The sequence below is a fragment of the Niallia sp. FSL R7-0271 genome, assembly GCF_038005785.1.
Taxonomy (GTDB): Bacteria; Bacillota; Bacilli; order Bacillales; family Cytobacillaceae; genus Niallia.
On the sequence record NZ_JBBOTZ010000001.1, the window covers coordinates 418,701 to 476,371 of the forward strand.

Annotated in this window: 48 protein-coding genes (2 of these 48 cut by a window edge); 37 read left to right on the forward strand and 11 right to left on the reverse strand. The window is 38.9% G+C overall.

The features are described from left to right. From MKX82_RS02200 to MKX82_RS02245, 10 genes are all read left to right on the forward strand, one after another. Positions 1 to 1,039, forward strand: the 3' portion of a protein-coding gene (locus MKX82_RS02200) for a carbohydrate ABC transporter permease (protein WP_233316402.1). It extends 254 nt beyond the left edge of the window; only the last 1,039 of its 1,293 coding nucleotides appear in the window; its start codon lies off the left edge, out of view; the stop codon is at positions 1,037 to 1,039. Continuing rightward, positions 1,036 to 1,875, forward strand: coding sequence for a sugar ABC transporter permease (locus tag MKX82_RS02205; RefSeq protein WP_251647189.1), 840 nt, complete (start codon positions 1,036 to 1,038; stop codon positions 1,873 to 1,875). Before MKX82_RS02200 ends, MKX82_RS02205 begins: the two co-directional genes overlap by 4 nt. A gap of 169 nt (positions 1,876 to 2,044) precedes the next feature. Continuing rightward, on the forward strand, positions 2,045 to 3,094 hold the full coding sequence (locus tag MKX82_RS02210; protein ID WP_341074777.1) for a LacI family DNA-binding transcriptional regulator: 1,050 nt from the start codon (positions 2,045 to 2,047) through the stop codon (positions 3,092 to 3,094). 84 nt (positions 3,095 to 3,178) lie between these two features. Then, a complete protein-coding gene (locus MKX82_RS02215; protein ID WP_341074778.1) occupies positions 3,179 to 4,930 on the forward strand; it encodes an alpha-glycosidase in 1,752 nt (583 codons plus the stop codon). 347 nt (positions 4,931 to 5,277) lie between these two features. Then, the gene (locus MKX82_RS02220; RefSeq protein WP_341074780.1) at positions 5,278 to 6,069 is read left to right on the forward strand and encodes a MurR/RpiR family transcriptional regulator; all 792 of its coding nucleotides are present in this window, start codon (positions 5,278 to 5,280) and stop codon (positions 6,067 to 6,069) included. Positions 6,070 to 6,226: 157 nt separating this feature from the next. Continuing rightward, a complete protein-coding gene (locus MKX82_RS02225) occupies positions 6,227 to 7,705 on the forward strand; it encodes a PTS fructose transporter subunit IIC (protein ID WP_233316240.1) in 1,479 nt (492 codons plus the stop codon). Then, the gene (locus tag MKX82_RS02230; RefSeq protein ID WP_341074784.1) at positions 7,698 to 8,147 is read left to right on the forward strand and encodes a PTS sugar transporter subunit IIA; all 450 of its coding nucleotides are present in this window, start codon (positions 7,698 to 7,700) and stop codon (positions 8,145 to 8,147) included. Before MKX82_RS02225 ends, MKX82_RS02230 begins: the two co-directional genes overlap by 8 nt. A gap of 1 nt (position 8,148) precedes the next feature. Continuing rightward, complete coding sequence (locus MKX82_RS02235; RefSeq protein ID WP_341074786.1) at positions 8,149 to 10,758, forward strand: glycoside hydrolase family 38 N-terminal domain-containing protein; 2,610 nt, start codon at positions 8,149 to 8,151, stop codon at positions 10,756 to 10,758. A gap of 514 nt (positions 10,759 to 11,272) precedes the next feature. Further along, the gene (gene kdgT, locus MKX82_RS02240) at positions 11,273 to 12,262 is read left to right on the forward strand and encodes a 2-keto-3-deoxygluconate transporter (protein ID WP_233316243.1); all 990 of its coding nucleotides are present in this window, start codon (positions 11,273 to 11,275) and stop codon (positions 12,260 to 12,262) included. Positions 12,263 to 12,303: 41 nt separating this feature from the next. Next, positions 12,304 to 13,251, forward strand: a complete 948-nt coding sequence (locus tag MKX82_RS02245; RefSeq protein ID WP_411411481.1) for a sugar kinase — start codon at positions 12,304 to 12,306, stop codon at positions 13,249 to 13,251. 57 nt (positions 13,252 to 13,308) lie between these two features. Here the strand turns inward: MKX82_RS02245 and MKX82_RS02250 are convergent, their stop codons facing one another. Beyond that, positions 13,309 to 14,073 carry an IclR family transcriptional regulator gene (locus tag MKX82_RS02250; protein ID WP_237940642.1) on the reverse strand — a complete coding sequence of 255 codons (765 nt, stop codon included), beginning with the start codon at positions 14,071 to 14,073 and terminating at the stop codon, positions 13,309 to 13,311. A 286-nt stretch (positions 14,074 to 14,359) separates the two neighbouring features. Here MKX82_RS02250 and MKX82_RS02255 point away from each other — a divergent pair, with 286 nt between their 5' ends. From MKX82_RS02255 to MKX82_RS02295, 9 genes are all read left to right on the forward strand, one after another. Continuing rightward, a complete protein-coding gene (locus tag MKX82_RS02255; RefSeq protein WP_233316246.1) occupies positions 14,360 to 15,265 on the forward strand; it encodes a phosphate ABC transporter substrate-binding protein in 906 nt (301 codons plus the stop codon). Positions 15,266 to 15,339: 74 nt separating this feature from the next. Next, positions 15,340 to 16,263, forward strand: a complete 924-nt coding sequence (gene pstC / locus MKX82_RS02260) for a phosphate ABC transporter permease subunit PstC (RefSeq protein WP_233316247.1) — start codon at positions 15,340 to 15,342, stop codon at positions 16,261 to 16,263. Further along, on the forward strand, positions 16,263 to 17,150 hold the full coding sequence (gene pstA, locus MKX82_RS02265) for a phosphate ABC transporter permease PstA (RefSeq protein ID WP_233316248.1): 888 nt from the start codon (positions 16,263 to 16,265) through the stop codon (positions 17,148 to 17,150). The genes pstC and pstA overlap by 1 nt, the downstream gene beginning before the upstream one ends. Positions 17,151 to 17,168: 18 nt before the next feature. Continuing rightward, the gene (gene pstB / locus MKX82_RS02270; protein WP_233316249.1) at positions 17,169 to 17,996 is read left to right on the forward strand and encodes a phosphate ABC transporter ATP-binding protein PstB; all 828 of its coding nucleotides are present in this window, start codon (positions 17,169 to 17,171) and stop codon (positions 17,994 to 17,996) included. Between the two features lie 11 nt (positions 17,997 to 18,007). Continuing rightward, complete coding sequence (gene pstB / locus MKX82_RS02275) at positions 18,008 to 18,781, forward strand: phosphate ABC transporter ATP-binding protein PstB (protein WP_233316250.1); 774 nt, start codon at positions 18,008 to 18,010, stop codon at positions 18,779 to 18,781. A gap of 15 nt (positions 18,782 to 18,796) precedes the next feature. Then, a complete protein-coding gene (gene phoU, locus MKX82_RS02280) occupies positions 18,797 to 19,456 on the forward strand; it encodes a phosphate signaling complex protein PhoU (RefSeq protein WP_233316251.1) in 660 nt (219 codons plus the stop codon). 139 nt (positions 19,457 to 19,595) lie between these two features. Further along, entirely contained in the window at positions 19,596 to 21,395 is a 1,800-nt protein-coding gene (locus MKX82_RS02285) for a methyl-accepting chemotaxis protein (RefSeq protein WP_341074789.1), read from the forward strand. A gap of 172 nt (positions 21,396 to 21,567) precedes the next feature. After that, the gene (locus MKX82_RS02290; RefSeq protein WP_341074790.1) at positions 21,568 to 22,764 is read left to right on the forward strand and encodes a 3D domain-containing protein; all 1,197 of its coding nucleotides are present in this window, start codon (positions 21,568 to 21,570) and stop codon (positions 22,762 to 22,764) included. 157 nt (positions 22,765 to 22,921) lie between these two features. Then, the gene (locus MKX82_RS02295; RefSeq protein ID WP_233316254.1) at positions 22,922 to 23,740 is read left to right on the forward strand and encodes a MetQ/NlpA family ABC transporter substrate-binding protein; all 819 of its coding nucleotides are present in this window, start codon (positions 22,922 to 22,924) and stop codon (positions 23,738 to 23,740) included. A gap of 358 nt (positions 23,741 to 24,098) precedes the next feature. Here MKX82_RS02295 and MKX82_RS02300 read toward each other — a convergent pair whose 3' ends face one another. The 3 genes from MKX82_RS02300 to MKX82_RS02310 form a co-directional block, all read right to left on the reverse strand. After that, on the reverse strand, positions 24,099 to 25,391 hold the full coding sequence (locus MKX82_RS02300; protein WP_233316255.1) for an ABC transporter substrate-binding protein: 1,293 nt from the start codon (positions 25,389 to 25,391) through the stop codon (positions 24,099 to 24,101). Between the two features lie 88 nt (positions 25,392 to 25,479). Further along, positions 25,480 to 26,307 carry a carbohydrate ABC transporter permease gene (locus MKX82_RS02305; RefSeq protein WP_233316256.1) on the reverse strand — a complete coding sequence of 276 codons (828 nt, stop codon included), beginning with the start codon at positions 26,305 to 26,307 and terminating at the stop codon, positions 25,480 to 25,482. Then, positions 26,307 to 27,275, reverse strand: coding sequence for a carbohydrate ABC transporter permease (locus MKX82_RS02310; RefSeq protein WP_237940650.1), 969 nt, complete (start codon positions 27,273 to 27,275; stop codon positions 26,307 to 26,309). The genes MKX82_RS02305 and MKX82_RS02310 overlap by 1 nt, the downstream gene beginning before the upstream one ends. Before the next feature lie 245 nt (positions 27,276 to 27,520). Here MKX82_RS02310 and MKX82_RS02315 point away from each other — a divergent pair, with 245 nt between their 5' ends. From MKX82_RS02315 to MKX82_RS02340, 6 genes are all read left to right on the forward strand, one after another. Next, positions 27,521 to 29,338 (forward strand): cache domain-containing sensor histidine kinase, encoded by a 1,818-nt coding sequence (locus MKX82_RS02315; protein WP_237940653.1) that lies wholly within the window; start codon positions 27,521 to 27,523, stop codon positions 29,336 to 29,338. Further along, positions 29,335 to 30,933 (forward strand): response regulator, encoded by a 1,599-nt coding sequence (locus MKX82_RS02320; RefSeq protein WP_341074797.1) that lies wholly within the window; start codon positions 29,335 to 29,337, stop codon positions 30,931 to 30,933. The genes MKX82_RS02315 and MKX82_RS02320 overlap by 4 nt, the downstream gene beginning before the upstream one ends. A 205-nt stretch (positions 30,934 to 31,138) precedes the next feature. Continuing rightward, a complete protein-coding gene (locus tag MKX82_RS02325) occupies positions 31,139 to 32,809 on the forward strand; it encodes a glycoside hydrolase family 13 protein (protein ID WP_237940655.1) in 1,671 nt (556 codons plus the stop codon). Positions 32,810 to 32,927: 118 nt separating this feature from the next. Beyond that, the gene (locus MKX82_RS02330) at positions 32,928 to 33,530 is read left to right on the forward strand and encodes an SAM-dependent methyltransferase (protein ID WP_233316261.1); all 603 of its coding nucleotides are present in this window, start codon (positions 32,928 to 32,930) and stop codon (positions 33,528 to 33,530) included. Between the two features lie 180 nt (positions 33,531 to 33,710). After that, positions 33,711 to 35,756 (forward strand): bifunctional diguanylate cyclase/phosphodiesterase, encoded by a 2,046-nt coding sequence (locus MKX82_RS02335; protein ID WP_233316262.1) that lies wholly within the window; start codon positions 33,711 to 33,713, stop codon positions 35,754 to 35,756. 394 nt (positions 35,757 to 36,150) lie between these two features. Then, the gene (locus MKX82_RS02340) at positions 36,151 to 36,384 is read left to right on the forward strand and encodes an excisionase family DNA-binding protein (protein WP_233316263.1); all 234 of its coding nucleotides are present in this window, start codon (positions 36,151 to 36,153) and stop codon (positions 36,382 to 36,384) included. Positions 36,385 to 36,488: 104 nt separating this feature from the next. Here the strand turns inward: MKX82_RS02340 and MKX82_RS02345 are convergent, their stop codons facing one another. After that, positions 36,489 to 36,800: a winged helix-turn-helix transcriptional regulator gene (locus MKX82_RS02345; protein ID WP_233316264.1), complete on the reverse strand. Its 312-nt coding sequence runs from the start codon at positions 36,798 to 36,800 to the stop codon at positions 36,489 to 36,491. A gap of 154 nt (positions 36,801 to 36,954) precedes the next feature. Between MKX82_RS02345 and MKX82_RS02350 the strand changes: the two genes are divergently transcribed. Together MKX82_RS02350 and MKX82_RS02355 are read left to right on the forward strand one after the other, a co-directional pair. After that, positions 36,955 to 37,806, forward strand: coding sequence for a VOC family protein (locus MKX82_RS02350; protein ID WP_341074806.1), 852 nt, complete (start codon positions 36,955 to 36,957; stop codon positions 37,804 to 37,806). Positions 37,807 to 37,961: 155 nt separating this feature from the next. Next, a complete protein-coding gene (locus tag MKX82_RS02355) occupies positions 37,962 to 38,804 on the forward strand; it encodes an STAS domain-containing protein (protein WP_237940658.1) in 843 nt (280 codons plus the stop codon). 74 nt (positions 38,805 to 38,878) lie between these two features. On the opposite strand, the gene MKX82_RS02360 is transcribed toward MKX82_RS02355, so the two are convergent. Further along, positions 38,879 to 39,571 carry an aspartate/glutamate racemase family protein gene (locus MKX82_RS02360; protein WP_233316267.1) on the reverse strand — a complete coding sequence of 231 codons (693 nt, stop codon included), beginning with the start codon at positions 39,569 to 39,571 and terminating at the stop codon, positions 38,879 to 38,881. A gap of 113 nt (positions 39,572 to 39,684) precedes the next feature. On the opposite strand from MKX82_RS02360, the gene pdxR reads away from it, so the two are divergent. The 4 genes from pdxR (at position 39,685) to MKX82_RS02380 (ending at position 45,964) form a co-directional block, all read left to right on the forward strand. Next, entirely contained in the window at positions 39,685 to 41,073 is a 1,389-nt protein-coding gene (gene pdxR / locus MKX82_RS02365) for a MocR-like pyridoxine biosynthesis transcription factor PdxR (protein WP_233316268.1), read from the forward strand. An 87-nt stretch (positions 41,074 to 41,160) separates the two neighbouring features. Continuing rightward, entirely contained in the window at positions 41,161 to 42,201 is a 1,041-nt protein-coding gene (locus MKX82_RS02370) for a SepM family pheromone-processing serine protease (RefSeq protein ID WP_341074810.1), read from the forward strand. Positions 42,202 to 42,374: 173 nt separating this feature from the next. Next, positions 42,375 to 42,569 (forward strand): Loki-CTERM sorting domain-containing protein, encoded by a 195-nt coding sequence (locus MKX82_RS02375; RefSeq protein WP_233316270.1) that lies wholly within the window; start codon positions 42,375 to 42,377, stop codon positions 42,567 to 42,569. A gap of 656 nt (positions 42,570 to 43,225) precedes the next feature. Next, positions 43,226 to 45,964, forward strand: a complete 2,739-nt coding sequence (locus MKX82_RS02380; protein WP_341074812.1) for a tetratricopeptide repeat protein — start codon at positions 43,226 to 43,228, stop codon at positions 45,962 to 45,964. A gap of 42 nt (positions 45,965 to 46,006) precedes the next feature. Here the strand turns inward: MKX82_RS02380 and MKX82_RS02385 are convergent, their stop codons facing one another. From MKX82_RS02385 to MKX82_RS02395, 3 genes are all read right to left on the reverse strand, one after another. Then, positions 46,007 to 47,659 (reverse strand): glutamine--tRNA ligase/YqeY domain fusion protein, encoded by a 1,653-nt coding sequence (locus MKX82_RS02385; protein ID WP_237940660.1) that lies wholly within the window; start codon positions 47,657 to 47,659, stop codon positions 46,007 to 46,009. A 199-nt stretch (positions 47,660 to 47,858) separates the two neighbouring features. Further along, positions 47,859 to 48,176 carry an AzlD domain-containing protein gene (locus MKX82_RS02390; protein WP_237940661.1) on the reverse strand — a complete coding sequence of 106 codons (318 nt, stop codon included), beginning with the start codon at positions 48,174 to 48,176 and terminating at the stop codon, positions 47,859 to 47,861. After that, positions 48,166 to 48,897 (reverse strand): AzlC family ABC transporter permease, encoded by a 732-nt coding sequence (locus tag MKX82_RS02395; protein ID WP_341079357.1) that lies wholly within the window; start codon positions 48,895 to 48,897, stop codon positions 48,166 to 48,168. Before MKX82_RS02395 ends, MKX82_RS02390 begins: the two co-directional genes overlap by 11 nt. Positions 48,898 to 49,002: 105 nt before the next feature. Here MKX82_RS02395 and MKX82_RS02400 point away from each other — a divergent pair, with 105 nt between their 5' ends. Continuing rightward, a complete protein-coding gene (locus tag MKX82_RS02400; protein ID WP_233316274.1) occupies positions 49,003 to 49,551 on the forward strand; it encodes a helix-turn-helix domain-containing protein in 549 nt (182 codons plus the stop codon). Here MKX82_RS02400 and MKX82_RS02405 read toward each other — a convergent pair. Continuing rightward, positions 49,532 to 49,750, reverse strand: coding sequence for a hypothetical protein (locus tag MKX82_RS02405; RefSeq protein ID WP_341074817.1), 219 nt, complete (start codon positions 49,748 to 49,750; stop codon positions 49,532 to 49,534). The genes MKX82_RS02400 and MKX82_RS02405 overlap by 20 nt on opposite strands. 110 nt (positions 49,751 to 49,860) lie before the next feature. Beyond that, on the reverse strand, positions 49,861 to 51,039 hold the full coding sequence (locus MKX82_RS02410) for an MFS transporter (protein ID WP_233316404.1): 1,179 nt from the start codon (positions 51,037 to 51,039) through the stop codon (positions 49,861 to 49,863). Between the two features lie 382 nt (positions 51,040 to 51,421). Here MKX82_RS02410 and MKX82_RS02415 point away from each other — a divergent pair, with 382 nt between their 5' ends. The 5 genes from MKX82_RS02415 to MKX82_RS02435 all read left to right on the forward strand — a co-directional run. Beyond that, positions 51,422 to 52,771 carry an aspartate kinase gene (locus MKX82_RS02415; protein WP_341079359.1) on the forward strand — a complete coding sequence of 450 codons (1,350 nt, stop codon included), beginning with the start codon at positions 51,422 to 51,424 and terminating at the stop codon, positions 52,769 to 52,771. A gap of 468 nt (positions 52,772 to 53,239) precedes the next feature. After that, positions 53,240 to 54,445 carry an amidohydrolase gene (locus MKX82_RS02420; RefSeq protein WP_233316276.1) on the forward strand — a complete coding sequence of 402 codons (1,206 nt, stop codon included), beginning with the start codon at positions 53,240 to 53,242 and terminating at the stop codon, positions 54,443 to 54,445. A gap of 50 nt (positions 54,446 to 54,495) precedes the next feature. Then, positions 54,496 to 55,710, forward strand: coding sequence for a M20 family metallopeptidase (locus MKX82_RS02425; protein WP_341074818.1), 1,215 nt, complete (start codon positions 54,496 to 54,498; stop codon positions 55,708 to 55,710). Positions 55,711 to 55,735: 25 nt separating this feature from the next. Beyond that, on the forward strand, positions 55,736 to 56,761 hold the full coding sequence (locus MKX82_RS02430) for an ABC transporter ATP-binding protein (RefSeq protein WP_341074819.1): 1,026 nt from the start codon (positions 55,736 to 55,738) through the stop codon (positions 56,759 to 56,761). Next, positions 56,758 to 57,671, forward strand: partial view of an ABC transporter ATP-binding protein gene (locus MKX82_RS02435; protein WP_233316279.1) — the 5' portion only. The gene runs 100 nt beyond the window's last position; the window shows 914 of its 1,014 coding nt (coding positions 1-914); the start codon lies at positions 56,758 to 56,760; its stop codon lies off the right edge, out of view. The genes MKX82_RS02430 and MKX82_RS02435 overlap by 4 nt, the downstream gene beginning before the upstream one ends.

Consider the following 57,671-nt stretch of genomic DNA (forward strand, 5'->3'; position numbering starts at 1 on the left):
GCTGTTCCTGTGGTTTTATTATTTAAATATTCGCGATGCCTACAAGGTTGCTGCTAAAGCAGAAAAAGGCATCAAGCCTAATAATGCGAAACAAATGCTCAAAAACATTTGGGATAATGGGTTTCCTTATATTCTTTTGACTCCCTCTATCCTCTTTACCGCCTTCTTGACCATTTTGCCTTTGCTGTTCGGAGTATTGATTGCTTTTACAAACTACTCAGCACCAAACCATTTGCCGCCGAAGGCTTTAGTGGACTGGGTAGGTTTTGACACGTTTGTTCAACTTTTCAAAATGAAAACATGGAGCGCTACATTTTATGGTGTGTTTTCTTGGACAGTTATCTGGGCTGTTCTAGCGACGATTACAACTTATTTTCTGGGACTTGTTTTTGCTGTTTTGATATCCCAAAAAGGAATAAAACTGAAAAAGTTTTGGAGAAGTATATTTATCTTGCCATGGGCAATTCCACAGTTTGTATCCATTTTAATCTTCCGCAATATTTTTAATGGAGAGTTTGGACCAATTAATAAGTACTTAATGGACTGGGGAATTACAGACCAGGCAATTCATTGGCTTTCAGATCCAATTTTAGCAAAGCTTACACTGGTTATTGTAAACATGTGGTTTGGCTTTCCGTTTTGGATGGTGCTGATGAGCGGTGTTATGACAAGTGTGGATAAGGAAATTTATGAAGCTGCAGAGGTGGATGGTGCTTCTTCTGTACAAAAGTTTTGGAAAATTACAATGCCGCTTATCATGTTCTCAACAGCTCCACTGGCAATCATGTCGTTTGCGAACAATTTTAATAACTTCAACATTATTTACTTAATGACACAGGGTGGACCAGTTAATACTGATTACTCATATGCAGGTTCCACAGATATCTTAATCAGCTGGATTTATAAACTGACATTAGATAATAGCCAGTTTGCTGTTGCATCTGTTGTGTCTATCCTGATTTTCATTATTATCGCGATATTCTCCATCTATAATTTCAGGAAAACACGAGCATTTAAAGAGGAGGATATGATGTCATGATAGGGATATCTTTAAGAGAGAAAATAAGCAAATTTTTCACTTATACTATTTTAGTCATTACAGCCATTTTCGTCTTGTATCCTGTTATTTGGATTATAACTGGATCTTTAAATCCCGGGGATTCACTATTTTCTACAAGTCTCATTCCAGATTCCTTATCATTAAAACACTATGTTTATTTATTCAATGAAACAGATTATTTAAATTGGTATAAAAATACGCTGAAAATTGCTTTTTGGAATATGATTTTATCTACCTTCTTAGTAGTAACAGCAGCATACGCCTTTTCCAGATTCCGCTTTCCAGGCAGGAAGCAGGGGCTGATGACCATGCTTGTCTTGCAGATGTTTCCAGGATTTATGGGAATGATTGCAATCTATATCCTGTTATTGCAGCTTAATCTATTAGACAATCATTGGGGATTGATTTTAGTTTATGCAGGTGGTTCAATTCCATTTAATGCATGGCTCGTAAAGGGTTATTTTGATGGCATGCCGAGAAGCCTGGAGGAAGCAGCAAAGATAGATGGTGCCAGCAATGTGAAAATTTTCTACAAGATTATGATGCCGCTTTCCAAACCAATCTTAGTTTTTGTGGCGGTAACTAACTTCATCGGACCATGGATGGATTTTATTTTTGCCAGATTAGTATTGCGCTCAAGCGAGAAAAAAACATTGGCTATCGGACTTTTTGAAATGGTGACTGGGCGCGGGAACAGTGAATTTACTACATTTGCAGCTGGAGCAGTTCTAGTGGCAGTGCCAATTACTATTCTGTTCTTTATCTTCCAGGATCAGCTGACAGATGGCCTAAAGGCAGGAGCTAATAAAGGTTGATTCCTTTAAAACTGCGCTCATATGGATAAAAAAATAGCTTCTTCTTAGATTGGGAATCTTAGTTATTTATAGGTTTGGCGTGATAAAATACAATTACTCTATAAAGATGGAATGATACAAACCAATTTAAGAACAGCAATTGATTTATATATATGAGAGGAAAGCCATAATGGAGAAACCAACAATTAAAGATATAGCAAGAATGGCTAATGTTTCAATAGGCACTGTTTCCAATGTAATAAACGGAAAAGGAAGATACTCTGTTGAAACAAAGAAGAAAATTGACAAAATCATTAAAGAACTAAACTTTATGCCAAATGTGGCAGCAAGAAGCTTAAAGGATAAATTAAACCCATTAATTGCACTGGTTGTGCCATTTGCCGATAAAGGAGAAGTCTTTGTTAATCCATTTTTTACACAGCTCATTTCTGGTGTTGAAAGCGGAGCAAGAGACAGGAATTTTCATGTGATTGTTGCTGCGGTCAAAGATGAACCTCAATTATCTGTTTTGCTGGAGAAGCAAATAAATGGTTTGATTGTTTTTGGTGCAAATGAAAACCAAGTAATACTGGAAGAGATAAAAAAGCTGAGACTGCCGACGGTTTTTATGGACAGCTATCTTTCTGATCCTGAGCTTTATCAGTTAGTGATAGATGACGAATTGGGAGGATACTTAGCAACGAAATATTTAATCAGCTTAGGGCACAAGTCAATCAATGTTATTGCTGGCAATCTTGATCCTATCGGCAATCCGGCAGAAAAGACAAAAATGAATACAGTCGGCCATTTGCGGCTTTTTGGTCATATAAAGGCATTAGAAGAAGCAGGAATTGAGTTTGACCCAAGCTTAGTTTTTCCACATGAATTTTCAGTAGAGGGCGGTTATACAGCCGCACAGCAAATTATAAAACAAAAGGGGAATTCGACTGCTGTATTTGCTTTTTCAGATATGACAGCCATGGGAGTTATTAAAGGCTTTTATGATCTCGGTGCCTCTGTGCCAAATGATTTCTCTGTAGTAGGATTTGATGATTTGTACTTCTCGGAATATTTAACACCAGGATTGACAACTGTTAGACAGGATATTTATGGAAGAGGTCATTCTGCTGTAAAACTTCTCATCGATCAAATAGAGGAAAAGACTATGGAACACAATCGCAAAATAATTTCTCCAGTCAGTCTAAAGATTAGGCAAAGCACGGCTTCGTTCAATAGCTAATCTTATAGGAGCAAAAACGTAGAAAAGCTTCTGTAAGGCACACTGACGCATATCCCCTTATCCTAAAGGGAGGGATAACTTGTTATGTTAAAAGAAGCGATTTTCCATAGACCTATAAATAATTTTGCTTATGCTTATGATAAAGAAAAACTGCATATACGTCTCCGTGCTAAAAGAAATGATTTAACGAAAGCCTATTTAATTTATGGTGACCCATATGAGTGGAGCGAGGATGGCTGGCAAAATCGGACAAAACCGATGCATCTGGAAGGAACAGACGAATTATTTGATTATTGGTTTGTGGAGATAAAGCCGGAATACCGCCGTTTGCGGTATGGTTTTGAGTTATATTCAGGGAATGATTTACTCATTCATGGAGAAGGTGGCTTTAAAAACCATTATCCGAAGGAAATAAGCTTTTACTACTGTTTTCCATTTTTAAATGAGACAGATGTCTTTCATGCTCCAGATTGGGTGCAGGATACAGTCTGGTATCAAATTTTTCCTGAGAGATTTGCAAACGGAAATCCTGAATTAAATCCAAAAGAGGCACTAGCTTGGGGAAGTGAAGAGCCAAAGCCAGACAGCTTCTTTGGCGGAGATTTTGAAGGAATTATCGAACACATAGACCATTTAGTTGACCTAGGGATAACGGGAATTTACTTCACACCTATCTTCCAATCCTTCTCCAATCATAAATATGACACAATTGACTATATGGAGATTGATTCCCAATTTGGTGATAAAGAAACGTTTAAAAGATTAGTAGAAATCTGTCATCAAAAAGGCATTAAAGTGATGCTGGATGCTGTTTTTAATCATAGCGGCCTCTTTTTTGCTCCGTTCCAGGACGTTTTAACAAATCAAGAAGCATCTGTTTACAAAGACTGGTTTCACTTTAGAGAATTTCCTGTAAAACCATTGCCAGTTCCTAATTATGATACATTTGCCTTTACGCATATGATGCCTAAACTGAATACAGAAAACCACGAAGTAAAAGAATATTTGCTGGAAGTGGGCCGCTATTGGATAAGAGAATTTGATATTGACGGCTGGCGTCTTGATGTGGCAAATGAAGTGGACCACCAATTTTGGCGTGAGTTTAGAAAAGCAGTGAAAGAAGTAAAACCAGATGCATATATCCTCGGTGAAGTTTGGCATGATTCTATGCCTTGGCTTCAAGGAGACCAATTTGACGCAGTAATGAATTATCCTTTTACAGAAGCAGTGTTAGGCTACTTAGCAAAGGATGAGCTCCATGCAGAGGAATTTGCAGAAAAAATTACAACTGTTCTTACAGCCTACCCCAAAAATGTTAACCAAGCTGCATTTAATTTGCTAGGCAGTCATGACACACCAAGAATATTAACAGTCAGCAATAACAGCAAAGAAAAGTTAAGATTGTTGTTCTTATTTCAGCTGTCCTTTATGGGAAGTCCTTGTATTTATTATGGAGATGAAATTGGTCTGACTGGAGAAAATGACCCTGGCTGCCGCAAGTGCATGGTGTGGGAAGAAGCAGACCAGGATCGTAATCTGTTTGACTTTGTTCAAAAACTGATAGAGCTTCGAAAAAACATAGCTGCTTTTGGCAGCAATGGCGACTTTCAGATACTTGAAGCAAACCGGCAGACAAACCACATCGTCTACAAAAAACAAACCAAGACAGAAACGCTTCTTATAACTATCAACAACTCTAATGACTCGATTGCAGTGTCTATTCCATACGATTTTACGGACAAAAATCCTGTAGATCTATGGAGTGGCACGCAAATGGAAGAGAATTCGAGGATTAATTTAGATCCATATGGGTTTTCTATAATCATGCTGAAATAAAATAATGTTGAAAAGCTTGTGGATAAAGCTATCAACACTTAAATGAAATTAGTTGAAAGTCTCCTGTTGTGGATGGGGGGCTTTTTTTGTGGATATCTTCTTATTAATTAGAAGATATCCACAATGTAATCAATAGTTTCTATTTTCTCTAAAGGGATAAATTATAAAAGTGTCATTATTTTGTCAAAAAGCAATAGTTAGCAATTAGAAAAGGAATAGTATACTTTAAAATAATAGAATTTCTCCTCTATAAGAAGAATTAGCCGAATAGACTGATTTTCTTCATAGAGGTTTTTTAGTGTCTATAGGTTTCTCAGGGACACATATCAAGAAGAGGGAGGTAGAAAATGAATATAGTAATTAATAGAATTAATGAACATTTAAGAAGACTATCACCAGCACATAAATCACTTGCTAACTATATACTGAATAATCCAGATCAGGTTGAAAGCATGACAGCAAGAGATTTAGCTAAAAGGACACATAATGTTCCAAGTACAGTAATTTCTTTTTCTAAAAAAATTGGTTTTAAAGGATTTAACGAATTAAAATTTCAATATTTAAATGATGAGCAAAATAATCATTCTATCAATGAAGAAATCATTTATTCTTTTAAGAAAGCGGAGCAAGTGACAAAGAATCAAGCTTTTATAGATGCTGTTCAGCTGTTAATTTCTGCACGTAAGATATTTATTATGGCGTTTCAGATGTCCCAAATACCAGCAAAAGACTTTTATTTTAGAATGAGAAAGATAGAGCCAGCAAAAATGATTTTCTTTGATTCGTATGCAGATCAATTCCGAATGGCGTCTCTCATGGAGGAAAAGGATGTTATTCTAATTGTATCTAACAGTGGTGAATCTGATGAAATACTTGATATTGAAAGAGAGTTAAGTAAAAAAAACTGTAGGCAAATATTAGTGACGAATGGAGTTAATAGTTCTCTAGCTAAATATGCAACTATTGAATTAAGCATTGGTTATTTAGAGGAAAATCCAATTCTGTTTAAGGAAGCTCCTACAACAGCTAGATATGCTTTAATTTATCTGTTAGAGAAACTATATTTAAACATTCTACATGCTAATTATGATGAATCATTTCAGCGAATAAAAGAAACGAGTCAGTTCTTTAAATATTGATATGGTATTAGACAAATGATAAAATTTGTCTTTTTTTTAAAAGGAGTGCGAACAAATTTCCAAAAGTTATTAAGCCATTGAAAATCTGTTTCTATGTCTGTACTATCTATTTTAGAAAGCGCTTTCTAAAATCTCTTGATTCAATGGAGGAGTAAACATGGCAGTTAAGTTTTTTGTTGCAGTGACTGGTTGTGCAGCAGGGATAGCACATACGTATATGGCGCAAGGGGCGCTGGAAAAAGCAGCAGAAGAATTAGGAATAACAGCAAAGGTTGAAACTCAAGGAACAATTGGTACAGAGAACGAATTAACAGAGCGAGAAATTGAGCAGGCTGATGTAGTTATTATTGCAGCAGATATCCATGTTGATAAAAGCCGTTTTGTAGGGAAAAAAATACTTGAAGTAGATACAAATCAGGTATTAAAAGATGCAAAGAGTTTGATTGAAACTGCTTCAGAAAAAGCTGTGCTATTCAGTGGAAAAGGAATGAAAGTCGGAAAGAACATGGAAGTGGGTTCATCATCAAACAAAGTGGTCAAGTTCCTAATGTCAGGCTTAACGGACATGATTCCTATTGCAATAGCGGCAGGGTTACTGCTAGCTTTTGCGAATACATTTGCTTTTCAACCAGATCCAAATAATGCTGATCTAGTTGTCTGGGGATTCTCCGATGATGCGAAGGGAATGTTTTTCTCAAAGCTATTCGATTTAGGGAAAATAGGCTTTACTTTAATGATTCCAATATTTGCGGCAGGAGTTGCTAGAGCAATTGGAGACAAGCCGGCTGTTGCTCCTGCTTTTATTGCAGGATATATGATTAATGATGCAGGGTTCTTAGGAACAGAGACAGGGGCCGGCTTTTTGGGAGCGATTATTGTTGGCTTTGGCGTTGGCTACCTTGTCCGTTTGTTGAAGAGTATCCCTTGGCCAAATATGCTTAAACCTGTTGTGCCTATTTTGATTATCCCGCTCATCTCAACTTTTATTTCGTTTATTGTCATCTACTACTTAATCGGACAGCCAGTAGCTTTAGGTATGAATTCTCTCTATACCTTTATTAATGATATTACAAAAAATTACGCTGCTGCTCCTATCATATACGGAGCAATATTAGGCGGCATGATGGGAGTGGATTTAGGAGGTCCAATCAATAAAACAGCAATATTAGTTTCCCAAGCGATTTTTGTTGATACGATGGCGCAATTTGGGCCAGATGGGGTTAATGCCATTCCGCAAGCAGCGGCATGCTCTGCGATTGCAGTAGCGCCACTAGGAGCAGCGTTTGCTACATGGCTGTTTAAAAAATATTTTACGACAGATGAACGCGCACTGGGATCTTCAGCGTTTGTTATGGGGATTGTGGGCATTACTGAGGGAGCAATACCTTTTGCAGCAGCACATCCTAGTCTAATCATAGCTAATACAATATCATCAGCAATTTCAGGGGCATTTATTGCTGCTGTTGGAATACAATTTTACGGCGGAATTGGTTCACCGCTAGGAGCCTTTATAGGGTATACAACAGGTCCAACCCTTGCCTGGCTATGGTGGATTTTGATTATTTTATTTTCTGCATTAATTAATGCGGTACTGTACAGAATGACATTAAGAAAGCGGGTAATTGTAAATGGCTGAGATTTTTAATGAGAATAATATTTTTATAGTTGAAGACAATTTGGAAGATAAGGAACAGTTATTTAAACTTATTGCAAATGATGCATATAATTTGGGATATGTAAAATCAAATGAGGAATGCTTTAGGGGTCTTTTAACACGTGAAAGTCAACAGACTACAGGATTTCAAGATGGATTTGCTATACCTCATTGTAAAGATCAAACTGTACAAAATCCAAGATTATTAATATACAAAACCTCACCTATTCCGTGGAACAGTCTTGATGGACAGGCAATCGTGTTTTCTTTTGTTCTGTTGATACCTGAAGATTCTGCTAAAGAGCATTTGCGATATTTAGCTAAAATTTCAAAGTCATTAATAGATGAATCATTTCGGCAAAGATTGAAAACAGCTGATAAAACAACCATTCATCAATTAGTTTGCAGGAACTTGGAGGTGTAAAATGAGTAAAGTTCATATCGTTAACCATACTCATTGGGATCGGGAATGGTATTTTACAACAGCAGATGCTTTAGTGTTAAGTGAGAGTTGTTTTACACATGTTCTAGATGAGCTAAACAATAATCAGGATGCAATGTTCTGTTTGGATGGGCAAACGTCTATTTTAGATGATTATGTAAGATTAAAGCCTGAGCGTGCCAAACAAATTAAATCCTTTATAAAGCAGGGACGATTAGCTATTGGCCCATGGTATACGCAGACAGATGCTTTTTTTGTAAATGCAGAGTCTATTATCCGAAATCTAACTATTGGTATTAGAGACAGTCTGAAGTATGGGGGATACATGAACGTAGGCTATTTGCCAGATACATTTGGATTTAACGCACAAATGCCTACTATTTTAAAGAATTGTGGCATAGACAACATTGTTTTTTGGAGAGGTATTAATTTTAAAAAACATGCTATTGGACCCTATTTTAAATGGCAGGGTCTTGGAGGCCAAGAAATAATTGCTGTTAATTTAGTAGACGGGTATGGTGCAGCGGCACATCTTCAGGATACAGATGAGTATATTGCAAAGAGACTAGTTCCAGTTACAAATAAACTAAAGCAATTAACGGACAGTGATGAGATTATAATGGCGTCAGGCGGAGACCAACTGGATATTATTCAAGATTTGCCTCAGAAATTAACAACTATAAATAAACAAACGAAAGACTGCTATGAAGTAAGCACATATGCACATTTTCTTGAATACCTCAGGCAACAAAAAAATCTGAAACTATACATCGGTGAACTTAGAGAACCTTGCGAATCCCGTGTGCATAAGTCGATAGGTTCAGTAAGATATGATATTAAGCTTAATAGCTTTTTGCTGGAGCAAAAGCTTCTGTACCGTGTTGAACCCATGATGGCTATTGCTAGGGCAAAGGGAATTCATATTGGAGAAAAATTACTTTCAGTAGCTTGGAAAAAGTTACTTGAGGGCCATGCGCATGACAGTATGGGAGGATGCATATCAGATGATGTAGCAACTGATGTACTTCATCGCATGAAAGAAGCAAACGAAATTGCTGACGGCATCGAAAATATGATTAAGAAGCGATTATCTGAACAGATGCAGTTAACCGAACAAGAGTTATTGATTGTTAATACAACACCTTTTCCATTTAGTGGTTTAAGAATCATAGAATTTATGAGTCCTTCAAAAAATATTAAACTAGTGGACTGTGAGGATGCTGTTATACTAGAGGCAATCTATTATGAAGGTAGGAGTAACATCCTCTTAGAAACACCGAAAGGACCAAGGTATATACAGGAAGAACCTTACTACATGCTGAGGGTGCTAGCTCCTATTGAGCTACCAAGTATGGGCTATCGTGTCATTAAATACGAAAACTCTAATCATTCACTATTAGAGTTGGAATCATCTAGTGATACGTCTATTGCTAATAAATATTGCAAAATTTTCTTCGAAGAGGACCAACTCAAGCTAACTACTCATTTTGGTAAAACTATCGACAACTTTATAGAGTTTGAAGACTGTGCAAATGATGGAGATACTTATGACTTCTCTCCGTTGAAAGGCGATATACCAAAACTGCTTTCATTAGAACTTAAAAAAGTTAGGAAATCTTCACTTATGGAAATGATGACATTAGAAGGTACTTTTCATTTACCACTAAATTTAAAAGAGAGACTCAAAGAAAATGGTAGAACAGGTACGCTTTCTATTAAGTTGCAAATTAGCTTGCTGAAAGACGTAGATCGGGTTGAGTGCGTATGTATAGTAGACAATCAAGTATATACCCATCGGTTGCGTGCAAAAATTAACACAAATATAAAGGCAAAAGAAACAATCTCATCGGTGCCCTTCGGTTTCATTAATCGTCCAGTTTTAAACGGTGATCCAGTAGACTGGGAAAATGAATATGTGGAAATCCCAACAGATATAGAACCTTACGATGCTTCTGTAGCAGTGGAGAGCAACGAATACCATTTCACTGTGTTCAGCAAGGGGATGAAGGAATATCAATTTATTGAAGATAGTTTTTACCTGACATTATTTGCATCGACAAGTCAGCTAGGGAAACCGGACCTACTTTATAGACCTGGACGTGCTTCTGGAGATACAACAAAAAAAGGGCATGTAATGATTCCAACCCCAAAAGCAGAACTGATTGGAACACACCAATTTAACTTTGCTTTTCGAATTGCAGAAGATAAGTATGATGAGGAATCTACTGCAAAGTGTTGGGAGGACTACACTGTAGAGCATATAAGCTATCAATCTCAAACACTAAATAAGTTTATTCATCGTCTCGATAATAAGCTTCAGCCTCGTGAACAAGGACAACAGCTATCCTATGCTTTTTCATTATTGGAAGTACCTAAAGACAATCATTTCAGCAGTTTGTCCCCGTCTCTGTATGAAGATAATGCATTTTTATTAAGGTTGAAAAACCCAACAGATAAATTTAAACGTCTAACCGACTATAAATTTACAAGTTTTACAAAGATAGCTAAAGTAAATTGTATTGAAGAATTACTAGAAGAGGATGAGTATATTATTCCTCCATATGATATGTTGACTCTTAAACTTTGGCTGTAAACATTTAAAGTGAAAAGCATAGTTTATGCCATTGGAGAGAGTTTAACTTTAACCATTAGACCAATTCATTAACTCTGAAAAAAATCTCATATATGAAAAAACAATATCACCGAAAACAGATATTGTTTTTTTTGTCGAATTTCCACTTTATTTTGCCAGATTATTGAAATATAAATATGTAAGCGCTATAATTATATTATGGAACAACGTACCACATCGTGGAACGCTAAAAGAGGTGATGGATAGAGAAATTATTTTTTACCATTAAAAATGTAAGCGTATTCCAACTATTGAAAAGCAGCAGTATGACTTTAGCAGTAATGTTTTTCTGGCTTTATCTATCGTTAAATACTAAACAAGCAAGAAGAATTGGATGACGCGTTTAATGGTATTTGGAAAGGACTAAAATCCTTTTACAGAACTGTATAAGCTATTAGACTACATAATTACTTATATTATATGCAGCGTCTTTTTCGATTGCTTAATTACCTATATGGAAAGGTAAGGATGCCGAATGAAAATCATGAAGTCGATTGAGAAGATTCCAGGGGGCCTAATGCTGGTTCCGTTGTTTTTAGGAGCTATTATTCATACGTTTGCACCAAAATCAGGAGAGTATTTCGGTTCATTTACGAATGGGCTGATGACAGGTACAATTCCCATTCTTGCTGTTTGGTTTTTCTGCATGGGGGCAGGGATTAATTTAAAGTCGACAGGAGTAGTTTTGCGGAAATCAGGAACGCTGCTGGTGACAAAGATTGGGGTTGCATGGATTGTTGCCCTTGTGGCCGGAGCATTTTTGCCGGAAGGCGGAGTGCAGACAGGCTTTTTTGCCGGGTTTTCGATTCTGACACTTGTTGCGGCGATGGATATGACAAATGGTGGTTTATACGCGTCGATGATGCAGCAATATGGAACAAAGGAGGAGGCTGGGGCATTTGTTTTGATGTCGCTGGAATCCGGTCCTCTTGTGACGATGCTTATTCTTGGTTCAACAGGAATAGCGTTTGAGCCTCAGGCATTCGTCGGAGCGGTGCTTCCATTTTTGATTGGGTTTATTTTAGGTAATCTAGATTCTGATTTCAGAAATTTTTTCAGCAAAGCTACACATACGATGATTCCGTTCTTTGGATTTGCGTTAGGTAATACGATTGATCTTGGCGTTATTGTGAAAACTGGCTTTGCCGGTATTTTACTAGGCATTCTTGTCATTGTTGTTACAGGCATTCCGTTAATGCTGGCTGACAAATATATTGGCGGAGGAAACGGAACGGCCGGAATTGCTGCATCAAGTACTGCTGGAGCAGCGGTTGCTAACCCGATGATTATTGCTAGCATGAAGCCTGAATTTATGCCAATTGCCCAGTCTGCAACGGCACTGGTCGCTGCATCTGTAATTGTTACGTCTATCCTAGTGCCGATATTGACTGCTTCCTGGTATAAATATATGCAAAAGAAAAATAAAACAAGCAGCGGTAGCGGCTTGGACTCACGGGCAATTTAGGAGCAGTTTCTTCCTATATATATAGAAGGAGTTGGTGAATGATGAGCAGGATTGTCACTGTAGGTGAACCGATGGCCCTTTTTGCTGCAGAGTATGAGGGGCTGTTGGAGGAAGCAGAGAAATTTAGTCGGTTTGTAGCAGGCGCAGAAGTAAACTTTTCAATTGGAATGGCTCGGCTAGGTCATCAAGTAACTTATATAACTAAGCTTGGAAATGATCCGTTTGGTAAAAATATTCAAACATTTTTAGAAAAGAACAATATTGATACTAGTTTTGTTTCCTATGATGATAAGCATGTTACAGGTATGCAATGGAAGCAAAAGGTTGTTAAGGGAGATCCAGAGGTGTTCTCTTTAAGAAAAAACTCAGCAGCCTCAAATATGGATATTCAATCAATCAGCTCCTTGCAGTTTGAGGATTTCGATCATCTGCATTTAACAGGCATTCCTCCCGCTTTATCTCCAAGCTGCCGGGAGTTGGTTTATGAATTGGCACAAAATGCTAAGCGATCAGGAGTACCGATATCGTTTGATCCTAATATTAGACCAGCTCTCTGGCCGGATAAACAAGAGATGGTTAAAGTGATTAATAACGTTGCAGTACTAGCAGATATTGTCTTCCCGGGAATGGAAGAGGGAAGGATTTTGACAGGCAGAGAAACGCCAGAGGGAATAGCCCAATTCTATCATGATGCTGGAGTAAAGACAGTAGTCATTAAACTCGGACCTCAAGGTGCTTTTACAAGCTCATTAGATAAGAGTTTCTATACAAAAGGCTTTAAGGTCAGCAAGGTGATTGATACGGTAGGGGCAGGCGATGGATTTGCGGTTGGGGTTACAAGTGCATTGCTGGAAAATCTGCCTTTGGAAGAAGCCATTATAAGAGGTACAGCCATCGGCGCACTTGCCGTGATGTCCCCTGGAGATAATGATGGACTGCCGGACAGGGAAAATCTGAATGCCTTTATGGAACTTAAATTAAACAGATAAACATAAAAAAAGAGCAATGGAATGCCTTGATAGGCAATCCTTGCTCTTTTTTTATGTTTATGAGCTGATCCAGCCGAAGTGCCGGGAAATTTCTGTACTGTATTGCTTTACTTTATCAACCAAGATGTCATTAACAGCATCCATTGTAACCCTTGTACTAGGGCCTGAGATGCTAAAGCTTGCGATAATGTTGCCTTCATGATTGTAAATAGGAGCGGCAATACAGCGTAAGTCTTTTTCATTTTCGATATTATCCAGTGCAAAACCTTGCAATTTCACCTTTTCAATTTCTTCTCGAAGACTTTCCTTTGAAGTAATAGTGGCAGGTGTCTTGCTGATGAATTCGATTTTGGACAGCAGTTCTTCCTGGATATCAGAATCAAGCCCTGATAACAGTACCTTGCCGACCGCTGTACAGTACATTGGCGCCCTGCTGCCGATACGGGAAAACATACGGATTGTTTGAGTGCTTTCAATCTTGTCCACATAAAGGACTTCTTCGCGATCTTTAATACATAGATGGATTGTTTCGTTTACTTCATTTGACAATTTAGAAAGAAAAGGCCTTGCTGTTTGGACGAGGGTATTGCTGTTTAAGAAGTTCCTAGCGAGAAACAGTGTCTGCAAACCTAATTTATATTTGTCCGTATCTGCATTCTTTTCCACATAGTTCATGTTTGTCAATGTTGCTAAGAGCCGGTGCACAGTGCTTTTGGAGAGTCCAACCTGTTCAGACAGCCGGGCGATTTGAAGTCCGTCTGGATATTCAGCCAGTTTGTTTAAGATGGTTAATGCTCTTTCAAGTGATTGAACGTTTGACATAGTTTTTACCTCTTCATCTAAGTCGGAATAGGACCATTTAAATCTATATTACGCCACATCCAATCTTTTGTAAATTAACGGATTAGCAGTAAAAATGACGGAAACAGGGATATATTTTAGGTTTTTCCTACTATAAAAATAGGTCTATAACCACTTTTTCGACAAATATGCACAAAAAACCCGCCTTTACAAAACCTTTACAAATGATTCAAACAGCATTAATAGTTTTCCCTTATTCTAATTCTTGTAGGACAAATCCAACATATCCTTAGGGGGAATTAAAGAAATGAAAAGTTTGAAAAAGCTAAGCCTGCTTCTGCTAGTTGCAGCACTAATGGCGTTCATTGCTGCATGCGGAGGAAATAACGACACAAGTGGATCTAACAATGATGATAATGGTTCAGAAGAAGAAGCACTGTCAGGCACTTTGACAATTTCAGGTTCATCTGCAATGCAACCATTGGTAGCAGCTGCTGCTGAAGAGTTTATGGCTGAGAATCCAGAAGTTGATATCCAAGTTAATGCTGGTGGTTCTGGTACAGGCTTATCACAAGTTTCTGAAGGTTCCGTTGATATTGGAAACTCTGACGTTTTCGCTGAAGAAAAAGAAGGAATTCCTGCTGATGAGCTAGTTGACCACAAAGTTGCTGTAGTTGGTATGACAGCTGCTGTTAACCCATCTGCTGGAGTTAAAGATATAACTAAAGAAGATTTAATTAAAGTATTTACAGGTGAAATCACTAACTGGAAAGACCTTGGCGGAGCTGATCAAAAAATCACTCTAGTAAACCGTCCTGATTCTTCTGGTACACGTGCTACTTTCAATAAATATGCATTAGACGGCGCTACACCTGCTGAAGGAGTTACAGAAGACTCTTCAAACACAGTTAAGAAAATCATCTCTGAAACAGAAGGAGCTGTAGGTTACCTTGCACTTTCTTACTTCACTGATGACACTGTAACACCACTTGCAATTGACGGTGTAGAAGCTACAGATGAAAACGTAAAATCTGGTAAATTCCCAGTTTGGGCTTACCAACATGCTTATACAAAAGGTGAACCTACTGGACTTGCTAAAGCGTTCCTTGACTACATGGCTGCTGATGAGCAAAAGCAATTGATTGAAGATCAAGGTTACATTCCTGGTGGCGACATGGACGTAGAGCGTGACGCTGAAGGAAATCAAAAATAAACGAAATAAGTAGGGGGCAATGCCAAGTTGGCGTTAGCCCCATTATGACGTAAATTAGGGGTGCTTCAAAAATTATGGAAAAGTCATCACTTCCTGTTAGGGAAAGATTAATTAAATCTAATAAAACAAGGCTTAATGGTGAGGTACGGGGTAGAGTTTTAGTAACATTATGTGCAATTATTATGATTTCTGCAACAATTGCAATCACAATTTTCCTAAGTACAAAAGGTTTACAGTCTTTCATTAAAAACGGTGTAAGTCCGATTGAGTTCTTAACCAGTACAAATTGGAATCCTACCGATCCAGAAAGCCCGATGTATGGGGCGCTGCCTTTTATCTTTGGTTCTTTCGCTGTAACAATGCTTGCGGCACTAGTTGCAGCACCACTTGGAATTGGAGGAGCTATTTTCATGACAGAAATCGCTCCGTCATGGGGGAAGAAGATACTTCAACCTGTAATTGAATTGCTAGTTGGTATTCCTTCCGTTGTTTATGGGTTCATAGGGCTTACAGTATTGGTGCCTTTTATCAGAGAGCATGTAGGCGGACTAGGTTTCAGCTTATTGTCTGGAACAATAGTTTTAGCAATCATGATCCTGCCGACAGTTACGACTATTGCAACAGATGCGATGGCAACATTGCCTAAATCATTGCGAGAAGGATCTTATGCACTTGGTGCAACAAGATGGCAAACAATCAGGAAAGTGCTTGTGCCAGCTGCACTGCCATCTCTTTTAACAGCAGTTGTTCTAGGTATGGCAAGAGCGTTTGGAGAAGCTTTAGCAGTTCAAATGGTTATTGGAAACACAAGAATTATTCCTGAAAGCATCTTAGATCCAGCCGGAACATTGACAACAATCATTACATTGAATATGGGTCATACAACATATGGAAGTATTGAAAACAATACTTTATGGTCAATGGGTCTGATTCTACTAATTATGTCATTCGCATTTATCTTGCTAATCCGTTATCTGTCATCTAGGAGGAAAATTTAATGAACAGCAGAGTTGCAGATCGTATCGCAACCAGTGTTTTTGTTGCGATAGCTATTGTTATTGTATCCGTACTTGTCGGATTGTTTTCATATATTTTGTTTAATGGCGTCAGCCACATCTCTCTTGATTTCCTGACTAATCCTTCCAGTAATGTTCGTGCAGGGGGCGGAATCAGAGATCAATTATTCAATTCATTTTATATTTTGTTTATCACAATGTTAATCACTGTTCCGCTTGGGGTTGGCGGCGGAATCTATATGGCAGAGTATGCAAAACCAGGTCGAGTAACAAATACAATTCGTACTTGTATCGAGGTGCTTGCATCACTTCCTTCTATTGTTATTGGTATGTTCGGTCTATTAATGTTTGTTAACTTAACTGGATGGGGCTATTCAATCCTTGGTGGTGCGTTGGCACTAACAGTGTTCAACCTGCCTGTTATGGTACGTGTAAGTGAAGATGCACTACGTTCTGTACCGCGTGATCAAAAAGAGGCTAGTCTTGCATTAGGAATTACACATTGGCATACAATTAAAACGATTCTGTTACCAACGGCATTTCCATCTATTCTAACAGGCGCTATTCTTGCTTCAGGAAGAGTGTTCGGAGAAGCAGCTGCTCTATTATTTACATCTGGATTATCAACACCAAGACTGGATTATGCAAACTGGAATCCATTCGTTGAAAACTCACCACTAAATATTTTCAGACCTGCAGAAACCTTAGCTGTTCATATCTGGTCTGTTAATACACAAGGGCTGATTCCAGACGTTGAGGATATCGCAAACGGTGCGTCCGCTGTATTGATTCTGTCTGTGCTGATTTTTAACCTAGGTGCTCGTATAATCGGAAGTTTAATCCATCGGAAACTTACAGCATCTAAATAACGATTAAGGATGATGAAAATGAATACAAGTACATTGCCAAGAACTGCCGTCCTTAACAGAGAACAGATTTCTGAAACGTCAGTTACAAATAAAGAGTTAATCCTTCAAGTGAAGGATTTAGACATATATTATGGAGAAAAACGTGCAGTAAATACAATTTCAATGGATATTGAAAAAAATTCAATCACAGCACTAATTGGACCTTCTGGCTGTGGTAAGTCGACATTCCTTCGCAGTATTAACAGAATGAACGACCTTATCCCTGGTGCTAAAGCAAAGGGAGAAATCCTGTACGAAGGCTTAAATATCCTTGGCGATAATATTGATGTTGTTGCCTTAAGAAAAGAGATCGGAATGGTATTCCAAAAGCCGAATCCATTCCCGAAATCAATCTATGAAAATATCGCTCATGCCTTGAAATTCTCTGGTGTTAAGAAAAAAAGTGAACTGGATGTTATTGTTGAAGAAAGTTTGACGAAAGCAGCACTTTGGGATGAAGTAAAAGACAGACTTCATAAATCTGCTTTATCATTGTCAGGCGGACAGCAGCAACGGTTATGCATCGCCCGTACAATTGCTATGAAACCATCGCTTATGCTTCTTGATGAGCCTTCTTCTGCTCTTGACCCTATTTCAAATGCGAAGGTCGAGGAGCTGATTGTAGAATTGAAGAAGGAATACTCCATTCTTATCGTTACGCATAACATGGGGCAGGCTTCAAGGATTTCGGATAAGACAGCTTTCTTCTTGAGCGGAGATTTAATTGAATTTGACGCGACAGAAAAGATCTTTACTAACCCATCTGTTAAAAAGACAGAAGAATATATTTCCGGCCGATTTGGATAAGGAGGACTATCATGTCAACTGTTGTTGCGCAAGCACCTGTATTTGAAATAAATGACTTAAACCTTTGGTATGGTGACCACCATGCATTAAAAAATATCAATTTTCCAATAAACCGTAATGAGGTTACAGCTATTATCGGTCCTTCCGGCTGCGGAAAATCAACATTCATCAAAACGTTAAACTTGATGATTAACATGGTACCGAGTGTTAAGATGTCTGGGGAAATCAACTATAAGAACAAAAATATCATCAATAAAAAAATCGACCTCGTCGATCTTCGTAAAAATGTCGGAATGGTGTTCCAAAAGGGAAATCCATTTCCGCAGTCCATATTTGAAAATGTGGCTTATGGTCCGAAGATTCACGGTGAAAAACGAAAAAAAGCATTAGAAGAGATTGTGGAAAAATCACTTCGTGACGTTGCACTTTGGGATGAGGTAAAAGACCGTCTGCATAGTCCTGCTATGGGGCTATCTGGTGGACAGCAGCAGCGCCTTTGTATCGCAAGAGCTCTTGCGACAAAGCCGGATGTGCTGTTGATGGATGAGCCGACATCTGCACTTGACCCGATTTCAACATTGAAGATAGAAGAGCTGATGCTTGAACTGAAAGAAAAATATACAATTGTTGTTGTTACTCATAATATGCAGCAGGCAGCACGTGTATCTGACAAGACGGCGTTTTTCTTAATGGGAGAGCTTGTTGAGATTGATGAAACATCTAAAATTTTCTCAAGACCAGCTGACCAAAGAACTGAAGACTATATTTCCGGACGTTTCGGATAAATTGGGGTGCGATGAATGAACACTAGGACGAATTTTGACAGCAATCTTAAAGAATTGAAGCAAAGCCTTTTAGATATGGCAGAGGAATCGGAATATGCCTTAAAGAAAGCAATGGCATCCTTGATTAACCAAGATTTGCAAAAGGCGGAAGAAGTGATAGAAGGAGATAACAAGATTGATGAGATGGAAAATAAAATCAATGATCAGGCAATCTTGTTAATCGCAAAAGAATCACCTGTAGCAACAGATTTAAGAAAGATTATTGTTGCCCTCAAAATTTCGTCTGAAGTCGAGCGGATTGCCGACATGGCTGTTAACATCGCCAAATCAACGATTCATATTGGCAAGGAGCAGCATATTAAAGACATAGTAGAAATCCCGCAAATGATGGAGAAGGCTTTAAATATGCTGAGAGAATCCTTGACAGCATTCTATACAGAGGATACGGTTATTGCCAAAGCAAGCGCAGAAAAGGATGACGAAATTGATGCTATGTACGGCAGACTCATCCAAGAATTAATGGGCTATATCCGTGAAAACCCGTCTGAAACAAAGCAGGTAACACAGCTAGCATTTGTTTGCAGATATATTGAAAGAATCGGTGACCATGTCACAAATATTGCCGAGAATGTCATCTATTTAGTGACAGGAAAAAGATACGATTTGAATAATTAATCAGCAGAGTTTTCTGCTGGTTTTTTTTATGTAATTAATGTGTAAAATTTCTGTGAATTTGTAGATAATGAGCGCTAAATCCTGCATATTGGTAAGTGGGTATATTGTCTTATTTATCATTATTTGCAGGAGGAAAGTCATGTCTGGTAAATGGAAATGGAAGCTGAAAACTAAGAAAAAAAGTAATACTGCCAAGCGGGCATGGTTTAAGAAAAAAAGTCTTGAAAAGGTGAAAAACATCTTTAAATGGAAAGACATTCAAATCCGTTCCAAGCTTTATTTACTGTTCGGTTTTAATGCCATTCTTTTCTTTGCTACAACTGTTATTGTCATTTTCCTGCTCAACATGGTTTGGGCAAAAACAGTCGATATTAAGAATCAAGGCGAAAAGGCGGCAGCAATTGAGGAGATAGGCTCACTTATCAGAGCAAAGGATATTCGGATTGCAGACTATATCACCTTCTTAAAAGAAGATGATATTAAAAGCTATCGGGAACTTCGGAATGAACTAAATGTATCGCTAGAAAGCTTAAATGAGACATTGGACAATAAGGAACAGCAGCAGCTGACAAAGAAAATAGAGATAAATAATAAACGAATTGATGAGCTGTTCATCAGTGTTGTCGCACCTGCTGTTGTCAGGCTCGATGAACAGATATATACAGATGCGAGGATGGAAATAGCTCAGCTTCGCGAGGAAAATGCAGCAACACTTCAGGATTTAATCCAGGATGTGGAAGCAGACAGGAATAATACGATGCAGAATATGGAGCAAAGTATGACGCTGTTTGTTTGGCTGATAATCGGCGCCGCAGCTTTGTCTGCGATTTTCAGCGGCGTGTTTGTCTTCTTTGTATCCCGGTCACTTAAAAACAACTTGGCAAGGATTGTAGGAAGGGCCAAACGGGTCGCACAAGGTGACTTGGAGGAGGATGTGTCCACTTATGATGGCAAGGATGAAATAGGCCAGCTGGAGAAGGCAATCAGCGGTATGGTTGACAGCTTAAGGAAAATGGTGAATGGCATTGGAACTGCAGCTGTCTCTGTCCATAAGAACAGTGAGGAGCTTGCTCACAGCTCATCCAATGTGAAACATTCCAGTCAGCAAATTTCTGAAACGATGGCAGCACTGTCAGTCAGTGCAGAAAAACAGGGAGAAGGGACAGGCCAGCTGATTGCTGCATATAATTCTTTTAATACCCAGCTAGGAGTGGCAGCAGATAATGGAGCAATGGTGAACGAAGGCTCAGCAAAAGTACTCTCTGTGACACGGAGCGGCCATGAATCGATGAAGGAATCTATTAAACAGACGAATATTGTTTATGAAATGATCAGAAACACATATGAAGAAGTGCTGGGAATGGAAGAAAAGACAAGAAATATTCATACACTTGTTGAGTCCATTAAAGGGATTGCGGCTCAAACCAATCTATTAGCATTAAATGCGGCAATTGAGGCAGCTAGAGCTGGTGAGGCAGGCAGGGGTTTTGCGGTAGTCGCAAATGAGGTCAGAAAACTCGCCAATCAAGTGGAAGATTCGTTAGTAGAAATAAACAGTACTGTAATAGCTGTGCAAAATGTTTCTGAAGCAGTTTCTCGCTCTCTTAAGGACGGTTTCCAAGAATTAGAGGATGGAACGGCGAAAATAAGGAAAACTGGCGAAGGGCTTGAAACGATCAAATCAGAGGTAGAAGACATGGTTTGTAACATTGCTGTAATATCCAACACACTCGCAGACTTAATGGCTGGCTCAAAGGAGATAAAAGCGGGCGTGGAAGAAGCTGCAGAAGCCTCCCAAACCTTTGCTGCAGGAGCAGTTTCTTCGTCTGGATCGCTTCAGGAGCAGGATTCTGAGCTTGAACATATCTTTGCGAGGACGAATAAGATGCTGTCAGAAGCTAATAATCTATCTGCCCTTGTTAAGAATTTTAAGATGTAATCTAACTAGGCAGCTTGGTAAATAGTAGTATTTTTAATAGGAATTAAATCCATTTATAGCAGCATGTTCTAGCATGTAAGCGTTTTTTAAAGGAATTGACTTGCGAATTTAATAGAATTGTAATTTAACACCCCCTTTCATATGTTATAACTTAATGGAAAGGGGTTTTAAGATGAGTCTGATAAAAAAGATGATGGTTTTATCATTAATATGTGCTTCATTCTTTTCAACTACATTGATGGCACATGCAGAAACGAGTCAAGAAACACTTACAAATGGTAAAAGCAAACTAGAAGAGAAAGATAAATTGCTCGACGAAAAAGAGCAAGAACAGCAGCAGGCATCAAAAGAGCTTCAAGCTGTTCAAGACGAGCTGAAATCTACAGAAAGCCAATTAGAGGCAAGTAAAAATGAGATTTCAAGCATCGAAAGCAAGATAGAAGAAACGAAACAAAAGATAGAAGAGAAGAAAGAACAGATAGTTGTTTTAGAAGATAAAGTATTAGAACGTAAGGATGTTATGAAAGATAGACTCGTAACCTTACAAAACACAGATAAAACAAACATAATTATGGAAGTTATACTTAATGCTCAAGATTTATCTGATTTCTTAGATCGTGCAGCAGCTGTATCAGCTTTCTATAATGGAGATAAAGACCTTCTGGAACAGCAGCAGCAGGATCTTGAGACGATTGAAGCAGAGAAAAAGGACATTGATGCAAAAGAAGCAGAACTGCAGGAGAGTTATGAGTCTTTAGCTGAAAATCAAGCAGCTCTAGAAGAGAATCTCGAAAAAAGACAGGCAGCTGTAGAGAAGGCTAATAAGGAATACGAAAGCATCTCGAAAGAAATTGAGATTGCGGAGTCAGAAAAGGTAGCAATTGAAGCAGATTTGAAGAAAGCCGAAGAATCAATTAAGAAGCAGCAACAAGAGGCTGAGGCTCGCAAAAAAGCGATTGTACAGCAGCAAACAGCAGTTTCTGCTGAAACAACGGAGGCGCCGAAATCTTCCTCTTCATCTGCATCAAAATCAAAAGGTAAAAACAATTCAAGTTCTTCTTCAAAAGAAGAAAGCAGCAGTTCAAAGACAATCTATGTCTCTGCAACAGCGTACAGCCATGAGAGCACGAAGTCTGATTATACTGCGCTAGGGTATAACATTAAAAAGAATGCGAACATGAAGCTGATTGCGGTTGACCCGTCTGTTATTCCACTAGGCACTAAAGTATGGGTTGAAGGCTATGGAGAAGCAATTGCAGGTGACACTGGCGGTGCCATTAAAGGTCACAAAATTGATGTTCTCATGCCTAACAACAAAAAAGCGAAGGCCTGGGGCCGAAAAACAGTAAAAGTGAAAATCCTTGACTAATAAAGTTCAGGTGCAAAGCTCGCGCTTTGCACCTTTTTTGTCTTTGTATGAAAATTAGGAATATTTGAGAATTATTCTCAAAAATAACTGATTCATGCTATAATTACTTCTGGTCATGGAGCCAGAAAATAATGGAGAAAGACAGAGGGGTATATAAATGAAAAAAATCATGATGTTTATTTTGTTTAGTGTCCTATGCCTTGCAGGATGCGCAAGCAATGCAGATAAAGAAGAGCCAAAGGAAGAGAAAAAGGAACAGACACTAAAAGTGGCTTCCTTAATTCCTCCGATGACAGACATATTGGAAATAGCAAAGCCGCTGATGAAAGAGGAAGGCATTAATTTGGAGATTGTTGTTCTTAACGATAATGTTCAACCAAATAATGCCCTGCAAAACAAAGAGGTCGATGCTAACTTCTTTCAGCATGTTCCTTATATGGAGCAGTACAATCAAAACTCAAATGCAGATTTAGTAGCAGTACAGCCAATCTACCATGCAGTATATGGAGGATATTCTCCTAAGTATAAATCATTGGAAGACCTCCCGGATGGAGCTACTGTTGCAATTGCGAATGACCCGACAAATATCAGCAGATCTCTTGCGCTTATGGACAAGTACGGGCTGATTAAGTTAAAAGATGGTGCAACTAGTACGACTGCAACAGAAGCAGATATCGCTGAAAACAAACATAACTTTGAAATCAAAAAGGTAGACTTACTTATGCTTGCACGAGTCTATGAAGATACAGACCTTACAATCATGACGCCTGCTTATGCAGAACCGCTAGGCTTAAAGCCGAACAAAGACGCTCTATTAACAGAAGGAGTAGAGTCTGCATTTGCCATCACGCTCGTAGCACGAGAGGATAATGCCGATTCTGAAGCAATCAAGCTTCTAGCAGAAAAAATGACTGGACCTGAAGTGAAGAAATTCTTAGAGGAAGACTATAAAGATTCAGCGTTGCCAGCATTCTAATACAAAAAAAGATCCAGCTAATTACTTAGCTGGATTTCAAATATATCTATTTCAAGGGGGAACTTGAAAAAGAGTTAGTGTCTTAACATATTCTTATTGTACCCTCTAATTATGAAGAAACTATGACAAAACTATCAACTTTTCATAACAAGTTTGTGAAGCTTTGAAGACTATAGGTTAATTAAAAAAGCAGTGTGTCTCTGTGAGGGAGAACACTGCTTTAATACTATCGTTTAATTAATGGAGCAAACTAGGGAGGATTTTCCGCTGACTGCCCTTTTAAATATTCATACTTAGTCTACATACGAAAAAGCAGTGTTTCTCATAAAAGAAACACTGCTTTTTATTGCTGCTAAAGTTATTTCTTCAGCTTATTCCAAGTTTCATCAAGTGCTTTCATTGTTTCTTCTCTTGTACTTTCTTTGCCTACATAAGCTTGCAGGCTAGAACCAAATTCTTGGCCAGCACCGTCTGGATATTTCATGAACTGCCAAGTGTATGTTTTGCCTTCTTGAGAATACTTTTGAATCTCTGCGCCTAATGGACCGATATCATCAGCACTTGCTTCAATTGTTTTGAATGCAGGTACATATTTGAAGTCTTTTACTAACATTGTTTTAGCTGTATCAGAAGTAACAGTCCAGTTTAAGAAATCTAGAGCCGCTTCTTTATCAGCATCTGGAGCGCCATTGTGAACAACCCAGTTAGTTGGAACGTCTACCATCAATTTGTCTGATTGTGCTTCATCATCGCTAAGCGGCATTGGAATAAAGCCGACTTCCATATTAGGGCTCAATTTATCCAGCATCGGCTGAATCCAGTTTCCTTGTTGAATCATTGCTGCTTCACCTGTAGCGAATAAAGTGACCTGTGTATTATAGTCAGTTGTTAAAGGATTTTTGTTACCATTATCCAGTGTCAAGTCCAATAGATCAAAGTACTTGTTAAAATACTCATTGCCCTCAATCTTGCTCGTGCCATCATTCAAGCCTTTAATGAACGCATCTGCATCATCTTGATAAGCAAAAGGTACATTCAAGCCGTGGTTTGCAAGCACCCACCACTCGCCATAGCCGATTGAGAAAGGAGTAATGCCCGCAGATTTTAGTTTCTCTGCTGCTGCTTCTAACTCAGTGAAAGTAGTAGGAAGGTCTGTGATGCCTGCTTTTTTGAATAGCTCTTTATTATAAGCGAAGCCGTAACCTTCTAAGTTTACTGGCTGACCGTAAAGTTTCCCATCAATTGTCATTGGAACTAAGGCACTTTCATAAGCATCCTTCACCCATGGCTGATCAGATAAATCCTCGAGCTTATCCTTCCAAGTAATTGCTTCCTGGTAGCCGCCATTACCAAAAATATCTGGAGCTTTATTAGAAGCAAATTTAGCTTTCAGAGCAGCTGCTCCGTCTGCACCGCCTCCGACAGATTCGATATTAAAGGATACGTCAGGATGTTCTTTTGTATATGCATCTGTTAATGCTTTTAATTGATCAGCAATTTCAACTTTCCCGTTGAATATATCAACAACTACTTTTCCGTCCTTGCTGCCTGAGCTATCAGAAGCAGTTTCATTAGAACATGCTGTTGCAAGAAGAAGTGTTGCTGATAATACACCTGCTGCTAGTGAATATTTTTTGAATTTAAAACCCATTGGTTTCCCCTCCTGAATTTTAGGAAAAATTTTATATGGATCTCCATCCTTTAAAAAGGATGGAGGCTGATCCCGAATGTAGCTGTGCTTATTTGATAGAACCGCTTGTGATACCTTTGATAATATGTTTTTGCATCGCAAAGAAGAAAATCAATAATGGAATGATGCCGAGCATTAATGCGGCTAGTGCTAGATCCCATTGCTTTGTATATTGGCCAAAGAAGAAGAAGGTAGCCAAAGGAATTGTCCGCAATTCTGGATTCTGCAAGACAAGGGATGGAAGCAGATAATCATTCCAAATCCATAAGCTGTTAAGGATAACAATTGTTACAGTGATTGGCTTTAACAGCGGGAAGACGATGCGCCAGAATAAACCGAAACGTGAACATCCATCGATAATTGCAGCTTCTTCTAATTCCACTGGTATTCCTTTAATGAATCCGTGATATAAGAAGATAGTCATACCTGATCCAAATCCTAAGTACATGATGACAAGCCCCCAGATGCTGTTCAGCAAGTTCAGGTTGCCGGCTGTCTTAATTAATGGAATCATGATGGATTGGAACGGGATAATCATTGCAGCAACAAAGGACATAAAGATGATATTAGAAATTTTCTTTTTAGTCCTTACAAGCATATACGCAGCCATTGAACAGAACACAACTAATACAATATTGCTTGCGATGGTGATAATTAAAGAGTTGCTTAGTACCTTTAAGTAATCAAGCTTTTCAAATGCACTTACATAGTTTTGGAACTGAAGCACCTTAGGCAATGCTGATGTATTCGTCAAAATTTCAGCAAATGGCTTTAAGGAGTTGGCGATTACATAATAGAATGGTACGAGAAACACAAGTCCAATCAGTATCGCGAATATTTCCAGAATAAAGGTTTTTCCAGTATATTTGCTGCCCATTAGGATTCAACCTCCTTCTTCTTAGACAGTGTAACTTGAAGGACAGAGATTGTTGCCACAACAAGGAAGAATATTAATGCTTTTGCTTCGCCAATTCCGTAGCGGTTGTTAACAAATGCTTCTGTGTAAATGTTAAGCGCTAACATTTCTGTTGACTTAAATGGGCCACCATTTGTCAGGGACAGGTTTGCGTCAAAGATTTTGAAGGAAGACGCAGTTGTTAAGAACAGACAGATTGTTACCGCTGGCGCAACTAAAGGTAAAGTGATATGACGCAATATTTGCCATTTATTTGCTCCGTCAATCTTAGCTGCTTCAATAAGCTCTTGCGGAACATTTTGTAATGCAGCAATGTAAATAATCATAATATATCCAGCACCTTGCCAGACGCTGACAATAACAATTCCCCAGAATGCGGTATTTGCATCTCCGAGCCATGCCAGCTCAAAGAGCGGAATGCCAGTTAACTCTCCAATTGAAGCGAAGCCTCTTACAAAGATGAACTGCCAGATGAATCCTAGCAATAAGCCTCCAAGAAGATTCGGCATGAAGAAAACTGTCCGAAGAATATTTCTTGTTTTCAGCATTTGTGTAACTAAAAGTGCTAAGCCGAAGCCAATTAAATTCGTCAATACAATGGCGACAATTGTATACTTTGTCGTCAGCAGGAATGACGCTTGAAATTGCTTATCCTCTGTAAACAAGTATTTAAAATTATCCAGTCCAACCCATTTTACTTGTCCTGTAATGCCGTTCCAATCAGTAAAAGAATAATAGATTCCGGTAAAGAATGGGATTAAGACAATAATGGTAAAGGCGAGAAACACAGGACCCACAAATAGTGTGAACAGCCCTGCATTTTTCAGTCTCTTTTTCTTGGCTGTTGTAATAGGCTTTTTGGTATTTCTGTTAATAGGTGTAACAATAGTGGAATTATTATGTTCCTCTAATTTATTTTGGTTGTTCACTTTCCGCACCTCCTGTATGTATAATGTAAGTTATAAAATGATTTTATGAAACGGCTTACATTGACGACAAGGGTGGAAAATATTAAACCGCCCTTTTTAGGTGCGGTGATGATAATAGAGATATATTAAATAGGAAGAGTGTGCACAAAGCAGATAAAAGTTGCTCATACTTCCACACTTATGCTCGTACATATAGAAGGGAGGGCAGGTCAGGAGAGAACACCTTTGAACTGCTGACCAGATTAATGAGATGGGGAATCCGGAAAAAACTGATACTGCTGCTGATGATAGCGACCATTCTTCCTTTTGGAACGGGGATTATCATCACCTATTATTATACGATTGACTCTATTAAGGAAAGGTCTGTCACAACTAACTATGACTTTATTAAAAAGGGAGAAGAGGAGCTTTCTGTTTATTTAGAGGATATTGCGCAGATGTCTTCTGTATTGTACCGGTATACTCCTTTCATGAATGTGCTTGTAAATGGGATTGAGGATGACAGTTCTGTTAATGAGGAGGAGGTAAGACGACTGCTGGCGTACTTGTTTAACACAAGAACAGAAATTGAACAGATGCATCTGTACATTGATAATGGGAAAGATTCTTATACAAATTATCATAGTAAAATCAGCGGCAGGGTAAAGTATGAAAATGTTTTTGACCATCCGTACTATGCGCAATTTAAGACAAACAAGGCGGACTATTCTCTTATTGAAGCACCGCATGAAATTTACAGCTATAATAATATCTCTGAAATTCCCAATTCAGAGAAAAATAATGTCTTAAGCTTTCATAATATAATCCGCAATATACCTGCAGAGGATTTCCTCGGTTATTTGTCGATTGACATCAATCTTTCGAGGATTGAGAGCATCGCCGAGCGCCTGTACACAGCAGGAGAAGAGGATTTATATATTGTTGATGACAAGAAAAAGATTATCTATTCTTCAACCAAAGAGGAAATTGGCAATGGAATGACAGAGGCTTGGTATGAAAAGATGCTTGATACGCGTGCAGAACAAAGCTATGAGTGGGAAGATGACGAGTTTTCCGGTGTAATCGTATTCCAGAAGTTCTCAGTTCAAGAGAATGACTGGTATATAGCAAAACGTATTCCGTATGCAATTTTATACCAGACTGCAAGAGAAACGGTTGTTATGAATAGTTTAATAGGAGTTATTGCTTTGGCAATCGTGCTGTTGGTCACATCACTCGTATCGGTAAAGGTGACAGCGCCGATTAAAGTGCTGATTGCCAATATGAAAAAAGTTGAAAGCGGTCAGCTGGAAGCAGACTTCGATTCTTTAGGCAATGACGAAATCGGGATGCTTGGGAAGCACTTTAAATCAATGATCGGAAAAATTAACTTGCTGATTGATAAAGAGTATAAGTTAGAAATCGAAAATAAGGCGTCACAGCTGAGGGTATTGCGGTCTCAGATAAATCCTCACTTTTTGTATAACAGCCTACAGTCGATAGGTACACTTGCATTAAAGTCGAAGGCAGCAAATGTATACTCCTTGTTGACATCCTTATCGAATATAATGCGGTACAGCATGAATATGCAGGAGGATATTGTTCCATTTTCGATGGAAATAAAGCATGTACAAGCATATTTATCGCTGCAAAAGCAGCGCTTTGATGAACAGTTTGAATTCAATATCCATGTATCACCAGGCCTTGGAAATATCCTTGTCCCGAAAATGATTTTGCAGCCAATCGTTGAAAACTGCTTTAAACATGGGTTTGCAGATCAAGTTAAGCTGGCAACAATCACTATTCAAGCTTCGTTATTGAACGATTATATTGTTTTGTCGGTCAGTGATAATGGTAAAGGAGCTAGCATGGAGGAGCTTCAGGAAATCAGGCAGAAGCTCTATAAGAAGGGGAATATAGCAGAACCTGGACAAAGGGAATCAATCGGACTTAAGAATATTTATGAACGAATCCAGATTTATTATGGAAATCAAGCTGAGATGATTATCAGCGGTAAGGAAGATCAAGGATTCATGGTAGAAATATATATTCCAAAGATAATTAATGGGGTGCAGGAACAATGAAAGTTTTGATTGTGGATGATGAAAAGCATGTCAGGGAAGGCATTCGGCTTCTTGCAAATTGGGAAGAGAACAATATTAATGAGATCTATGAGGCAAGCAATGGGGAAGATGCAATCGAGCTTATTGAACGCTACAAGCCAGAGTTGATTTTTTCTGATATGAAGATGCCGAAAATGGATGGAACGAAATTGCTGGAATGGATTAAGCAAAATCAGCCGACTAGCAAGACTGTCGTCATTACAGGCTATGATGACTATGATTACATGCGAAAAGCCATTCATTTCAACAGCTTTGATTATTTACTAAAACCTGTAGATCCAGAGATATTAAATAATACCCTGAAGAATGCCGTGGAAAGATGGAACGAAGAAGAAGTGGACAGGAAAAGGAAGGTGAATTCAGATCAGCTTATTAATAAGATGAAGCCAGCATACCGGGACAGAAAGCTGACCCATTTTTTAACAAGCAGATCTGTCAATGAAGAGGTTTTACGCGAATTCCAATTCTATTTAGCAAGTGAATACAGGGTTGCTGTTTTGTGCATCACAGAAAAAACAATTGAACAGTTTAACAGAGACAGGGAGTTAGCTTACTTTTCCATCTTGAATATTATCACGGAGGCACTTAGTGAAAGAAGGAGCGGGATTGCGTTTCGCTATCTGGCTAATAAAGGTGAAATCGCGATTATCCTGTGGAATAAATCGGAGGATGTTGACCCTTTACTCACAGAAATTTATAAAAAAATTCAGCATACATTTGAAGTTTCCTGTCCGATTGCAGTTGGCGGTCCTGTCGGGGAGCTTGCGAAATTAATGGACTCTTATGAGGCGGGGAAAGAGCTGCTATATTCCATGAATGTTTTAGAAAAGCGTGCAGTTAGGGTGTACAGCGGGTCTTTGCTGCCAAAGCTAGAATGGAAAAGTTTAATGAAGCACAACTCAGCGATTAAAATGGCGATGCAGACAGGAGAAATTGGTGCTTTTCGAGAATTATTAGAGCAAGTTGCAGCAGAATATACCGAAAATGGATTTCTATCATGGAAGCAGCTTTTACATTTTGAGAAGGAATATAGAGTCGTCGGAGAACGGTGGTATAAGAACTATCAAATAGCTTTCCCGGAGGCATGGGAAAGTGCTGAAAACAGAACAGATAGCTTTTTTGAGTCAGATGGAAGCTTTCAGCTAGAAGCATATAAAACATATATAAAAAGAGAAATTGCTGTGTTTCTGAAAAAGGTGAAGCGGGCTTCTGCAACGAAAGAAAGCAGCATCATCTACGAGATTGAAAAGTATTTGCACGCGAATTTCAACAGAGATGTCAAATTACAGGAGCTTTCCGAACGCTTTTTTATCAGCAGGGAATATATCTCAAGAAAATTTAAAAAGGAATTCCAAGTAACCATTACGGATTACTTAACGAAAATCAGGATTGAAAAGGCTAAATCCCTGCTTGTAAACAGCTCGCTAAAGATATATGAGATTGCCAGTATGATAGGCTATCAGGATGACAAGTACTTCCGCAAGCTGTTTAAGAAAACAGTTGGTGTCACTCCAAATGAATATAGAGATGCACAAATCACCAATACGTTAAAGTAAATTAAAAGTAACGTCTATATTGTTTTAATCACTAATATAAGGGTAAAGGGAAGTTCAATATATTCCACCCTATTTGCTCAATGTAAGCAGTTTCAATCTGGGGGATATGCTTTAAAATATAAAGGAAACATATCAATTATTAAAAAGGCTTTTTTGTAAACCAGCAGCGTGTTTGGACTTTTTAAAATAGATGAGGTGCATATAGATGAACAAAAAATGGTGGAAAGAATGCGTAGCCTATCAAGTATATCCGCGAAGCTTCATGGACAGCAACGGCGATGGAGTGGGAGATTTAAAGGGAGTTACCTCCAAGCTTGATTACTTGAAAGAGTTAGGCATTGATGTTATTTGGCTATCCCCGATGTTTAAATCACCGAATGATGACAATGGTTATGATATCTCAGATTATCAGGATATTATGGAGGATTTCGGTACGATGGAAGACTTTGATGAGCTTCTTCACGAGGTACACGCTAGAGGGATGAAGCTTATACTTGATTTGGTTATTAATCATACGAGTGATGAGCATCCTTGGTTTATTGAATCTCGTTCATCTAAGGACAATCCAAAACGAGATTGGTATATATGGAGAGATGGCAAGGATGGGAAAGAGCCGAATAACTGGGAATCGATTTTCAGCGGCTCTGCCTGGAAATATGATGAGGAAACAGAGCAATACTTCATGCATATATTCTCGGGGAGACAGCCTGATTTAAACTGGGAAAACCCTGAGGTGCGGGAAGCTCTCTATAACATGGTTAACTGGTGGCTTGATAAGGGGATAGACGGTTACCGGGTTGATGCTATTTCTCATATTAAAAAAGCACCAGGCTTGCCGGATTTATACAATCCTGACCATTTGGAATATGTTCCGAGTTTTCCTTACATGATGAATGTACACGGAATTGATGAGTTCTTAACAGAATTTGCTGATAAAACAATCAAAAACTATGACATTATGACAGTCGGAGAAGCAAATGGTGTCGGCCTTGATGATGCGGACAAATGGGTAGGCGAAGAAAACGGTTATTTCAACATGATATTTCAGTTTGAGTTCTTAAGTTTATGGAATAAAGATGATGAAGACAAAGTCGATATTATTGCCTTAAAAAAGGTGCTGTCCAAATGGCAAAAGGGTTTAGAAGGCCGAGGCTGGAATGCTTTGTTTATCGAAAATCACGATCAGCCGCGCAGGGTGTCTTCCTGGGGAAATGATAAGCGCTATTGGAAAGAGAGCGCGAAAATGCTTGCATCTATGTATTTCTTAATGAAGGGAACACCATTTATTTATCAAGGTCAGGAAATTGGCATGACAAATGTTCAATTCCCTTCTATTGATGATTATGATGATGTTGGCATGGTTAACTTCTATAAAGTGGAATCGGAAAAGGGAGTTCCTCACGAGGATATTATGAAGGTTGTCTGGAAGCAGGGCCGTGATAATGCCCGGACGCCGATGCAATGGAATGCAGAAAATATGGCTGGCTTTACAACATCAAACCATACATGGATAGGAGTAAATCCTAATTATCTGGAAATCAATGTAGCTAATCAAGAGCAGGACCCTGATTCCATCCTTTCGTTTTATAAAGAGCTGATTAAACTGAGAAAAGGAAGCCCTCTGTTCACTTACGGAAGCTACCAGCTTTATTTGGCGAATCATCCAAGATTATTTGTATACACGAGAACTTTAGGTAAAAGAAAGGCTATCATTATTAATAACTTCAGTGATAAGCCGACCATTTTCAAGGTTCCATCAGAGCTTGTGTATCAATATTCTGAGCTGGCTTTAACTAATTATGAGGTTAAGGATAAAAAGCTCCGCAAGAAAACAGCTCTTAAACCATTTGAGACAAGAGTATACTTTATTTCATAACTTGCTTGCATAAGGAAGGCTTAGCCAAAGAGGGCTAAAGCCTTTTTTTGTTTGTATATAATATGTTTATGTGTATAGTTGGTTGTAGGATTAAACAGTTAAGAAAGGAGCGGGGAGAATGAAGGGAAAAGATTATGACAAAATACTGCGTATCAAGACAGAAGGAGAGCAGGCAGGCTTCAACAGCTCCTTCCATTACCACCGTTATGAACCGACACCATATGGGTATTTGACAGCATTTTTTGAGGAGTACAAGCTAAAAGAAGCAGATCGTATTGTTGACTTCGGATCGGGGAAAGGGAGACTGCTATTTTTGCTTCACCATTTATTCCAAACCACAGGCATTGGTATCGAGATGAATGAGCAGTTCCATACAGAGGCTATAACCAATAAATCAAGCTATTTTGCTAACAAGAAAAAGCAGGGAGAGCAAATACAGTTTCTCTTATGTAAAGCAGAGGATTACGCAATCCATCCTAATGATACTATCTTTTATTTCTTTAATCCTTTTTCTGTGCAGATCTTTCGGAAAGTCATCAATAATATTTTACTGTCTGCAGAGCAGCATGCCCGAGCTATCAGAATCATCTTATATTATCCATCAGATGAGTATATTTATTTATTAGATGAGCACCCGTCCTTTGTGAGGGAAGCTGAATTTTTCGTGCCTGCAGTGCATGAGGATTCGAGAGAGAAATTCCTTGTTTATAGCCATACGTAAAGAGAAGTACAAAGTTATCAAAATTGGAAGAAAATGCTGTAGCTACATCTCTTGTAGAACAAACCATTATCCTATATAGTCATAGATAAATAGTATAAAAGTCGTAGGATTAAAGTTTGTAATGGCAAAATAAACTACAATACTATTAATCTGTTGAATCCATCAAGAGGGAGAATTAATATGTTCACATTGCCAGATAGCAGTAAAGTAGTTTATTTAGAAGGCCATTATTCCATGCCTGTAGTAGCATTATCGATTATTATTGCGTGTATTTCAGCTTATACTGCTATATCAATTAATGAGCGTATAAGGTACAACAGCTTTTTCCATCGTTATGTATGGCTGACCCTTGCGTCCTTTACAATGGGATTCGGAATTTGGTCCATGCATTTTATCGGAATGAGTGCCTTGATGCTGCCAACCTCGATGCACTATCACCTCGGTTTGACTGTCCTATCTGTATTGCCTGCAATGCTTGCATCTTTTCTGGCATTCTATATGACAAGTTCTGGGAGTAAGTCTGTCACATCGATTGTCATCTCAGGAATTGTTATGGGTTTAGGGATTTCACTCATGCATTATATTGGCATGATGGCGATGATTATGGAGGATGTGCAATATACGTATCGGCTTAATTATTTTATTTTATCCGTTCTAATCGCGATTATTGTTTCATTTGTCTCATTATTTATTTTTGCGCGGATGAACAGATTTATGAACAACTTGGTGTTAAAGCTGATAACAGCCATCATAATGGGCCTTGCTGTTGCGAGTATGCATTATACAGGCATGTATGCAGTTAAATACTATGTTGATGCAGATGTACAGCTGAATAACAGCATGCATGAAATGAATGTTGGCTTCTTGATTCTATCCGTTGCTGCCGGGACGTTTGTTGTGCTGTTTATTTCTGGTTTATCGGCATTGCTTGATCGGTATGTTGATTATCGCCTCAATTATTTTGACTCCCTCACAAGGCTGCCAAACAGAAGACAGTTTGAGAAAATAATTCATACTCCAGGAAATATTAAAGGACTTGCTGTTCTTCATATTCATGATTTGGAGAAATGGAATAACACATACGGCTTTGAGTTCGGTGATGAAATCATCCGCTATATTGAACAGATTACTGTTAAGCTGAAGCCGAAGACAGTTGCCGTCTATCGTATTGAGGGTAACAGGCTTGGGTTTATCAGCACAAGCAAAGAGGATAATAAAAAAATGGAAGAAATGGCAAAACAAATTTGTGCTATTCTTTCATCTGCTCTTAATATCAATGACAGAATGATTATGATTAAGACTGTTTTTGCGATATCACTTGTTGAAAAAAAACGTGATGAAACGCAAGTTTATGAAAATGCCCTTGCTGTTTTGAATCATCATTCTGTTAAATATGAGCATGAAGTAATCACATATGATCCAGCCATTCATGTTCAGTCCTTCCAGACAACACTAATCGCAGATGTGGAAGAAGCGATGAGCAATGATCAGTTTTACCTCGTGTATCAGCCGAAGGTGGAAATGCATTCAAATAAGATAACAGGACATGAAGCTTTATTGCGCTGGAATCACCCGATTTACGGATTCCTGTCACCAGCTGTCTTTATTCCGATCTTAGAATCTGCTGATAAAATGTTCGATGTCACAGACTGGGTCATAGACAGAGTATGCCGCCAGATTGCGGAATGGGAGAAAAACGGAACAAGAAAGCCTGTTTCTGTTAATATCCCTGGCCCCTATGTAACATCGCCAAGGCTGATGTCCTACTTAGAGGACCGTGTTACAAAGTATGGGTTTAATCCAGAGCTTCTGGAGCTTGAAATGACGGAAACGAGCGCGGTTGAGAATATTGAGGGTGCTATTCAAGCAGTCCATGCATTCCGTAACTTCGGCTTTTCTGTGGCCCTTGATGATTTTGGGACAGGAGTTTCCTCCTTATCTTATCTCAAGAGATTGCCAGTCACTACATTGAAAATCGACAAATCATTTGTTGATGGAGTTCCAGGCTCACGAAAAGACTCTGAAATTATGAAAGCAATCATTGCTTTAGGTAATTCCCTGCATTTAAATATTGTCATTGAAGGGGTAGAAACAGAGCAGCAAGTAACGTACTTGTCCACTGTGGATGGGTGCAAGGTGCTGCAAGGGTATTATTATGCGAAGCCAATGGTGCAAAGTGAACTGGAGGATTGGTGTCACAATTTCACGACGAAAACGGCTATATAATAGGAAGTGTATATTTTTAAAGAGGAGTTTCTTTATTTGTTGCAAAACAAAAAAAGAAGCTCTTTTTTTGAGGAAAAAGAGGACTTGTTAGTTAAATCATATTCGCCTTACAGATTTCTTCTGTTTTTCGGCTTTGCAAAGAAGGAACAATAAAAAATCAGTGAGAAAATCCCGATTAATTCCGCTAGAAATAAACCATTAAGGATTGTGCTTAACATTTTGCATCCCTCCGATATGATTGCTTCTTACACCTTTACTATACCCAGAAAGCATGTAGCTACCGTTAATGTATTATTAAATTAAAGTAATGAATGTATATTATTTATGAAGCATAAGTATTTGTTTGTTTAGCGAGAAGCAGGCATGCTATAGTAACAGATGAGGAGTGTTAACAATGTACTTAACAATTGAAGAAACGGCTGAATATTTATCTGTGTCTGTGTCTTATGTGGAAAATCTAGTGCTGCAAGGAAAAGTTCGGGTGCTGCATGATGAGGACGGGAATGTATTAATCTATAAAGATCAGTTTAAAACCCATTTTAAACAGCTGGAAAAGTATCAGCTGCTTATGCAGGAACTAGCGAACGAACCGATACCGGAAGATAAAGATATTAAGGATGAAGACTAGGTATTCATAAATAGAAAGAAGGCGAATGGATAATAAGACCATTCGCCTTTTCTTCATGTACTTAATCCTCTATTGGGAATACTATACTCATTGCTTGCTTCGTTTTAAGCTTCCAGCCATTCTTGAGACCATTTTTCAATTTCTTTCATTAATGGCTGCAGGGAACGGCCTTTTTCAGTCAGAGAGTATTCTATGCGCACAGGAATTTCCGGGTAAACGTCCCTGATGACAATTCCTTGTTTTTCTAATTCTTTAAGCCTTTCTGAAAGAAGCCGCCCGCTGATTCCAATAGATGATTCAATGGTGCAGAAGCGCTGAGATCCATTCAGCAGCTGATAAATAATTAAACCAGTCCAACGCTGACTTAACAGTCCCATGGCTTTTTCAAACCTTGGGCAAATGACGGATGGATTCATGATATTTCACTCCTTTTTTTTATTATACAATAGTTATTACCTTAAGTAAAAATATTATCATTTATAAATTACTTACTTTACAATCATTGTTTATTAAAATATAATTACTTACATAAAGTAAGTGAGGTTAACAAAAATGACAGGAGGAGTTCCCTTGAGTTTTCACGAGTATCCTAATTTATATGTAGAGAATGTTACGTTAAAGGTTAAAAATTTGCAGAAGATGATTACCTTTTATAAGGAGATTATCGGGTTTCAAGTACTAGAGCAAACAGACAGTAAAGCAGCTTTAACAGCAGATGGAAAGACAGCGCTTCTTTATTTAGAAGAATTGAAAGAGGCAGAAGATAAGCGACGTCGCACAACTGGCCTGTATCATTTTGCTTTGCTTCTGCCGACAAGAGAGGATCTTGGCGCACAGCTGCAGCATCTGTTAGAGAGCGGTTATCCATTGCAAGGAGCTTCTGACCATAATGTAAGTGAAGCACTTTATTTAGGTGATCCAGAGGGGAATGGGATTGAAATTTACCGTGACCGTGCTGCAAACCAATGGGCATGGGAAGATGAGTTTGTAAAAATGGATACACTGCAGCTGGATGCGCAAGGTGTGCTAGATGCTGGTAGAAATAAACAGTGGCTTGGTTTGCCAAGAGACACAAAAATGGGGCATATTCATTTACATGTGGCTGAATTGGCAGAGACAGCGGATTTTTATGTGAAGGGATTAGGCTTTAATATTGTGCAAAAATATGGAACACAAGCCTTTTTCATTTCTACAGGCAAGTACCATCATCATATTGGCTTAAATACATGGAATGGTGTCGGTGCACCTGCACCGCAGGACAATAATCCGGGCTTAAAATACTTCGACTTGAAGGTTCCGAGCAAAGAAGCAAGAGATGAGATTGCAGCAAGACTTGAGGGCATGGATGCTGAAATTACAAAGACGAACGATGCTTACTATGTAAAGGACCCTTCTGGGAACACAATTCGCTTAGTTCTATGATTAATATTTAAAAATTTGTGATTAAAAAATTGCCTAATTCCCACTTTATTATTAAAATTTTAAATAGTGATTACTACAATAGGAAAATATTAAAATTGGACGGTTTTTCCTTTGAAAATTTCCAATCATAATTTTTTAGAATAGGTGGGAATATTTTGCAAAAGAATGAAAAGCTTTATAAGTATTTTCTTGAAAATGCTGACAGATTGACAGATGATTGGTATGCAAACTTGGACAGGACTGATCCTAACGGAGTTTATGCATCTGAAGATCCAGAAATCATTAAAACATTAAAAAAGCAAAATAACGACTTTCATTACTATTTAGCAAAAGTATTTATTGAGGAAGAAGAAAAATTTCTGGAGGAGTTCCGTGAATGGGTTGTAGCCATTGCCTCTGATAAGGAGCATTTAGAGACACCTATCCATTTTATTATTAGGGAGTTTATTCGGACTAGAGAGCAATACTTTCAGCTCGTCGAGGAATTTAAGCAAAAAAACGATATACCAGAAGAACGGATTACTATTTGGAATCGCAGCATTGTGCGGATTTTTGATATTGTTATCCTGCAGTTCACGGAACAATTCCATGAAAACTCTATTAAACAGCTTCGAGCACAGCAGGAAATGATAAATGAACTCAGTTCACCTGTTATATTGCTCAGTGAAAACCGTGCCTTGCTTCCGCTTGTAGGTGATATCGATACAGCACGGGCTGCTGCTATTTTGGAAAATACAATTAAACAGTGTGCTGAGAAGAGGGTAACACAGCTGTTTATAGACTTGTCTGGGGTTATTATTATCGACACAATGGTTGCTCATCAAATTTTCCAGCTGATTAACGGCTTGAGCTTGATTGGAGTTCACTCCACACTGTCTGGAATCAGACCAGAAATTGCGACAACTGCCATTCAGCTAGGATTATCCTTTAATGATATTTCGATTGCTTCCACATTAAGCAAAGCAATCGCCGAGGACAAAGAATTCTTTAACGAGTAATAGCAATTATTTTTTTCTTTATATGGTAAAAACCACACCGTATTGCCTTCTAATAAATACGGTGTGGTTTTTTATTATTTGCCAAATGAAAAGTCAACAGCCTCTTTAGAATGAAGATAGGTTGTATTAAATAAAGGAATGTTTATATCTTCGTCTTTAATTAATAGAGGTATTTCTGTACAGCCTAAGATGATTCCTTCTGCACCTTCTGCGATAAGCTTACGAATGATATCCAAATACCTCTCTTTTGACTCAGGCAAAAATTGTCCTTGGCATAGCTCGTCAAAAATGATGGAGTGAACATCCTCTCTGTCACAAGCTTCCGGGATGATTGTTTCAATTCCGAAGACCTCAAGGATATTGCTGTAGAAACCTTGCTCCATTGTGAATTTTGTTCCAAGTAAACCGACTTTTTTAAGCCCTTTGGCAGTAATGCTTCTTGCTGTTGATTCAGCGATATGAATGAGAGGAACTGAAACGGCTTCTTTCACCTCATTTGCCACTTTATGCATTGTGTTCGTACAGATAAGAATTACATCTGCACCGCCTGCTTCTAATGTTTTGGCAGCATCAGCAAGCTTCTGGGCTGCTAAGTCCCATTTTCCTTCCCGTTGCAGAATGGCTATTTCCTCCATATTAAAGGAATAAAGCAAGCATTTTGCTGAGTTTAATCCCCCTAATTCTTCCTTAACTAATGTATTGATAATATGATAATAGTCTGCTGTTGATTCCCAACTAAGCCCGCCGATCAGTCCGATAGTTTTCATTGTTTTCTCCTTCGTTGTATAGTTTTCCACAGCATAACATGCTATTCTGGTATATAGTAGGACCACAATTTATAAACTTTTATAGTGCCAGAGCATTTCGAGGTGGCTAATTTATGATATTCATTACAGTAGACAGGTCAAGCCCTATCTCTTTAACGCAGCAAATTTACGAACAAATCAGAAGTAGCATTCTTGGCAATACCTTAAAAGAAGGACAAAAGCTATTGTCAACAAGAGAGCTTTCAGCAACAATCGGCGTATCACGGAACATCGCTATGGAGGCGTATGACCGATTAATAGCGGAGGGTTTTTTAGAAGTTAAGCCAAAGGCAGGCACCTTTGTATCAAAGGGTACAGCGCTGACTACCATCAAGCATATGGAGCATGAGGGTCCTAAGGACCAAGCCTTTCCTTATGAAAAACCATATATTGATTTTCGCGGCGGGAATCCGGCGACCGATTATTTTCCACGGAAAAAGTGGGGCCAGCTCACAAAAGAAGTATGCATCGACTCTCCCCAGCATATATTCGGTTACAGTGATCCTCGCGGAGTGCCAGAGCTTCGGAATGTACTTGCTCAGTATTTGCGAAAAGCTCGGGGAGTAAAGTGTGATCCAGATCAAATTATCATTACATCAGGTGCGACCCAGGCATTGCGCCTTATTACTGAAATGATGCTGACTTCTGATGGATTTATCGCCTCAGAGGACCCGGTAGCAGATGAAATGAGGAATATTTTCTCAGTGGCAAAAGCAAAAGTATATCCAGTGCCAGTTGATGAAAATGGAATTATTCCTGAGCAATTGCCTGAAGCTGCGCCGGATTTCCTGTTTGTCATTCCTTCCCATCAATTTCCTTTAGGAGGAATATTGTCTATTCAAAGACGGTTGATGCTGATTGAGTATGCTCGAAGAACAGGCTGTTATATCGTGGAAGATGATTATGACAGTGAATTTACCTATGAAGGTGCCCCTGTTCCATCGATGCAGGGTATTGATCAGGAGCGTGTCCTGTATGTTGGTACGTTCAGCAAAATATTATCCCCAGCTTTGCGAATAGGATACGTCGTTTTGCCACATCCATTATTGAGAGAGTTTCAACAGCTGAAGTGGTTTAATGACAGGCATACATCGTCAATCGAACAATATGTGCTTGCCCGCTTTATGAAAGAGGGACATTTTGAGAGGCATATTCGCAAAATGAAAAAAATTTATCAAGAGCGCAGACAGGTGCTGGTTGATGCAATCAATAGCTGCTTTGAGGATGCCAAAATTATCGGGAAAGCAGCAGGGATGCATTTAGTGGTAGAATTTCCAGGCGTTTATTTCACTGAGGACAAAATGAACAGAATGAAGGAAGAGGGTGTTTGCATCTATCCAGTCGAGCAATACAGCATGCGTAAAGGAAGTCATGAGCATCTTGCTGTGCTAGGATACGGAGGTGTAGCACCAGAAGAAATACGAAAAGGAATCCTTATCTTGAAAAGGGTGCTTTCGTTTTAACATCATTTTTTAATGAACCTTTATCCTTTTTATGTTATAAAAAGGATAGCAGTCATTAGAAAAGAAAGTAAGGAGTTATATTTTGCGATGAAACAAAAAGGGACAAACAAAAAATTAAAAATAAGCCTATTTATACTCATGGGGATATTGCTAGTATTATTCTTTATTCCTACTCCTTATTACTTGAACCAGCCTGGTTCCATTGAATCGCTCGCGGAGAAGGTTACTGTCGAAGATGGAGATAAGACAGAGGCTGGCAGTTTGAACTTGACGACTGTCTATTCTATTAAGGCAAGTAACCCTTACATACTCCTGTATGGCTTGTTGGCTCCACATACAGAAATTAAAGAAGAAGAAGAAGTGAAGGGCGATCTTTCGGATCAGGAATATAACTCACTTCTGCTCCACATGATGGACACCTCTAAACAAAATGCGATTATTGCCAGTCTGCATGCTGCAGGGGAAAAGGTAGAATATCAATATAATGGTGTGTTTGTTGCAGGGGTGCTGGAAACATCAAAAGCAAAATCTGTTATCCATGTTGGCGATATTATCCATAAAGTAGATGGAAATGAATTCACACAAGCCACCGACTTAATTGCTTATTTAAAAGGCAAAAAAGCTGGAGATAAAGTAGAAATTGAATACACACATAACAATAAAGACAAAAAAGCAACAGTGGAAATGATTGTGCTGAATAAACAGACAGGCCAAGTGGGAATAGGGATAAGTACGGAAAATAATATGTCTATTGATCCCTCTGTTAATGTAAAGATAAACAGCGATAATATAGGCGGTCCGTCAGCAGGTCTGATGTTCTCATTAGAAATTTACAATCAATTAGAAGATGATGATTTAACAAAGGGCTATAAAGTAGCTGGTACCGGAACAATGGATGCAGAGGGTAATGTCGGTCAGATTGGCGGCATCAAGCATAAAATTGTCGCTGCACATAAAGCTGATGTAGACATATTCTTCTATCCAGAGGATAACTATAAAGATGATACGAATGAAAAGGAAATTAAAGAAGAAGTAGCAAAAGAAGGCTATGACGACATTGAAATCGTGCCAGTCAGCACATTGCAGGATGCAATAGATTATCTGGAGAAGCTCCCAGAAAAAGAATAATTCAAGAGTTAAGCGGGTGTAACAATGCCCGCTTTTTTTATATGCTTTTTTAAAGGGATAAGTTGAGGGAAGCTAGTTTAAAAAGCCAAGATTAGGGAATGTTATGTACATGGATACATAGAACGGAATGTATTGCTTCAAGAGATTTTGGAGAATACAAAGGAGGTTTTATCATGAATGATTTTTTAGATGGAATATTTAGTGTGTTTTATGGAGTATTTGGTTTTCCGTTGGCAATAATCTTCATTATTATTGTCGTTGCTGCAGTAATTCAAATCAGAAAGCGCCGCCGCCGAAAAAGAGAAGACTGGTACGGCCAATCACCAGTAGAGAAATTTGATGAAAATGATAAAGGGAAAAATAAGTAAGGTTGGGACATAAGTGTGTAAAACCGTGTGAAAACCGAACTATTTAATTGTTTTTTTGATTAAATAGTTCGGTTTTTGTTTTTTTAGTTTAAATACAATAATTAAAAAATCATAGTGGAATGGAGCGGCGGACACTCGGGACACCTGCGGGAAATAGAGGATAGGATGAGACCCCGCAGGTGAAGACGAGGAGGCTCATCTTCCTCCCCGCGGAAAGCGGGTGGCTGGAGCGCAATGAAACGAACTGATTTTAAAGCCATAATCTATTTAGTCACAAGCTTCATTTTTTTAATTTAGATGTATTTTATTATTCGTTTTTAAATAGGTTCTCTTTTCTTTTATCTCAACTTCTATATGCTGTTAACCGTAAAAGGAGAAGGGGTATATAGGCACTAGAGGAAGGCTCGCTTATTTTAGTAAGCTATTGTTATAGAAACAGACCTTTTAGTAAATGTTTTGTAACATAAATGAACAATTGCCGAAATGTACGGATGGAACGTCTTTGCTACAATAAAGAGAAGTATGGACTTATAGTTATGAATGCTGTCTTATTTGCATAATATTACAGTTGAATAGATACAAAGATATCGGGACTAAATGATTTTGAGGATGAGGAAAAAGGTCATCATCATTCCAAAGATTAACAGGGGGAAGTTATGACATTAGAAAAGAAGTTAATTAATAAAACCTATTATGAAAGTTTTACCGTCGATCGGGAAGAGCCGCCAATCGAAGTGCTCGGCCAATTATATATCGCAGAGCAAAGAAAAAACGTTCCGGATTTAACGTCAATCCGATATGCACAGGGAGAGCTGTACTTCCACGTACATGATTATGAATCAGCAATATTCAAGTGGGAAAATATCTCAAATGAGCTCGAACCATGGGCGAAGAAAAACTTGGCTGACGCTTATATGGAATTAGGAGAGTTATCGACAGCAGAAAGTATTTATAAAGCTGTGTTAACTGATTCTGAACTATTAAGCACAGAGATTTCGATGCAGCTTTTTGCGTTATATATCGAAAAAGGCAATCATGATATGGCGCATCACACTATTAAAAGCTTGCTTGCAACAAACCCTGACTATGCCAACATGACACTTTTGGCGAAAACTTATTTTGAAGAACATGAAGCATGGGGAGATGCAATTGAACTAGCTGTTAATGAAGGAGAAAGAACGAATTCATTAAAATGGTATGAAGCATTGATTCAATATGCAAAAATCGGCGTTATTGCAGAGTACGAGCCAAACTATTTTAGGCAAAGCATCAGAAGTGTTGCCGAGCTGGATCAAAAACTGTTTGAGCAATTAAGTGTGGCATTCTGGGAAAATTATCGAAATAGTCCTTTTTACTTGGCATGGCTGTGGGACTACAACCAGTTGTTTCAACAGCTTCAATGGGAGAAAGAAGAAGAGTGGACAGAGCTTCCTAGTATGCTTGAAGACTCTTATTTGCATTTGATTAGCTCTGTTTATCCAATTAAGGAAGTCAGAGGACTTATTCCAGATATATTGAGCAATTTATTGGTAACAGCTAATAATCAGGATAGCATAATTGCGGCATCTGCTGTGCTTGCATGGAATGATATGTTCCCTGGTACAATTGAGGCGGAGTTTATCAACAGCGCAGAGCATTTAATTAATACTGCAGAGGCTGTTGTTGACTTGGCAGATATCATGCAATTGCTTCAGTCTATTACAGATTGGGCGGAGAATAATGATATCATCATCGACAAGAAATTCTCACAAAGAGTAGTGGAACAGATTCCTGCTGAAAGCCGTCAGCTTCTAATTATCGGTTCACCTGGAAGCGGCGTAAATTCTTGCATTAATGAACTTGTTGGGGAAACATTATTGTCAGAAGGCACAAATAGCCTTATCTCCATCCATGATCATGACTATTTAGAGATGGAGGAACTGACTGAAGAAGGAATCCGCCCTATTGATACATTAAACGATTTTTATGAAGAACAGCTTTCAAAAGATAGACATGGAGAGGAAACCCGCATCTTCCATTTATATACTCCATCCCATCTTTTGCATGAGAATAATTGGGCAATAACAACACTTCCTTTCCCTCATCAGGAGAGGTATGCAGATTACGCTTTACTGGCAGACAGCCTTCTTTTTGTCATTAATGAAAGATCGCTATTTCAGTCAAGTGATTATGAGAGACTGCTTGAATGGAAGGAAAAGGCTCCTCATTTAACGGTGCAGTTCTTAATCTACGCAGATGAAGCAGAAAACGAGAAAGTGGCAGCAAAAAGACTGCAAAAGGCAACAGCAGCAATTGATCAATATTTTCCAAACAGTGCTGTTTTCCTTTACTCAAAGGAAAATGACCGCAGTGTGCAGCTAAATGATATCAGCAGTTTTTACAGAAGACATTTTGCAGAAAGAAATATAGCAGAAGAGCGGACAACAAAAAGCATTGCCATCATTCAGGATTTATTATCTAATCTATTTGATAAGCGCTTGGAGATGGAAGAAAGTCTTTATACGACACTTCGTATGTACGAAGAAATAGTCAGCAAGCTGTCTGGTGCAAATAATCAGCTGGCAGATATGGAATCAGAAAAAACTCGTATTATCGTAAATGCTTTTGAAGAAATAAAAGAAAGCACAACACAGGAAATCCTTGAGGAAATTCCGAAGATTTTACGGAATTGCAAAAACTTCATTAAGGAAGACAGCGACTTTGGTAAGATCCATGTTGAGCTTAATGACAGAATGAATAGTGAGATTGACCAATATGTTCATAACGCATTGCTGCCAAAAGTATATGGCAAGATAAATGAATGGATTAAGCTGTCACAGGAACAATTGGAGGAAAGCCAAAACTTCTTAAATGAATTATGTGAAGGCTTTAATGGATTGTATGAGGAAAATCAATTGACACTCAGCTGTGATTTCTCCATATTAGATGATTGGAGAAGAGATGCACGCAGGCTGACTGGCGGCATTAAGCTTGATAAAGCTAATATTTTGCTTCGTCTTAAGCCTTCCCAAGTATTGCTTAAGAGTGCAGGGAAGCTGCTTGGCAGCATACCGCAAAACAAAAAAATGCTTTATACAAGATATCAGAAATATATTGAAACAGAGGATTTCACGGAAGTTGCTAACAATATTGCAGATGCATTCCTTCAGCAGTTTGACTTCTATGAGAAGGGATTAGCAGGGGATATTCATATCTTCTTCAGCAATCCATATGATGTGCTGCAAAAGACAATGGAAGAAAAAACTGTCGACATTCAAGAGTATCAAGACTTGCTGGAAAGACTAAAGAATAATCCGGAAATGTTCCACGATCCGCTTCGTTTATTCGAACTTCGTCTGCTTCAGTACGACTGGCTCACTAGTCCAGGAAAGCTGTCTTACAGTAAACATCTATAATAAAAAAAACACAGCACGCATTGCGTGCTGTGTTTTTTTATTTTACAGCTTAAAGGAGCTCTTTAATGAAACAATTCGGTTAAATACAGGTTTTTCAGATGTTGTATATTTCGGATCTGCACTGAAATATCCATGTCTGAAGAATTGATATTTATCGTATGCTTGTACATCCTTCATATTTGGTTCAATGAAGCCTTGGACAATTTCAAGAGACTTCTCGTTAACATAGTCAAGGAAGGTTTCTCCTTCTGCCATTTCCTCCGCTTCTTCGTCTAAAATAAGCGGCTCATACAGGCGGAACTCAGCAGGGATGGCATTCGTCGCTTCCACCCAGTGCAATGTTCCTTTTACTTTTCTGCCTGTAAATCCAGATCCGCTTTTTGTTTCTTGATCATACGTACAGCGAAGCTCGATAACATTTCCTTCTTCATCCTTGATTACTTCCTCGCATTTAATGAAGTAAGCGTGTTTTAAGCGAACTTCGTTACCAGGGAATAGACGGAAATATTTCTTTGGAGGGTTTTCCATGAAATCTTCCTGTTCGATATAAATCTCACGAGAGAATGGAATTTGACGTGTTCCCATCTCTGGATTCTCTGGATTAATTTCTGCCTCCAGCATTTCAACTTGCCCTTCAGGATAGTTGGTAATAACTACTTTCAATGGGTTAAGTACGCCCATTGTACGAGGCGCTTTCAATTTCAAGTCTTCACGTACAAAGTGGTCCAGCATTGCTGAATCAACTGCACCAGAACCTTTTGAAATACCAAGCTCTTTACTGAATTCTTTAATCGCTTCAGGTGTTACGCCTCTTCTTCTCAAGCCGGAGATTGTCGGCATGCGAGGATCATCCCAGCCGTCTACGTATTTTTCATCCACTAAAAGCTTCAGCTTTCTTTTACTCATTACCGTATTCGTAATGTTTAAGCGGCCGAATTCAATTTGTTGCGGCGTGCTGTCCATTTCACATTCTCTAATAACCCAATCATACAGCGGACGTTGATCCTCAAACTCTGTTGTACACAATGAGTGTGTTACACCTTCAATAGCGTCCTCTAAAGGATGGGCAAAGCTGTACATAGGGTAAATGCACCACTTGTCACCTGTATTATGGTGTGAAGCATGTGAAATACGGTAGATTACTGGGTCACGTAAATTGATATTTGGAGAAGCCATATCAATTTTTGCACGCAGAACTTTTTCTCCATTGCCAAACTTTCCATCTCTCATAGCTTGGAATAGCTCTAAGTTTTCTTCTACTGAGCGGTCCCTATGCGGGCTGTTTTTTCCTGGTTCTGTCAATGTTCCTCTATACTCACGAATTTGGTCTGCATTTAAATCATCTACATAAGCAAGACCTTTTTTAATCAGTAGGATGGCACGGTTGTACATCTCCTCGAAATAATCAGATGCAAAAAACAAGTTATCCCATTTGTAACCAAGCCATTCTACATCTTCCTTAATTGCATTTACATATTCAATATCTTCCTTCAAAGGGTTTGTGTCATCAAAGCGCAAGTTTGTTTTCCCTTTAAATTCATCTGCCAGTCCAAAATTAATGAAGATTGACTTGGCATGACCGATATGCAAATAGCCGTTCGGCTCTGGAGGGAAACGAGTGATGACAGTATCGTGTTTGCCTGTCTCCAAATCTTCCTTCATAATATTTTTAATAAAGTTTGAATTGTTCTCCACTATATGGCCACCTTTCTTTTATGTATAAAGATAAATGTGCTAAGTTTTACCATTTAGCACATTTTGCAGAAATGATATAGCAAAAAGATTTCTTCTTTTAATTATATCAATAATATATCCAAATTTTTATTATAAACTTCCTAGTTAAGAAACGAAAGTCCTAGAATTGTTCTTTTTAGGTGGAAAATAGAAGTTTCTGTTAAAAAAAGAACCGGATAGCAGCCATCAGGAACACACCTGCAAGCACTGTAGTAAGCAAGCTTTTCGTAAATAATGCTATCAGAAGTGTTGGAATGGAAGCAGCCAATACAGTCCAGTCTACATGTAATCCACCACTGGAAGAGGATAAAAGATTTTCTACAATTAAACCTGTGAAAATACAAACTGGCAAATAGGAAAGCCATTTTTCTACAGGCTCAGGAACAGTGAAATTCCTTACGAGTATAAATGGCAAAACTCTCGGAATGATTGTTACTACCATGCAGGCAAGCAAAAGCAGGAGATATTCACTTGTCATTATTTGTCACCACCCCAACTGTTGCTGTTATAATTGTTGCTACGATGACGGCAAGACTGCTCGACATAACTGCTGACAGGAGCACCATTAACACTACCATTACTATTATCAGAAATAGATAGTGCCTTAGTTTGGAAGCCTGAACTGTTTGAAGCTGAAGAATCAGCAAGGCAATAAACATAGCAGTCAAGGCATAATCAAGTCCAAAAATCTCAGGATCAGGGAACCATTTGCCTGCATATGCGCCGACAGTACAGGAAATAATCCAAACTGTATAGGCTGTAATATTTAGACCATTCATCCACCGGTCTGTTATCGGGATATTTTTAGCAATCTTTGTAATGGCAACACCAAAGGACTCATCTGTTACAAGACTGCCAATACCGATGTTTTTCAATAAAGAATATTGTGTAAATTTAGGTGCTAGTGCAGAGCTGAGCAGTAAATGTCTTAAGTTAACAATAAACGTTGTCAGCACAATCGCACTAGTTGGACTGCCTGCAGCAATCATCGCACAGATAATAAACTGCGCCGAACCAGCATAAACAAGCAGAGACATGAAAAATACAGCCGCTATGCTTAAACCGGAAGAGACACCAACCACACCCATCGCTAAGCCAATACTAATATATCCCAGCAATGTGGGAATGCAGTCCTTTACCCCATCTAAAAAGGAAAAGGAGTTTGCTTCCTTCTCTACGTAAATTTTTGAAGATTCCAGGATGATACCCTCCTACGTTGTTTAATATATTATATGAATGTATGTTATAATGTACAGTATATAAAAGCTAGAATCATAAATCAATGAAAATTTAAGGAGCGTATAATGGAATCTATTACAAATGTTATTGGGCAAAATCTTGAAAACCTGCGCAAAACAAGAGGTTATAGTCTGGATAAAGCAGCAGAGCTGACAGGTGTCAGCAAAGCAATGCTAGCCCAAATAGAAAAGGGGAAATCAAATCCGACTGTTTCAACATTATGGAAAATCGCAATGGGGCTGCAAGTTTCATTTTCTTATTTCATGACGGAAAATACAACGACTGTAAAGAAGGTGTTATTTAAGGAGATTGAGCCGTTTCGAGATGATGCAAATCAATATCGGCTGTTTTCACTGTTCCCGTTTCATCCTGAGAAGAAATTTGAAGTCTACACTGTTGAAATGGATGGAAAGACAGAGCATTTTTCGGAAAAGCATGCAGGGGAGGAGTATGTGATTGTTGGAGAGGGAAGTGTTGCTGTCGTTATTGGTGATGACAAATACTATCTTGAAAAAGGGGATGCCCTTTCCTTTACATCTAATCGAGATCATCTGTACATTAATACTGGAGAAACCTTGGCGACACTTTTCGTTCTCATTTATTATCCGGAATAAAAAAAGAACCATTCTCCAAATCGCCGGATGAATGGCTCTTTTTATGTTTTTTCGCTTTACTGGACAGCAGTTCAGCTTTTGTTTTTGTTGTTTTTGTCATATGGTTGATGGTGCTCCAGCCTCCTCTTTTAATAGCAGGGTTGAATCCGGTTTCTCGGAGCTGTTTTTCCCGTCTTTTTTTTGCAGCAGATTTAGCCATTTTTTAAATTCCTCCAATAAATAGAATAGGTATACTCTTAAAGCTTTAGCCTTGCTTTTAGAGTATACCTATTATTATATACATTTTCTTATGAAAGATGCTAAGTTAGGTTATGACATGGATTGTTTTGCATATTTTGGATGGCGGTGCAGCATTGTTATTAAGAAAATGCCGCATATTAGCAGCAGGCTGCTTGTTGTAAAGAAAACAGCTGAAAAGCCGTAATGTGCTGCTATCAATCCGCCGAAGGTTGGTCCAATCACATTTCCAAGGAAGCGCAGGCTTGTTTCGTATCCCATCACTTCGCCCTGCATAGTAATCGGAACCTCCTGCCTTATATAGGCTATCCTTACTGGTATAAGTCCGCCAATGGATACGCCGAGAATAAAGCGGATAATCAACAGCTGCCAATATTCATGAACAAATCCGCCTGGCAAGTAGACTAATCCTGCTATAAATAACAAGATGACAAGTATCTTTAGATAGCCGTTACGATCACCAATTTCTCCCCATTTTCGAGCCATCAGCAAGTTTCCTAACCCAGCTGCTGAAAAGGCGATGCCGGAAAATAAGGCGATGCTCTCTGGACCGTGCAGCTTACTTACATATAAAGAGAGGATCGGCTGAATGCTGAAATGGGCAATCTGAATAACAGCAGATATTAGCAGTACTGTAATAAATATTGGGTTTTTTAGTATATAGGCCAGCACCTCTTTTGACGAATAGTGCTTTTTGATGCCATCCTTCACAGGAAGGATGAATTCCTTTGTGGTGAAGACCAAGATAACGGACAGAAGGATAGCAAAAGAAGTATATCGGAAGGTTGCAGAGTAACCGAAGCTGTCAGCAATTGCTCCTCCAAGCAAAGGACCGATGAGGGAGCCTGTAATACTTCCGGTCTGCAAGGTGCCGAGAACCTTTCCAGCCGTTTTTTTAGGAGTTTGTGTAGCGATAAATGCCTGTGACATCGGAATAAAACCTGTAAAGAAGCCTGTGAAAAAGCGGAGTGCGAATAACTGCCATACGGAAGTGACAAAGCTCATTAGAAAGATGGAGAGTCCGAGACCGAAACCTAACGCAATTAAGATTTTCTTTCTGCCATACTTATCCCCAATCTTTCCCCAAATAGGAGAAAATAAAAAAGCGGCAATGAAGGTGACTGAAAAACAGAGACCTGACCAATGTTGAACATATTCCTCTGAGAAATTTCCCATTGACTCAATATAAAGAGATAAAAAAGGTAACACCATTGTCATGCTGCCGCTAATAAAAAAGTTAGCGAACCACATGATTGTTAAATTTCGTTTTGAATACTGTTGATAATCGTCCAAAAATAACACTTCTTTCCGAAAACATTTCGTTTTTCTAAATATTATCTTAACGCAATTCATACAAACAAGGAAGCCTTTAGCTTTACAAAAATATCGGAAATGTGCTAGTTCATTTTATTTTTTTAAGAATATTCAGCATTTGTATTCCTTAAAAGAACAAATGTATTTTACGAGAAGAAAACACTTGCTTCTTTAGTGCAAAAAAGCAATAATATGTTTAGTATTAATAATGGAAAATTTAAAAAATACCCTTAAGCGAGATGTTCCGCTGTTTATGGGAATGATAGCGAGGGAATTGACCAGCATAAACAATATACTTGATTCAATGGGAGATGGCGGCATGAAGGTAGTTAAGTTTGGGGGAAGCTCATTAGCTTCAGGACAGCAACTGGAAAAGGTACTGCAAATCATTAAGGCAGATAATGAGCGCAGAGTTGTTGTAGTGTCTGCCCCAGGGAAAAGAAATAATGAGGATACAAAAGTGACAGATTTGCTTATCAGCTGCGGTGAGAAGGTTTTGTCAGGCAAGGATCCAGGCGAAGAGGTAGAACAGATTATCGAAAGGTATGCAGATATTGCCAGAGAGCTTGACCTTTCCAGTGACATCATCACACAGATTAAGGGAGATTTCCTGGAGCTGTTAGCAGGTAGCACAGAAAATGCCCATTCCTTTATGGAAGCAGTAAAGGCGAGCGGGGAAGATAACAATGCTAAATTGGTTGCGAATTTCTTAACAGCAAGAGGCTTAAAAGCAGTATATGTAAATCCAAAGGAAGCAGGGCTAATCGTGACAGATGAGCCAGGTAATGCCCAAGTGCTGCCAGAGTCTTATGACCGCTTATATTCGCTGCGTGACTATAATGACATTATTGTGTTTCCAGGATTTTTCGGATACAGCACGTCTGGTGAGGTTGTCACATTCTCAAGGAGCGGCTCTGATATAACTGGTGCAATCTTGGCAAATGGCCTCAAGGCTTCTGTATATGAGAACTTCACAGATGTAGATGCAGTCTACTCCGTAAATCCAGCTATTGTGGCTCAGCCAAAGGAAATCAGTGTCCTTACATATCGGGAGATGAGGGAGCTTTCTTATGCCGGCTTTTCTGTCTTCCATGCAGAAGCTTTAATTCCTGCTTATCGTGCGGGAATTCCGGTTCATGTAAAGAATACGAATAATCCTGCCGTTCCTGGTACAAAGATTGCAGCAAAGCGGGATAATGATAATGGACCTGTAGTAGGAATTGCGAATGATAAAGGTTTTTGCTCCATCTATATCAGCAAGTATTTAATGAATAAAGAGATTGGCTTTGCTAGAAGAGTTCTCTCTATTCTTGAGGAATATGGAATCTCTTATGAACATATGCCTTCAGGTATTGATGATTTGACAATCATTTTGCGTCAAGACCAGCTGCTCCATGTGAATGAATCAGAGCTGCTTGACCGGATAAAGGAAGAACTGCATGCTGAAGAAGCTGTCATTGAGCATAATCTGTCATTAATTATGGTGGTTGGAGAAGGAATGCGCCATAATGTCGGAACAACATCGCGGGCAGCGGCAGCGCTGGCACAGGCAGGAGTTAATATAGAAATGATTAACCAAGGTTCGTCTGAAGTCAGCATGATGTTTGGCGTAAAAGAGCATTTTGCCAAGAAGGCTGTGAAAGCATTATACGAAGAGTTTTTTCAATAAAATTTACACCTGCTGCTTTTATTAGCGGCAGGTTTTTTGTTTGCTCTTAAGTTTTGATGATTTGGAGTAGGACAAACAAATTGTGAGAAAAAAATTTAAGTTGAGATGAGTGTTAGATTTTCTGACATAAATTTAGTTTATAGTAGAAAATGAAAGCGGAAACAATGTTGTGGTAGGTAGAACGGGGGAAAAATAAGTGCAAATACAATAATTAACTATTAATTCTGTTTATTATGATAATTAAAAAAACTTAGTATACTATTCCGAAAATTGAAGTTAATTTATAAGAAATAGAATACTTGCTAGGAAAAAGAAAGGAGGAATTCGCTAATATTACCAGTAATAGAGAGTGGCAACTCAACTAGAAAAGAGTGAATAAATATACTTTTTAATTTGTAATTATTAAAACCTCAAAAAACCTTTTGGAAAGATGTAATTAAAATTCTTCATTATATTAGGAGGGAACGTATGTTACAAAAATGGCATGAAGAGCTGGAAACAATGTTCGATCAGATGGTGGAGTGGAGAAGACATATGCATCAGTATCCTGAGCTGTCATTCCAGGAGGTTGAAACTCCAAAGATGATTGCAGATATCCTTGAGGGATTCGGAATAGAAGTGAGGCGCAATGTTGGGGGCAGAGGTGTAGTAGGAAAAATCTATGGAGCGAAACCAGGGAAAACGATTGCCTTGAGGGCAGACTTTGATGCATTGCCAATTCAGGATGAGAAGGAAGTGCCTTATAAGTCAAAGGTCGCTGGTGTAATGCATGCTTGCGGGCATGACGGCCATACTGCCACATTGCTTGCCGTTGCAAAGGTACTGCAGGATAACAAGGAAAACATCGCCGGTAATATAGTGCTTTTACATCAGCATGCAGAGGAGCTGTCACCAGGCGGTGCAAAGGCAATGATTGAAGATGACTGCCTTGCAGGAGTTGATGTAGTATTCGGAGCACATCTATCCAGTTTAAGTGAGTTAGGCAAGTATTATTGCAAGCCAGGCTATTCCCAGGCTGCAGCAGATGCATTTGAAATCACAGTAAGCGGAAAAGGCGGACACGGTTCATCGCCACATGAAACGGTCGATGCTATCGCTGTCGGCACAGCTCTTGTTACACAACTGCAGTTCATTGCAAGCCGCAGAGTAGATCCACTGAACCCTGTTGTACTGTCAATCGGTTCCTTCCACAGCGGCAATGCTAAAAATGTTATTGCTTCAAAGGCAACATTGACTGGAACAGTAAGAACACTCGATAAAGACTTACGTGTATTTATGGAAGAGGAAATACGCTTAATGGCAGAGAGTGTTTGTGAAAGCATGCAAGCATCTTGTGAAGTGAATTACATAAAAGGATATCCTGCCGTTTATAATCATGAAGAGGAAGTGGCTGTTTTTGAGAAGGTGATTGCAGACAGCCTAGATAAGGAAATGGTCGTTCGATCTTTGCCAATTATGGGAGCAGAGGACTTCTCCTATTATCTGCTAGAAAAACCAGGCATGTTCTTCCATACTGGTGCAAGAATAGAAGAGGCACAAAGCTATCCGCACCACCATCCAATGTTTGATTTTGATGAGAGAGCCATGATAAATGCCGGCAAAGCTTTCTTGAGTATTGTAGAGCACTATGTTGCTATTAAGTCACAAGAGGAAGTGGCGGAAACTGTTCTTTAAGATTTGTAGTCAAGCTGATAATTTAAATAGTGGATGGGAGAGATGCTGCAATGTTAAGCAAATGGTGTGAAGAAATTGAAGCGATGTATAGCAAAATGGTGGAGTGGAGACGTCATTTTCATGAAAATCCCGAGCTTTCCTTTCAAGAAGTAAACACTAGCAAAATGATCGGTGATTTACTTGAGAGCTTCGGAATTGAAATAAGAAGAAATGTTGGCGGAAATGGGGTTGTTGGAAAAATTCGCGGGGCGAAACCGGGGAAAACCATTGCTTTGAGAGCTGACTTCGATGCATTGCCAATTCAAGATGAGAAGGATGTTCCCTTTAAATCGAAGGTAGACGGAATCATGCATGCATGCGGACATGATGGTCATACAGCCACATTGCTGGCAGTGGCAAAGGTGCTGAATGACAATAAGGAAAGTCTTGCAGGCAATATTGTGCTTTTACATCAGCATGCAGAAGAGCTTCCGCCAGGTGGAGCTATTGCCATGATAGAGGATGGATGTCTTGATGGAGTAGATGTTGTGTTTGGGGCACATCTTGCTTCAGGAAATGCGCTTGGAGAAGTGCTATATGGAGTCGGACCTGCTTCTGCTGCAAGTGATACCTTTGAATTGAAGATTCAGGGCAAAGGCGGACATGGAGCTTCTCCGCACCAAACAATTGATTCTATTGCAATTGGAGCGCAGATTGCTAACCAATTAAAGCATATTGTCAGCCGCCGTGTTAATCCGCAAAAACCTGCTGTTATCTCAATCGGCTCCTTCCATGCAGGTAATGCTGGGAATGTCATTGCAGACACTGCAGAAATAACTGGCACAGTCCGTACTTTTGACGAAGATGTTCGTGACCTTATTGAAAAAGAAATGGATGAACTGATTAGCGGTGTTTGCAAGGCATTTCATGCAACCTATGAATTTGATTATTCAAGAGGCTATCCTTCCACTGTGAATACACAGGAAGAAACAGATATTCTTGTAGAGTGCATTACAGCTAATTTACCAGATCAGAAGCTAGTGGAAATCGTGAAGCCAGGAATGGGCGGAGAGGATTTTGCTTATTATCTTCAACACAGACCAGGCTCATTCTTTTCTGTCGGTGCTAGAAACGAAGAAATCGGTGCTGTTTATCCTCATCACCATCCAATGTTTACATTTGATGAGAGAGCAATGCTTCATACAGCAAAAATTTTCTTGAGTCTAGTAGATTATTATCTGAATCCTGAAAAGGCTGATGCATTAGTAGAATCAACCACTATTTAACTGAAATTCAACTGGAGGGGGAAGAATGGGGAACAATATTTTAGAAGTGGATAAACTGCAAACGGCTTTTAAAACAGATAAGGGGGAAGTCATTTCTGTCGAAGAAGTGACTTTCCAGCTAGAGCCTGGTGAGACAATCGGGATTGTCGGTGAATCAGGCTGCGGTAAGAGTGTTACTTCTTTATCTATCATGAGACTTCTCGGAACACACGGCTTCATAAAAAAGGGCTCTGTAAAGCTGAATGGCAAAGATTTAACACAAATTTCAGAGGCTGATATGAGAAAGGTGCGCGGAAACGAAATTTCCATGATCTTTCAGGAGCCGATGACCTCCTTAAATCCGGTATTCACAATCGGAAACCAAATGGTTGAATTGATTCGTCTGCATATGGAATACAATGCGAAAGAGGCAAAAAGCTATGCAGTAGAAATGCTTCAAAAGGTTGGGATACCGAGAGCAGAAGTAATTATTGATGAATACCCCCATGCTCTATCGGGCGGAATGAGACAGCGGGTCATGATTGCGATGGCATTATCCTGCAAGCCAAAGCTGTTGATTGCAGATGAGCCGACAACAGCCCTTGATGTCACAATTCAAGCGCAAATACTGGAACTAATGAAAAGCTTAAAAAAGGAATCGAACACTTCCATTATGATGATCACACATGATTTGGGCGTTATTGCTGAAATGGCTGATAAGGTGATTGTTATGTATGCCGGCCAGGTGGTGGAGGAAGCGGATGTATTTACATTATTCGATGAACCGAAGCATCCATATACAAAAGGTTTAATCGATTCCATCCCTCATTTAGAATACGATTCAGATGAGAAGCTGTATTCTATCCCTGGGTCTGTACCGACATTGCAGCAAATGCCAAAGGGCTGCCGTTTTCATACAAGATGTCCTTATGCAATGGAAAAATGCATTGCAGAAAGACCTCCCCATGTAGAGGTTGATGGCAAGAGTGAGCATAAAGTAAGATGCTGGCTTTATGATGAGGCAGGCAGCAAGACAAGCACACATACTAGTGGAAGTGAGGTAAATGTATGAGTAAGATAACTTTACCTGAAAAAGACGGAATATTAGGACAATTATCCGATCCGTTGTTAGAGATTAGAAACCTCAAAAAATATTACCCAATTAAAAAAGGTGTGCTGTCGAAAACAGTCGGTCATGTAAAGGCTGTTGATGGGCTGGATTTCTCCATCTATCCTGGTGAAACCATCTCCCTAGTTGGTGAATCGGGATGCGGTAAATCAACGACAGGAAGAGCAATTGTTAAGCTGGACCCTCCGACAGATGGGAGTGTGCTGTTCGAAGGAAAAGATATGGCAGATTTAAGCAAAGGGGAATTGCGAAAAATCCGCACTCAAATGCAAATAATTTTCCAGGACCCTTATTCCTCCCTTAATCCGCGCAAAAGAATCGGCGATCTTTTAGCGGAGCCGCTGTTGGCACATAAATTAGCTTCAAAGGAAGAGGTGAACAAGAAGGTAGATCAGATGCTTGAGACAGTGGGATTAACTAAGTTCCATAAGGGGAGATATCCTCATGAGTTCTCAGGTGGCCAGCGGCAAAGGATTGGTATCGCAAGGGCACTGATGCTGAATCCAAAATTGATTGTTTGTGATGAGCCTGTATCTGCACTTGATGTTTCTATCCAGGCACAGGTGCTGAATCTGCTCAAGGACTTACAGAAGGAGTTCAATTTAACTTACCTTTTCATTGCCCATGGCCTTGGTGCAGTCAAATATATCAGTGACAGAATTGCGGTTATGTACTTAGGGAAAATCGTTGAGCTCGGCAAAACCGGTGATATCTTTGCAAGGCCAAAGCATCCGTATACACAAGCGTTGTTAAGCGCCTACCCGATTCCAAATCCGCATTTGCGGGATAGAGAGCGGATTGTGGTGGAAGGAGATGTACCGAGTCCGGCTAATCCTCCAAAGGGGTGCAGATT

Coding starts and splice junctions, on each gene's coding strand:
- MKX82_RS02360 (WP_233316267.1), bottom strand. CDS start 39,571: ATGAAAACTATCGGACTGATCGGCGGGCTTAGTTGGGAATCAACAGCA.
- MKX82_RS02375 (WP_233316270.1), top strand. CDS start 42,375: ATGAATGATTTTTTAGATGGAATATTTAGTGTGTTTTATGGAGTATTT.
- MKX82_RS02230 (WP_341074784.1), top strand. CDS start 7,698: ATGGCTGAGATTTTTAATGAGAATAATATTTTTATAGTTGAAGACAAT.
- kdgT (WP_233316243.1), top strand. CDS start 11,273: ATGAAAATCATGAAGTCGATTGAGAAGATTCCAGGGGGCCTAATGCTG.
- pstB (WP_233316249.1), top strand. CDS start 17,169: ATGAATACAAGTACATTGCCAAGAACTGCCGTCCTTAACAGAGAACAG.
- pdxR (WP_233316268.1), top strand. CDS start 39,685: ATGATATTCATTACAGTAGACAGGTCAAGCCCTATCTCTTTAACGCAG.
- MKX82_RS02400 (WP_233316274.1), top strand. CDS start 49,003: ATGGAATCTATTACAAATGTTATTGGGCAAAATCTTGAAAACCTGCGC.
- phoU (WP_233316251.1), top strand. CDS start 18,797: ATGAACACTAGGACGAATTTTGACAGCAATCTTAAAGAATTGAAGCAA.
- MKX82_RS02330 (WP_233316261.1), top strand. CDS start 32,928: ATGAAGGGAAAAGATTATGACAAAATACTGCGTATCAAGACAGAAGGA.
- MKX82_RS02325 (WP_237940655.1), top strand. CDS start 31,139: ATGAACAAAAAATGGTGGAAAGAATGCGTAGCCTATCAAGTATATCCG.
- MKX82_RS02345 (WP_233316264.1), bottom strand. CDS start 36,800: ATGAATCCATCCGTCATTTGCCCAAGGTTTGAAAAAGCCATGGGACTG.
- pstA (WP_233316248.1), top strand. CDS start 16,263: ATGAACAGCAGAGTTGCAGATCGTATCGCAACCAGTGTTTTTGTTGCG.
- MKX82_RS02430 (WP_341074819.1), top strand. CDS start 55,736: ATGGGGAACAATATTTTAGAAGTGGATAAACTGCAAACGGCTTTTAAA.
- MKX82_RS02295 (WP_233316254.1), top strand. CDS start 22,922: ATGAAAAAAATCATGATGTTTATTTTGTTTAGTGTCCTATGCCTTGCA.
- pstB (WP_233316250.1), top strand. CDS start 18,008: ATGTCAACTGTTGTTGCGCAAGCACCTGTATTTGAAATAAATGACTTA.
- MKX82_RS02340 (WP_233316263.1), top strand. CDS start 36,151: ATGTACTTAACAATTGAAGAAACGGCTGAATATTTATCTGTGTCTGTG.
- MKX82_RS02255 (WP_233316246.1), top strand. CDS start 14,360: ATGAAAAGTTTGAAAAAGCTAAGCCTGCTTCTGCTAGTTGCAGCACTA.
- MKX82_RS02225 (WP_233316240.1), top strand. CDS start 6,227: ATGGCAGTTAAGTTTTTTGTTGCAGTGACTGGTTGTGCAGCAGGGATA.
- MKX82_RS02285 (WP_341074789.1), top strand. CDS start 19,596: ATGTCTGGTAAATGGAAATGGAAGCTGAAAACTAAGAAAAAAAGTAAT.
- MKX82_RS02415 (WP_341079359.1), top strand. CDS start 51,422: ATGAAGGTAGTTAAGTTTGGGGGAAGCTCATTAGCTTCAGGACAGCAA.
- MKX82_RS02220 (WP_341074780.1), top strand. CDS start 5,278: ATGAATATAGTAATTAATAGAATTAATGAACATTTAAGAAGACTATCA.
- MKX82_RS02425 (WP_341074818.1), top strand. CDS start 54,496: ATGTTAAGCAAATGGTGTGAAGAAATTGAAGCGATGTATAGCAAAATG.
- MKX82_RS02405 (WP_341074817.1), bottom strand. CDS start 49,750: ATGGCTAAATCTGCTGCAAAAAAAAGACGGGAAAAACAGCTCCGAGAA.
- MKX82_RS02235 (WP_341074786.1), top strand. CDS start 8,149: ATGAGTAAAGTTCATATCGTTAACCATACTCATTGGGATCGGGAATGG.
- MKX82_RS02210 (WP_341074777.1), top strand. CDS start 2,045: ATGGAGAAACCAACAATTAAAGATATAGCAAGAATGGCTAATGTTTCA.
- MKX82_RS02315 (WP_237940653.1), top strand. CDS start 27,521: ATGAGATGGGGAATCCGGAAAAAACTGATACTGCTGCTGATGATAGCG.
- MKX82_RS02215 (WP_341074778.1), top strand. CDS start 3,179: ATGTTAAAAGAAGCGATTTTCCATAGACCTATAAATAATTTTGCTTAT.
- MKX82_RS02290 (WP_341074790.1), top strand. CDS start 21,568: ATGAGTCTGATAAAAAAGATGATGGTTTTATCATTAATATGTGCTTCA.
- MKX82_RS02245 (WP_411411481.1), top strand. CDS start 12,304: ATGAGCAGGATTGTCACTGTAGGTGAACCGATGGCCCTTTTTGCTGCA.
- MKX82_RS02305 (WP_233316256.1), bottom strand. CDS start 26,307: ATGGGCAGCAAATATACTGGAAAAACCTTTATTCTGGAAATATTCGCG.
- MKX82_RS02410 (WP_233316404.1), bottom strand. CDS start 51,039: ATGTGGTTCGCTAACTTTTTTATTAGCGGCAGCATGACAATGGTGTTA.
- MKX82_RS02420 (WP_233316276.1), top strand. CDS start 53,240: ATGTTACAAAAATGGCATGAAGAGCTGGAAACAATGTTCGATCAGATG.
- MKX82_RS02300 (WP_233316255.1), bottom strand. CDS start 25,391: ATGGGTTTTAAATTCAAAAAATATTCACTAGCAGCAGGTGTATTATCA.
- MKX82_RS02370 (WP_341074810.1), top strand. CDS start 41,161: ATGAAACAAAAAGGGACAAACAAAAAATTAAAAATAAGCCTATTTATA.
- MKX82_RS02390 (WP_237940661.1), bottom strand. CDS start 48,176: ATGACAAGTGAATATCTCCTGCTTTTGCTTGCCTGCATGGTAGTAACA.
- MKX82_RS02205 (WP_251647189.1), top strand. CDS start 1,036: ATGATAGGGATATCTTTAAGAGAGAAAATAAGCAAATTTTTCACTTAT.
- MKX82_RS02380 (WP_341074812.1), top strand. CDS start 43,226: ATGACATTAGAAAAGAAGTTAATTAATAAAACCTATTATGAAAGTTTT.
- MKX82_RS02320 (WP_341074797.1), top strand. CDS start 29,335: ATGAAAGTTTTGATTGTGGATGATGAAAAGCATGTCAGGGAAGGCATT.
- MKX82_RS02335 (WP_233316262.1), top strand. CDS start 33,711: ATGTTCACATTGCCAGATAGCAGTAAAGTAGTTTATTTAGAAGGCCAT.
- pstC (WP_233316247.1), top strand. CDS start 15,340: ATGGAAAAGTCATCACTTCCTGTTAGGGAAAGATTAATTAAATCTAAT.
- MKX82_RS02250 (WP_237940642.1), bottom strand. CDS start 14,073: ATGTCAAACGTTCAATCACTTGAAAGAGCATTAACCATCTTAAACAAA.